This is a genomic window from Pseudomonas syringae CC1557 (assembly GCF_000452705.1).
In the GTDB taxonomy this organism is placed as follows: Bacteria; Pseudomonadota; Gammaproteobacteria; order Pseudomonadales; family Pseudomonadaceae; genus Aquipseudomonas; species Aquipseudomonas syringae_F.
Map to the genome: position 1 here is coordinate 1,933,931 of NZ_CP007014.1, position 57,671 is coordinate 1,991,601.

A 57,671-nucleotide genomic window follows, 5' to 3' on the forward strand; every position below is an offset into this window, starting at 1 on the left:
GGTGCTGTAGCGCGGCAGGCCATAGATCGAGTAGCCGTTGATGACCTGCTCCTGACGACGCAGGCTCATGGTCAGGGTGGTGTCATCGCTCACGTCGGCTTCGACGATGCCGTACAGCAGCGGTGTGCGGCTGTCTCGTCCGTCCAGGTAGGAACCGCTGTCATCGTAGGCCGCGACCATGCGCCCGCGCAGGGTGCCTGAGTCATTGAGTTTGCCGCTGCCGTCGAGGTCGACGCGGTACTGGTCCCAGGAACCGGCTCGGGTGGTGATCGAGAATTTGTTATCGGCGGTCGGGCGCTTGCGCACCAGATTGACCGCGCCCCCAGGCTGACCTGCGCCGACCAGCAAGCCGGACGCACCGCGCAGCACTTCCACGCGATCATAGATCGCCATGTCCGGCTGCATCCAGCCGGTGACCTGATAGCCCTGCCCGCCAACGCCGTCGACCAGGAAGCTCTCCGCCAGCAACGAGAAGCCACGCGAGGTGTACACGTGGCCGCCAAAGTTGCGGTACTGGAACGTTATGCCGGGGGTGTCTTCCAGTACCTTGCTCAGACTGTTGAGGTTGTTGTCATCCATGACCTGCCGAGTCACCACGGTCACTGACTGCGGTGTTTCACGCAGCGATTGCGGCGCGCCCTTGCCAATACTCACTGCGCCGGTGGTGTACGAACCGGTGCCGTCGGTGGTCGTGCCCAGGTACTGCGAGTCGATTGCGGTCGGTGCCAGATGGACTGTGCCCGACGTGGTCGAGCCCTCTGCGGCGGCTTCCTGTGCCTGCGTTGCGACCGGCATGCAAAGTGCCAGGCCCATGGCCGCCATGGATGACCGGGAGCGGAACATCTGACTGAGCATCAACGCTTTGCTGAGCGGGGTGAGTCGTGACGGGTTGTGCATGAATTGGCTCTTTCCAGTGTGTATCGGCAAGGCGATCGGGAGCGTTGCTCAGGCCTGCGCAGCCTGTGTCAGCCATCGACAGGGCAGGCGAGATCAACTTTTTTATGGGGAACCAGGCAGGAAATTGGCTGTGCACGCAGTTCGCTGTTAATGAGAACGAAAGCGATTAACGATTATTTAATGAATTTTTCACAAATCCCGAAAAAAGATAGCGCTTGGCTATCCGGCCTGGTCGTGAAGGACTTCGCCAGCAAAGAAAAAGCCCCGCTCGCGGACCGGCCGGGCGGGGCGTTTCAAGACGGCTGATTCAGGCGGGAGCAGCCTCGTTCAGCACCTGCTCGACCTGGATCTGGCCCGCCTGCATGCGCACCAGTTGATCGGCGATGTAGAAGTAGCGGTCGTCGTGAGAGATGACGATGATGGTCTTGCCCTGTTGCTTCAGTTCCGGCAGCAATTCGGTGTAGAACACCCGGCGGAACGCCGGGTCCTGATCGGCGGCCCACTCGTCGAATACCAGCACCTGACGCTCGTCCAGCCAGGCATTGATCAGCGCCAGACGCTTGCGCTGGCCGGTGGACAGGTCGGTGGTGGTAAAAGCGCCGTCCTTGATGCTGACCTTGTGCGCGATGTCCAGACGCTCCAGGTACTTGCCGGCGTCTTCCGGCAGCGCAGCCTGACCATGCAGCGGCTCATCGAACAGGTAATAGTCGGCAAAAATCGTTGTGAACAGCTGGCGATAGTCGTCGAGATTTTCCGGGGTGACCGCCTTGCCATTCAGGCGAATCTCGCCTTGTTGCGGCATGTAAAGGCCGAGCAGCAACTTGATCAACGTGGTCTTGCCGCAGCCGTTTTCACCGACGATAAATACAATATCGCCCTGTTTGATGCTCAGGTCCACCGGGCCCAGATGGAACGCATCACTGCCTTCGACCGGCGGGTAGTTGTAGCGCAAATTGTGCAGTTCCAGGGTCTGCATATTGGCCAGTGAATTGGTGCGGTCGTTGACCAGCAAATGCGGTTCAGGATTGGAAAACTTCCACGACAGCTCGGCGATGCGACGCATGGCGATCTGCGCACGGCTGATGCCGGGCAAGGCGGTAATCAGGCGCTCCAGCGGGCCTTTCATGTACAGCATCACCAGCACAAAGCCGCCCAATACGGTCTTTTCAGTGGTCGGCCACATGGCCTGGAAGGCGATGGCGATGCCGATCACGGCAAAGAACAGCATCGAACCGAAGGTTTCGGCACTGACGAAAATGTTGGCGGCGCGAATGTTCGAGCGGCAGATATGCTCGGTGGCACCATGAATCTTCTCGTCGAGCATGTGCTGACGACGTTTGCGCTGAATACGCAGTTCCTTGGCGCCTGCGGACAGCGCCTGGTAGTGCTTCTGCAATTCGTCTTCGCTGTTGCGTGCGGCCAGAATACTGCGCATGCCGAACGCATGAGCCAGGTACTGCGCGCCAGTGCCGAGTACCACGGTGAGTACGGTCAGCGCCAGAATCTGCCAGGACAACAGCGCCAGATAGGTCAGGCAGCCGAGGGTGACGGTGAACGAGATGACCATCGGCGCGACCGACAGGGCGAAGGTGCTGATGGTGTTGACGTCATTGAGCAGCACTGGAATCAGGCGATGCGAGCGATAACGCTCCAGTTGCTCGATGGGCGCGACCAACACCTTGGCCGCCAGCTCGCGGCGCAGGTTGGCGACCACGCGCTGGCCGACATAGTTGGTCGACAGGTTGGACAGCGTCGAGCAGGCCAGGGTCAGCACACACAGCCCGGCGAACAGCAGTGCGGTATGCGTATCAGGTCCGCCAGGCATGTTCAGCGCATTGTTAATGGTGGCCAGCAGGCCGGTGACGCTCAGGCCACTGACGATGCCCAGCACGGTCGACAGCGCCACCAGCCACCAGAACGGCTTGAGGATCCGCAGGGTTTCCCGGGCGAGGCTTTCAGTTTTGCGGGTCATGGTGAGTCTCGTCAGTGTCCGTGAGGGCGGCCCGCTTCATTCGTCGAATGCAGGCGCACATGAGGTCCGTTACAGGTCGCGCGCGACCCGAAAGCCCAGCCAGTCGCCACGTACAGCAGGCTGGCGGCTGTTGCGGTTGCCGGAGCGGGAGAAGATCGGCGCTTCGGTCCAGTCATTGCCGCGAATCATTTTCCAGGTGCAGTCACCGGCCAGCCACGCGCTGCCGTCGGTGGGCGCGCCGTTGTAGTTGCTGGTCTCGCAATCGGCGGTCCACTCGTAGACGTTGCCATGGGCGTCGTAGATGCCGAAGTCGTTGGGGCTGTAGCTGCCAGCGGGTGCGGTGTAGCTGAAACCGTCTTCCGGGCCGTAGGTGTTGGCGTGTCTGGCGATGCTGTACGGCTTGCCTTCGTCCATCGGGAACGGGAAAGAGCCCTTGCTGCCGCCGCGTGCCGCGTATTCGCGCTGGGCTTCGCTGACCATGTGGTAAGACTTACCGGTCTTCTTCGACAGCCATTCGACATACGCCTTGGCTTCGTTCCAGTCCATGCACACGGCGGGCTGGCGCGCGCTCAGCGGATAGCGAGGCTTGCCAGCCTTGCACTCGCGGCCCGGCCGGGTGTCGCCGTCCGGCATTTTGTAACCGGAGCTTTTGAGGTAGGCGTCCCATTCGCCGCTCAACACCTGAAAGCGGCTGATGGCGAACGGTTTGGCGAATGTCACGTCATGCAGTGGGCCTTCGTCCGGCTGGCGGCCCATTTCTTCTTCGGGCGCGCCCATGGTGAACGTGCCCGCAGGCAGCACGACCATTTCCGGACAATCCTTGCAGTCCTTGAATGTCTTCCCCGATGCGGGCACCGGTTCGGTTGTAGCGGCAAGGGCGGTGTCGCCCAGCAACAGGCCGAGCACGGCGGAAAGGGACAGCAGTGTTTTTTTCATGACGGGTCTCGAAGGAAACGGAAAACAATGGGTTCAGTGCGGGCGCATCAGGTGCGTTGACTGAGCAGGGCCATAAAACGGTCGATCTCAGCCTCGCTGTTCAGCAGCCCCGGCGCAGTGCGTACCACCGGGCCGACATCGCGGCTCACGGCATCGACCACCATGCGTTGCTTCATCAGCCACGCCGCCACCTCGTCGCACGGCTGACCCTTGAGCCGGAAAAAGCTGAAGCCCGCCGACAGCGCAGGGTCCATTGGCGTCACCAGTTCGACAGTCGGCTGTGCCTGAAGACGCTGCTTGAGGTAGCTGTTGAGCTCGTGAATGCGCGCCTGCACGTCAGCCTTGCCCAGTTGCAGGTGCAGTTTGAAGGCTTCGTTCAGCGCCCAGCGGTGTTCGAACGAGTGATAGCCGCCGGGCGTCATGATCGTGCCGAAGTTACTCGCTTCCGAGAACGTCGGGATCAGCGGGGTGAGGTTTTTCACCTGCTCCGAACGGGCGCAGACGATGCCGGTGCCGCGTGGGCCGAACATCCACTTGTGCGTACCCGCAACGTAGAAGTCGCACTTCATCTCGGGGAAATCCAGGTTCTCGACGCCAAACCCGTGTACGCCGTCGACCACGTACAGAATGCGGTCCTTGTCGTCGCGGTTGCGGTTGTGTTCTTCGACCAGATCACCGATGGCACCAATCGGCAGTTTCACGCCGCTGCCCGACTGCACCCAGGTCATGCCCAGCACTCGCGTCTTCGGCTGAATGCTGCGCGCGATGGAGCCGATGATCTCGTCTGCCGAAACAGTGGCCGGGTCCTTGAACAGGCGAATCTTGCGCACCTGTGTGCCTTCGCGCTGTTGACGGAATTTGAGGATATCGCGGGTGCAGGAATGCTCGTGCTCGGTGGTCAGGATTTCCTGATCGGGGCGCACATGCAGGCCGCCGTAGATGATCGCCAGCCCTTCAGTGGTGCTGCCGGTCAGGGCGATCTGGCCGGGCTGGGCGTTCAGGTAGTTGCCTGCCCAGACGCGAACCTCGTGTTCGCGGCGCTCGGTTTCCTGTAGGTCCCAATCCATCGCCAGACCGGGATTACGGTCGATGTGCGCACGATGCTGCTCAATGGCGTCGCGCACCGGTTTCGGGTGCGAGGTGATCAGGAAGTTGGAAAAGTGGACGTAATCCGGGTCCTGATTGAACAGCTGCTTCAGGCGCGCCCATTTGTCTGCGGCCAGCGGCTCAGGTGCGGTGGGTGCGGCTGTTGCCAGGCTGGAGCCCAGTGGCAGGGCGGCAGCCAGTAACCCGGCCTGCTTGAGAAAGGTTCTGCGGTCAGTCATGAGCGGTTTCGCCTGATGAACGAGTAACGGCGTTAGAAAGCGTCATGGTTTGGCCACCGGATGCGCCGAGGCCTGAACCTGCTCCCAGACGCGCAGGAAATTGCCGCCCCAGAGTTTGGTGATATCCGCCTCGGCGTAACCACGCTGAATCAGCTCGGCGGTGACGTTGCGAATTTCGCTGACGTCGTTGAAGCCTTTCACGCCGCCACCGTCGTTGAAGTCGGAGCTGATGCCGACATGGTCGATGCCGATCTTTCTCACCGTGTAATCAATGGCGTCGACGAAGTCCTTGACGGTGGCCTTGGGCTCTTCTTCAAGAATCGCGTACAGCTTGCTGGCGTAGGCACCGAAGCGCTGTTCTGGCCAGACGGTGATGATCGCGTCGCCGGGCATCAGCGCCATGGCCAGGTTCGGCAGCGGCGGCAGGTCGAAGTCCTTGCGCAGGGCGTTGAGCTTGTCCTGGGTGTTCTGGCTCAGCGGCTTCAAATAGGCCGGAAATGCCACGATCTGCACCACGCCGCCGCTCTGTTTGATGAGCTGCATTTCCTCGTCACTGAGGTTGCGCGGGATGTCCACCAGCGCGCGCGGCGCGGAGTGCGAGGCGACCATGGGCGTGCGGCTCAGCTGGCTGACCTGCAGCAGCGCCTTGCTCGACATCTGCGACACGTCGATGATCACGCCCAGGTCATTGAGGCGCTGCACGGCCTGCTTGCCGATCTCCGACAGGCCGCCCAGCGCGTCGGGCGTGTCGTTGAGGAAGGGCAGGGGACGCGAAGAATCGGCCCAGCTGTTATTACCGACGTAGCTGAAACCGAACATGCGCATGCCACGCGCGGTCCAGTGGTCGAGCAGGCTCAGGTCATCGCCCAGCGGGTAGGCGTTGAGCATGCTGATGAAGATCGCAAACTTGCCCTCGCCGTGCAGACGGCGCATGTCGTCCGGGGTATAGGCGATGCCGACCTGATTGGGGAAGTCGCGAACCATGCCGGTGATGATCTTGTAGCGCACTTCCTGCTGATGGCGCGCTTCGTCGACAAAACCGGGCGTCGGCCGATGCGGTGCGTTGTCGCCGTTCCAGATTTCCGGCCAGCCGAAAACCGTCAGCGCCGCGCCGGACAGCCTCCCGCGGGCTGCTTTTACCAGGTCGAATTGCCCCGAACCGTCCTTGTCTGCTTCGTTGCCCTCGCTGCCGAATTTCATCGGCACAGTGATGTGACTGTCGAAGGAAATGACCCGCTCTTGCAGGTCGTCGGCCTGCCTCATGATCTTCACCGGATAACCGGCGGGCGACCAGTAGTTCCAGGCCAGGTAACCCGCGCCTGCACTGATTGCCAGAGCCAGCGGCAGGCCGATGAAGAGAGCCATTTTCCAACGCGGTCTTGTCATTTCCGTCTCGTTTAAATAATCGTTGCGAAGCGGGCACGAGGGCCGTTGCTATCTGGAGGGAACGAGCGGATGGCCGAAAAATTTAGCGCAGGGTTGTGCGTGCAGGCGCAGAGCTAAATTTGTCTGCCGGTTTTACGTTCTAGCTTGGATAACGGCGGTCTCGGGTTGGAACAGGTAGGCAATGACGATTTCTCGACGAGGGTTCATAGCAGGGCTGGCGCTGACCGGCGCAGTGGTTCCGGCTGCGTATTACGCGCATCGGGAGCTCACCCGTGTCGAGGAGCCCGTCACGCCGGGTGAGGCCACGGCCGGGCCTGCGGATACGTCTACTCGACGCCTGGCCGACAAATTGCGCGGGGTGTGGACGCTGCGTTTCGAGGGGCGCGATGCCGGTCTGAGCGGTGCACCGCTGGAAGGCCTGGAACTGTTTCTCGACATTGCCCCACGTGGACGTGGTGTGCGGGGCTACATCGATACTGCCGAGCAGTTGCGCAGCGATGGAATGCCGCGCTTCCGGGTGATTGGCGACCTGCAACCGGCCAATGCGGCAAAACTCTATCTGCGGGTCATGGACGGCCATGCGGGCAATGATCCGCACAGCGACACCCCGGATTACGAATTCAGCCTGACCCTCGATGAAGTCTGGGGCGCGTTCGGCAATGCGGGCAGCGGAACATTGAGCGGGCGTATCGAACGACTGGATCGGCCGCTGGCCCTGCCGGAACTGGAAAACCGTCTGATCGCAATCAAGCAGGTGTTTCCGGAGGCGCGGGAGCGAGTCGGTTTGAGCCCGCCATTTCTGGCCTGGCTGGTTTCCAAAGAACACCGCCTGTTCCATCAACTCTGGCACGCCTCGCGAGACAAATGGCACAAGCTGCCTGAAGACAAGCGCGATGCCTTGCGCGGCATCGGTTGGCAGCCGGGGCCGCGCGAGAAAGAGCGCGATGCCCGTGGCGCGCACAAGGACCGCAACGGCTCGGGCGAAGACTTTTTCTACATGCACCGGCACATGCTGATTCAGGCCCGCAAGATTCAGGACCTGCCGTCATGGCCGCGCTTTCCATTGCCCCAGCCGGAGCTGGAACGTGACCGCCTGGGCTTTGCCCGCTACTTCGACAATCACGATGGCTGCGCCTTGCCGCCCAACTGGCTGGCGCAGGGTGATGAGGAATACACACAACTGGTCAGCGACATCAAAAGCCACGAGACGTACCACACGCATTTTCAGGTGTGGGAATCGCAGTACCGCGATCCACGTTTTCTGTCGAAGCTGACGTTGGGGCAGTTTGGTTCTCAGGTCGAGCTGGAACTGCACGATTGGCTGCACATGCGCTGGGCCTCAGTGGCCCGCGACCCTGCCAATGGCCAGCCGGTGCCGATGGCGCGACGCTCGGACGACTTCGCCGAGCGCTGGTTCGAGCCGGAAAACGACTTTCTGGCCGACCCGTTTTCGTCCCATGTGAACCCGGTGTTCTGGATGTTCCATGGCTGGATCGACGACCGAATCGACGACTGGTATCGCGCCCATGAACGCTTTCATCCGGGCGAAGTGAAACGCCTGGAGGTCAACGGCGTGCCATGGTTCGCGCCAGGCCGCTGGGTTGAAGTCAGCGACCCGTGGCTGGGTCCGGAAACCCATGGTTGCAGCACCGTGCCTGGGCAGGCTGCTGGCACGAGCATGGAAATGGACCCGGAAGTCATGAAGCTCGCACTGCGCATTACCTTTGCTGCGGATGACACGCTCAGCAACCTGCTGCGGCGCGTACCGCGCCGGCCATGGTATGCGCGCAACCTGTTGCCAGACAGGTGGTTTTAGCGAGCGGTAGTGGGATTATCGTTCCCTACGCTGCAGCGTGGGAGCGCAGTTCGCAACGCTCTGCGTCGCAAGAGGACGCGGAGCGTCCTGAACGGCGTGCCGACGCGGAGCGTCGCACGATCGTTGAGGTTATCGTTCCCTACGCTCCAGCTTGGGAGCGCAGTTCTCGACGCTCTGCGTCGCAAAGAGGACGCGGAGCGTCCTGAACGGCATGACGACGCGGAGCGGCGCACGATAGATCGTTTACCTGCCAACCTCCGCCCAGCGCTTTGTATAACGCAATGCTCGCCTGCACTCGCGCCAGCCGCAGTTGCACACTTACGTCCTGTGCCAGGTACAGCGTGCGTTGGGTTTCCAGCACGGTGAGCAAGTCCTCGGCACCGGCTTCGTAGCGGCTCTGCGCGATGCGGAAGGCGGTCTGCGCCTGCTTGAGCTCTTCTTCATGCCAGTAGCGTTGCTGGTCCAGGCCGCTGATGCTGTTCAGGGCTTTTTCCACGTCGGCGAAGCTGTTGATGATCGCGCCGCGATAGGTTTCCAGCAGTTCTTCCTGACGCGCCGTGGCCTTGTCGCGTTCAGCCCCCAGACGCCCATTGTTGAAGATCGGCCCCACCAGACCGGCCGCCAGGCTACTGAACGGCGCACGCAGCCAGTCTTCGGCGCGCGTGGTTTCGGTGCCCAGCCGGGCGCTCAGCGTCAGTTTCGGCAGCATCGCCGCACGCGCCACTGTGACGTCGGCCTGCGCTGCTGCCAGTTCGGCTTCTGCTTTGGCCAGATCCGGACGCCGGGTCAGCAGGTCGCTGGGCACGCCTGCGCCGATGTCCGGCCAGTTCAGAGTGTCAAAGGCCTGATCGCTCAGCTTGAGGTTCTGCACCGGCTGACCGAGCAGTGCCGCGAGAGTGATCAATTGTTCGTTGGCCAGTTGCTGAATCCGCGGCAATTCACGCTGCTGGGTGGCGACCAGATTCTTCTGCTGCGCCAGTTCCAGTGCCGTGGCCGAACCTGAGTCATAGCGGGTCTGTACCAACCGCAGCACGCTCTGCGCATTGGCCAGGTTCAGCCCGGCGATCCGGCCTTGCTTACGCGCTGCCAGGGTTTGTGCATAGCGGTCGGCAACGTTGCTGAGCAACGTCAGCTCCACAGTCGCCTGATCGAACTCGCTGGCGCGCAGGCCTTGTGCCGCGCTGTCACGTTCCGCAGCAATCCCGCCCCAGAAATCCACCTCATAGCTGGCAGTCAGGTCGCTGGTGAAGTTGTTGGTGTTGTTGTCATCGGAAGGGTTGGCCTTGCGGTCGCTGTTGCGCACAAACTTGTTGCGTTGGCCGCGCAAGTCGAAAGCCAGCTCCGGCAGTAACGGCGCGCCGCCGATGATGGCAGTCGCCTGAGCCTGACGCACCCGCGCCATCGCCGCCGCGACTTCATGGCTGTCACGACTGGCCTGGGCGACAAGACGGTTCAGTTCCTGGCTGCCGAACCCTTGCCACCACTGGGCGTCGCTGCGCTGGCTGGCAGCGAGCTCGGCGAACGCCCAGCTCGCAGGAGGCTGGACGCCGCTGTCCAGGCGTGGGGCGGGCGTATGGCAGGCGCTCAGCAACAGACAGACCGTCAGCAGGGAAAGGCATGGCTTCATCAAATGATCATTCACTGGTAAGGGCCGCCACCGGGTCGAGGCGGGCAGCCTTGCGGGCCGGCATGAAGCCGAAAATAACGCCGGTGACCAGCGCGCAGGCAAAGGCGCCAACCACTGCAGGCAGGGTGAAGGCCACCGCGACCTTGCTCAGTAACAACGCCGCGCCCATCCCCAGCGCCAGCACGATACCGGCCAGCCCGCCGACCACCGAGAGCATCACCGCTTCGGTGAGGAACTGACGCAGAATGTCGCTCTGTCGCGCCCCGGTGGCCATGCGAATACCGATCTCGCGGGTTCGTTCACGCACGGTCATCAGCATGATATTCATCACCCCGATACCGCCGACCAGCAGCGAGATGGCGGCAATCGAGCCAAGCATCAACGACAGGGTGTTCTGAGTCCGTGCTTCGGCCTGGATCATCGCCGCGTTATTGGTCAGCTCATAATCCTGCTTGCCGTTATGCAGACGTTGCAGCAGGGTGCGAATCGCCATTTCGGCCTGCTTGACGTTGTTGGCGTCGCGGGTGGCGATGGTGATGTATTCCGGGTCTTGCGTGCCGAACAGGCGAATGCTCGCCGACGAGTACGGAATGGCGATGCGATTGTCACTGTCCAGATCGCCCGAGGTTGCGCCTTTTTCCTGGAGCACACCGACCACCTGAAAGGGCACGTTTTCAATGAGGATGTACTGACCGACAGGGTCAGTGTGCTCGCCGAACAGCTTCTGGCGGACTTTGTAACCAATCACCGCCACGGCGGCAGCGCTCTGCTCATCGGCCTCGCTGAAGTAGCTGCCTTCCACCACCGGCCAGTTGAAGATGGCCGGGAAGTGTGTGTCGTTGCCGCCAACGTAGCTGGAGTGATCGACATTGCCGAAGCGTACCCCGGCCTGTCCGCCGTTGACCGGCATGATCATTTTGACCTCGGGCAGTTCGCCCAGCGCTGCGACTTCTTCCAGCGTGATGATGCCTTTGGGCGCGCGCGGGTTAGGAGCCTTGCCGTTGAGGTAAATGATGTTGGAGCCGAACGAAGACATCTGCGCCATGACCTGACGCTTGCTGCCTTCACCGACCGCGAGCATGACCACCACCGACGCGACGCCGATGACAATGCCCAGCAAGGTCAGCGCAGTACGAAAACGGTTGATCCACATGACCCGCCACGCGGCCTGAATCGCATCGAGCAGTTCGCCTTTCCAGGCACCTCGACTGCCGCTGCCCTCGCTCAGGCGCTTGCGCAGATCGACCGCTTGCAGCGCGGCTGGATTGGCTGAGCGCTGCACGTCAGAAACATCCCGAGCGGTATCGCTGATCACCAGCCCGTCGCTGATCTCGATGACCCGATTGGCGCGTGCCGCCACCGCTCGGTCGTGAGTAATCAGGATCACCACGTGGCCTTGGCTGGCCAGTTCGTCGAGCAGGGTCATGACCTCCGCGCCGCTGTGGCTGTCCAGCGCGCCGGTGGGTTCGTCGGCAAGAATGATGTGCCCGCCGTTCATCAGGGCGCGGGCGATGGACACCCGTTGTTGCTGGCCGCCGGACAACTGATGCGGACGGTTGCCGGTGCGTGATGCCAGACCCAGACGGTCGAGCAGGGCGGCGGCCCGGGCGTGGCGTTCGGCGGCAGGCGTCCCGGCGTAGATCGCTGGCATCTCGACGTTTTCCTGCGCCGAGCCGGACGGTATCAGGTGGTAGCCCTGAAATACGAAGCCGAACGCTTCACGACGCAGCCAGGCCAGTTCGTCGCTGCCGAGTTCGGCAACGTTTTCCCCGGCAAACAGGTATTCGCCCGAGGTCGGGCGGTCCAGGCAGCCGAGAATATTCATCAGTGTCGACTTGCCGGAGCCGGACGCGCCGACAATCGCCACGAACTCACCGGCATGAATCGACAGGTCTATGCCGCGCAGCACGTTGACCAGCGGGCTGTCACCACCGCCGTAGGATTTGCGGATGTCCCGCAGGTCGATCAGCGGCGTGTGCATTCAGCCTCCGCTGCCGACAGTCGGGGGCATCAGCAGGCGGTCACCTTCATTCAAGCCCTCGAGAATCTGTACCCGTAACCGGTCGCTGATCCCGGTGCGTACCTGGCGACTCTGTACTTCGCCATTGGCGGCCAGCACCTGTGCGGTCTGAACATCGGCCTGCGAACCGTTTTGCAGGGCCGCGAGCGGCGCAGTGAGGGTGTTTTCGGCTTTGCTGGCGACAAAGAAGATTTGTGCGGTCATTTCTGCCATCAGCGCTTGATCGCTGTTGTCGACGTCCAGTAACACGGTATAGAGCACCACCCGGCCGCCACCGCTCTTGCGCGAACTGCTCGGGCTGCCGCCGCCCTGATTGGCCTGGTCCAGCGGCCTGGGCGGCACTGGCAGAATCTGCCGCACAGTGCTGCTCCAGCGCCGGTTGCCGCCACTGAGCGTGGTGAAATAAGCCGTCATCCCCGGTTTGACGTGGCCGATGTCGGCCTCCGAGACTTCGGCCCACACAGTCATCGGCGACAGCCGGGCGATGCGCAGGATCAGTGGAGTCTGTTGTTGCGCGTTCAGCGTCTGGCCTTCGCGGGCATCCAGCGCGACCACCGTGCCGCTCATGGGTGCGTAAATGCGTGTGTAACCCAGCGCCGCTTCGTCACTGCGCAACGCGGCCTGGGCTTCGAGGATCTGCGCCTTGAACATGTCGACCCGTGCCTGCGTGGCACGAAACTCCGATTGTGCTGCCTGCACGTCTTCGGCGCGCGTGGCACCGCCCGCCGCCAGGCTTTTCTGGCGTTGCTGCTTCTGCTCGGCCAGTTCGTGCAGCGCACGTTGTTCCTGGAGCTGGGCCTTGAGGTTGTCGATGGCGTAACGCGCGGCGTCGAGTTTGGCTTTTTGTGTCGAAGGGTCGATTTCCACCAGCAAGTCGCCTTCCTTGACCTGATCACCGACCTGGGCGTGGATTTTCAGGATCTGCCCGCTGGCCTGCGACCCCACGTCTACATAGCTGCGCGGTTGCAGGGTGCCCAGCGCAGTCACGCTGTTTTCGATGCTGCTGCGGGTCACCGTCACGGTTGATGCATGGCCGTTGCCATCGGGCAGGATCTGCCAGGCACACAAGGCAATGACCGGAAACAGGCACAGCGCCACGAGGAGGGCGCGTCGAGGGTATCGAGAGCGTTTCATGCAGATTCCTGCGCTGGGAGAGCAGCCGGTCGACGCGCGACGGCCACGAGAGCTGCCCTTTAAACGAGGAATGGACGCAGGAATTTAGCGTCGTGCACCGGTTGCACGATTCAGCTAAAAATCCGCCCCCGTACTTCGTTTAACGGGAGCGGCTAATTCGGGTCGTCTTGTCGAGTGGAGTCGCCGTGATTATTTCCAGAACACTGCCCGGTTTTGTTTTTGCAGGCCTTTCGTTCGCTGTGATTCTGCCTGCGCAAGCGCTGGTTGTGCCCGAGCATAAGGCCGCCAGCGCCGAGATCCGGCGCACCGGCTTTGGCGTGCCGCACATCGTCGCTGATGACGAGCGAGGCTTGGGCTATGGCATCGGTTACGCTTATGCGCAGGACAATCTATGCCTGCTGGCCAATGAAATCGTCACGGTCAATGGCGAGCGCTCGCGGTATTTCGGGCCGGACAAGGCAACCCTGGAACAGCGCAACAACATGGCCAGCGACCTGCTGTTCAAGTGGCTTAATACGCCAGAAGCGCTGGCGGATTTCTGGAAGGCCCAGCCGCCGGAAATTCGCCAGTTGATGCAGGGCTATGTCGCCGGTTACAACCGCTCTCTGGCTGAGCAGAACAGCAAGGGCCTGCCGCCAGCGTGCGCGGCCGAGTGGGTGCGCCCGATCAGCACTGACGATCTGGTGCACCTGACGCGTCGCCTGCTGGTCGAGGGCGGAGTAGGGCAGTTCACTGAAGCCTTTGCCGGTGCCAAACCGCCTTCTGCGCAAAAGCCTTTGCAGGTTGATAGTCAGCAGGCTGGAGCGCTGCAACTGGCCGCTGCCCGCAACGAACGGTTTGCGCTGGAGCGCGGCAGCAATGCCGTGGCGGTGGGGCGTGATCTGTCTGCCAACGGGCGCGGCATGCTGTTGGCCAATCCACACTTTCCGTGGGGCGGCGGTATGCGCTTCTACCAGATGCACCTGACCATTCCCGGCAAACTGGACGTGATGGGCGCGGCATTGCCGGGTCTGCCGTTGATCAACATCGGTTTCAACCGGCATCTGGCCTGGAGCCATACCGTCGACACGTCGAAACACTTCACGCTGCACCGTTTGCAGCTTGATCCGAAGGACTCGACTCGCTACTTGCTTGACGGCAAATCGGTAGCAATGGGCAAGCAGCAGATCAGTGTCGAGGTGAAGCAGCCGGACGGCAGCCTCAAGGCTGTGCCGCGCATCATCTATTCATCGAAGTTCGGTCCGGTGGTGCAATGGCCGGGCAAGCTGGACTGGGACGACAAGTTCGCGTTCAGCCTGCGCGATGCCAACCTGGAAAACGACCGCGTGTTGCAGCAGTGGTATGCAATGGACAAGGCCGACAGCCTCAAGGCGTTTCAGGATTCGGTGCACAAGACTCAGGGCATCCCGTGGGTTAACACGCTGGCGGTCGATGCCAAGGGGCAGGCGCTGTACATGAACCTCTCGGTGGTGCCGAACGTGGATGCCGCGAAGCTCGCCAGATGCAGTGATCCACGAATCGGCACCGAACTGATCGTGCTCGACGGTTCGCGCAGTGAGTGCAACTGGGACGTGTCCCCCGAGGCGGCCCAAGCAGGTATTTACCCGTCGTCGCGTCAGCCGCAACTGCTACGGACCGATTTCGTGCAGCACTCCAACGATTCGGCCTGGATGGTCAACCCGGCTATGCCGTTGAAGAACTTTTCGCCCCTGATCAGTCAGGACGGTCAGCCACTGGGCCAGCGGGCGCGTTTTGCGCTGGATCGGCTGAGCAGCCTTGAGAAGGCGGGGAAGGTCAGCGTCGAGAACCTGCAGGCGATGGTCATGGACAACGAGGTGTATCAGGCAGGGCAGGTGCTGCCCGATCTGCTGAAGTTTTGCGTCTCGGAGCTGGGTGACGACGCAGCGCGTCTGGCGCCGTTGTGCGCTGCACTGAAAGCCTGGGACGGGCGCGCTGACCTGAACAGCGGCATCGGATTTGTGTACTTCCAGCGGATCGTGACCTCCATGCAGGCCGTCGCCTCGCGCTGGCGCGTAGCGTTCGACCCGCAGGACCCGGTTCATACGCCGAGCGGGCTGGCGATGGAAAATGCCCAGGTTGCCACAGCGCTACGCGCCGCCATGCTTGCGGCGGTGGATGAGGTGGCCAGGGCCGGGCTGTCGGCTGACAGTACATGGGGTGATATTCAGGTATCGAGCATCAGCGGCAAGCCGATCCCGATTCATGGCGGCCCGGCCGGGCTAGGCATCTACAACGCGATGCAGACTGTTGCTGGTAAGGGCGGCAAGCGCGAAGTGGTCAGCGGCACCAGCTATCTGCAGGTGGTGACATTCGATGAACAGGGCCCCAAGGCGCAGGGTTTACTGGCGTTTTCCGAGTCGAGTAACCCGCAGTCCGCGCATTCGGGTGATCAGACCGAAGCGTTTTCGAAAAAACAGTGGATTACGCTGCCGTTCACCGAGCAGCAGATAAAGGCTGATCCGGCGTATCAGGTGCAGGTGATCAAGGAATAGTGGGATCAGCAGGCATTCTGAAAAAGCGTTTGGGCCATGCGGCCCAAATGCTCTTTTCTGTACTCAGCCACCCTGAGTGTCTATATCGGCGTCGACACCTTGCGTCTGCTGGTGATTGCGCTGATCCTCGGGTTTTTGGCCCTCCAGTTCGTGGTTCGGTACATAGGCGCTGTCGCTGGATGACTGGCTTTGGCTTTGCGACTGGCTTTGGCTGGGTGCAGGGGTCTGGCCCTGATTCGGGCCGTGGCCTTTCTCCGTCTCCGGTTTCACGTCCGCAACCTGTGGCTCGATGGCCGGATCGTTGCGGTCTGCGCCTGGCCCGGCAGGGGCGTCCTGATTAGGTGTCGGTTCTTTCTGACGTTGCGGTTCGGTAGACATGAATACCTCGATATCTGTTTCAGAAAAGGGTCTGACAGAGTTTCGAGAGGTAGTCATATGGATCGTTCGATTCAGTTGCCGAACGGTGGCGAAAGATGGAATTTTGCGTGTGAGGCCAGTGAGGGGCGCGATGTTCGCGAAGGGGGCGTTACAGTTGCATGAGATGCATTGACTGAAATATAGCCTTCGCGAACAAGTTCGCTCCTACAGATGCGCGCAGCGCAGTTAAAGCACCTGCTTGATCGCGTCACACACCACGTCAATGTTCTTCTGGTTCAGCGCCGCCACGCAGATACGCCCGGTATCCAGTGCGTAGATGCCGAATTCACTGCGCAGGCGCTGGGCCTGGGCGGCGGTCAGGCCGGAGTAGGAGAACATGCCGCACTGGCGGCCGACAAAGCTGAAATCCTGGCTGGCCGGGTTGTCGGCCAGACGCTCGACCATCGCCTTGCGCATGCCCTGGATGCGCACGCGCATTTCGCCGAGTTCTTCTTCCCACATGGCACGCAATGCCGGGTCGTTAAGAACGGCAGCAGAAATGATCGCGCCATGGGTGGGCGGGTTGGAGTAGTTGGTACGGATCACGCGCTTGACCTGCGACAGGACGCGGGTGGTTTCTTCTTTCGATTCAGTGATGATCGACAGCGCACCGACACGCTCGCCGTACAGCGAAAGCGATTTGGAGAACGAGCTGGAGGCGAAGAAGGTCAGACCCGACTCGGCGAACAGGCGCACCGCCAGGGCGTCTTCCTGAATGCCTTGGCCAAAGCCCTGATAAGCCATGTCGAGAAACGGTACGTGCTTTTTGGCCTTGACCACTTCCAGTACTTTTTTCCAGTCGTCCAGGCTCAGGTCGACGCCGGTCGGGTTGTGGCAGCAGGCGTGCAGCACGACGATCGAGTTGTCCGGCAGGTTCTGCAGGTCTTCGAGCATGCCGGCGCGGTTCACATCATGAGTGGCCGCGTCGTAGTAGCGATAGTTGTGCACTGGGAAACCGGCAGTTTCGAACAGTGCACGGTGGTTTTCCCAGCTCGGGTCACTGATGGCGACCACGGCGTGGGGCAGCAGTTGCTTGAGGAAGTCGGCACCGATCTTCAGGGCGCCCGTGCCGCCTACCGATTGAGTGGTCAGCACTCGGCCTGAAGCGATCAACGGCGAATCGGCACCCAGCAGCAGTTTCTGCACGGCCTGGTCGTAGGCGGCAATGCCGTCGATCGGCAGGTAGCCGCGCGGCGCATGCTGGGCGACACGGGTTTTTTCAGCTTCAGCCACGGCACGCAGCAGAGGAATGCGCCCGTCTTCATCACAATAGACGCCCACGCCAAGATTGACCTTGGTGGTGCGGGTGTCGGCGTTGAATGCTTCGTTGATACCCAGGATCGGATCGCGGGGTGCCATTTCGACAGCGGAGAACAGGCTCATTGTGCGGCGGCTCTTGATGAAGAGTGGGAAGGGGCTACACGCTGCGGCTTGATGCGCCAAAGCGGTGCGTAAACAGGGGCTAGTATAGAGAGCATCCCCGCGCCGGGCGACAGGGCGGGGCGGGTTTTTTCACGGTTTTTGCGCATATTTGCAGAACGTTCGTCCCGTTAAAACCTCAATGCTTTAAGTGCATGCCTTGAAAGGCTGATATATGACTCCATCTATTAGCCATCACTTCAAAACATCGCACGTCTGCTCCCTGGCGGGAGTAGCCGTTGGCGGTGCTTTCGTCACTGCGCTATTGATGCAGGGGGCGAACCCTTTAAGCGTGCAGGTTGCGAGCGGCTTTACGCGCACGACGTACACGCGAATCAATCAAGAGGTCAGTTATGTCCGAGTTCCAGCTCGTTACCCGTTTTGAGCCAGCCGGCGATCAGCCCGAGGCCATTCGCCAACTGGTCGAAGGGATCGACGCCGGGCTCGCGCACCAGACCTTGCTGGGCGTGACCGGCTCGGGCAAGACGTTCAGCATTGCCAACGTTATTTCCCAGATCAAGCGACCCACGCTGGTACTGGCGCCGAACAAGACCCTGGCCGCGCAGTTGTACGGCGAATTCAAGGCGTTTTTCCCGAACAACGCTGTGGAGTATTTCGTCTCTTACTACGACTACTACCAGCCCGAAGCCTATGTGCCGTCGTCGGACACCTTCATCGAGAAGGATGCATCGATCAACGACCACATCGAACAGATGCGACTGTCCGCGACCAAGGCGCTGCTGGAGCGCAAGGACGCGATTATCGTTACCACGGTGTCGTGCATTTACGGTCTGGGCAGCCCGGAAACCTATCTGCGCATGGTCATGCACATTGATCGCGGCGACAAACTCGATCAGCGCGCCTTGCTGCGCCGTCTGGCGGACCTGCAATACACCCGCAATGACATGGACTTTGCCCGTGCGACCTTTCGGGTGCGTGGCGATGTGATCGACATCTACCCGGCCGAATCCGATCTTGAAGCGATCCGCATCGAACTGTTCGATGACGAAGTCGAAAGTCTGTCGGCGTTCGACCCGCTAACTGGCGAGGTGATCCGCAAGCTGCCGCGCTTTACCTTCTATCCGAAAAGCCACTACGTCACGCCTCGCGAGACGCTGGTCGAAGCGATGGAAAACATCAAGGTCGAGCTGCAGGAGCGTCTGGAATACCTGCGCAGCCAGAACAAACTGGTGGAAGCCCAGCGTCTGGAGCAGCGGACCCGTTTCGACCTGGAAATGATGCTGGAGCTGGGTTACTGCAATGGCATCGAAAACTACTCGCGCTACCTGTCGGGTCGTCCATCCGGCGCGCCACCACCGACCCTGTTCGACTACCTGCCTGCCGACGCCTTGCTGGTGATCGACGAATCCCACGTCAGCGTGCCGCAGGTCGGCGCGATGTACAAAGGCGACCGTTCACGCAAGGAAACCCTCGTCGAATATGGTTTTCGTCTGCCGTCGGCGCTGGATAATCGGCCTATGCGCTTTGACGAGTGGGAGGCGATCAGCCCGCAGACCATCTTTGTCTCGGCGACGCCTGGCAACTATGAAGCGGAACACGCCGGGCGCGTGGTCGAGCAGGTGGTTCGCCCGACCGGCCTGGTCGACCCACAGATCGAGATCCGTCCGGCGCTGACCCAGGTCGACGACCTGCTGTCGGAAATCCACAAACGGGCGGCGCTGGAAGAGCGGGTGCTGGTCACCACGTTGACCAAGCGCATGTCCGAGGACCTGACCGATTACCTCAGTGACCACGGGGTGCGGGTGCGTTACCTGCACTCGGACATCGACACGGTAGAGCGGGTCGAGATCATCCGCGACCTGCGATTGGGTACGTTTGACGTGCTGGTGGGCATTAACCTGCTGCGTGAAGGCCTCGACATGCCGGAAGTGTCGCTGGTGGCGATTCTCGATGCCGACAAGGAAGGCTTCCTGCGTTCTGATCGCTCGCTGATTCAGACCATTGGCCGGGCAGCGCGTAACCTCAATGGCCGGGCGATCCTGTATGCCGATCGCATCACCGGCTCCATGGAGCGCGCCATCGGCGAAACCGAGCGACGTCGCGAGAAACAGATCGCCTTCAACCTGGAGCATGGCATTACGCCCAAAGGGGTATTCAAGGACGTTGCCGACATCATGGAAGGCGCCACCGTGCCCGGCTCGCGCAGCAAAAAGCGCAAAGGCATGGCCAAAGCCGCCGAAGAAAACGCCCGCTACGAAAACGAACTGCGCTCGCCGAGCGAGATCAACAAGCGCATTCGCCAGTTGGAAGAAAAAATGTACCAACTGGCCCGCGACCTGGAATTCGAAGCCGCTGCGCAGATGCGCGACGAAATCGGCAAACTGCGCGAGCGCTTGCTGACGGTTTGATTTGTTAGCCGACTCTCGCGTCAATCCGGGGTGACCATCGTGCCAATGCTCTGCGTTGGCATGCCGTTCATGACGCTCTGCGTCACATCTGTGGCGCAGCACAACGTCCATGCCTTACACGCAGCCGCTGCCAACGCAGTGCTTTTCAACCGCAATGGCACTGACGACGCAGAGTGCGACGTAAGTGACGGCTGAGTCCTGGCGCTGATTCGGGGGTAACTCGGCAAGGATGCCGAGTTAGCCGCACCGGGCCATGGATGGCCCGTTGCGGCGACCCCCGGATCAGTGTCAGGGCGAAGGAACCCGACGAAGTCGGGCCGGAAACGGAGCGAGGGGGTTTGCCTACTTTGGCCCCATCAAAGTAGGTCGCCGAGGGGCGAAAAGGTGACCTGCGCCGGACCCCAATCCACCTGACAGCGTAGAACCGCCGTGTGACGCGGAGCGTCACGAACTGCATGCCAACGCGGAGCATTGGCACGATAATCAGCTGAATGTGTTTACAACTCCGGGCGCGAAGCGTGAGGAACGAGAGGCGTCCGGGCAATTGCCTTTGTTGCTGGAGCCTCATGCCCCCGGCCTGTTAACATTCCGCGCTTGATCGACCTATTTCGGGATTTTCCATGACCACCGTTCGTACCCGCATCGCGCCATCGCCCACGGGCGACCCCCACGTCGGCACGGCCTACATCGCGCTGTTCAACTACTGCTTTGCCAAACAGCATGGCGGCGAGTTCATTCTGCGCATTGAAGACACCGATCAGTTGCGCTCGACCCGCGAGTCCGAACAGCAGATCTTCGATGCACTGCGCTGGCTGGGCATCGAATGGAGTGAAGGTCCGGACGTCGGCGGTCCACACGGCCCCTATCGCCAGAGCGAACGGGGCGAGATCTACAAGAAGTACGCGCAGCAACTGGTCGATCTGGGCCATGCTTTCCCGTGCTTCTGCACCGCTGAAGAGCTCGACGAGATGCGCGCCGAGCAGCAGGCCAAGGGCGAAACCCCGCGTTACGACGGCCGTGCCTTGCTGCTCTCCAAGGAAGAAGTCCAGCGCCGCCTGGACGCCGGCGAGCCGCACGTGATCCGTATGAAAGTGCCGACCGAAGGCGTCTGCGTAGTACCTGACATGTTGCGCGGTGAAGTTGAAATCCCTTGGGACCGCATGGACATGCAGGTCCTGATGAAGACTGACGGCCTGCCTACCTACTTCCTGGCCAACGTGGTTGACGACCATCTGATGGGCATCACCCACGTACTGCGTGGTGAAGAATGGCTGCCATCGGCGCCGAAACTGATCCTGCTCTACGAATACTTCGGTTGGGACAAGCCGCAGCTGTGCTACATGCCGCTGCTGCGTAACCCGGACAAAAGCAAGTTGTCCAAGCGCAAGAACCCGACTTCGGTGACCTTCTACGAGCGTATGGGCTTTATGCCTGAAGCGATGCTCAACTATCTAGGCCGCATGGGCTGGTCGATGCCGGACGAACGCGAGAAGTTCTCGCTGCAGGAAATGGTCGACAACTTCGACCTGTCCCGTGTCTCGCTGGGCGGACCGATCTTCGATATCGAGAAGCTGTCCTGGCTCAATGGCCAGTGGCTGCGCGAACTGCCGGTCGAAGAGTTCGCCTCGCGCCTGAAAACCTGGGCGCTGAACCCCGACTACATGATGAAGATCGCGCCGCATGTGCAGGGCAGGGTGGAAACCTTCAGCCAGGTCGCACCGCTGGCAGGCTTCTTCTTCGCGGGCGGCGTCACGCCGGATGCCAAGCTGTTCGAGCACAAGAAACTGTCTCCGGAGCAGGTGCGCCAGGTCATGCAGTTGATCCTGTGGAAGCTGGAGTCACTGCGCCAGTGGGAGAAGGAGCGGATCATGGGTTGCATCCAGGCGGTCGTCGAGCACCTGGAGCTCAAGCTGCGTGATGCCATGCCATTGATGTTCGCGGCGATTACCGGTCAGGCCAACTCGGTCTCGGTGACTGACGCAATGGAGATCCTCGGGCCGGACCTCACGCGTTTCCGGCTGCGTCAGGCGCTGGATTTGCTGGGCGGCGTTTCGAAGAAAGAAAACAAGGAATGGGAAAAGCTTCTGGGGGCCATCGCCTGAGGCAATGCCTGAACCTGCCAGTCGCCTCCCGGTTTTCCGGGGGGCGAAGGGTAAGTGGTTGTATTACCGACAAAAAACTTTGGAAGTTGTAAAAAATAAATTTGACAGTCCTGCGACTCACGCTTAATATGCGCCCCGTCCACTGATGTGGGGCTTTAGCTCAGCTGGGAGAGCGCCTGCATGGCATGCAGGAGGTCAGCGGTTCGATCCCGCTAAGCTCCACCAAATTTAGCGTTTCAAAGTGCAGCTACACTGCTTTGAGATGATGTGAAATGACCGGATCCAGCGACCGGTTATTCTTGCAGAAGGTTTTGTCCCCTTCGTCTAGTGGCCTAGGACACCGCCCTTTCACGGCGGTAACAGGGGTTCGAGTCCCCTAGGGGACGCCAGTTTCACCGAGTGATACTTAAACGTTGATCTCCGCCGCGAGGCGATAAATCCGGGGCTTTAGCTCAGCTGGGAGAGCGCCTGCATGGCATGCAGGAGGTCAGCGGTTCGATCCCGCTAAGCTCCACCAATTTTGCCAGGGTTCACCGCTCGGTGATCCTGACTGAAGGTTTGCGTCCCCTTCGTCTAGTGGCCTAGGACACCGCCCTTTCACGGCGGTAACAGGGGTTCGAGTCCCCTAGGGGACGCCACGATTTCCCGCTCTGCGGGACCAAGGGTCATTCGATTATTGAATGGCCCTTTTGTTTTTTCAGGGTTTGAAAAATCCTTCTTTCCGATTTTGCTTCGTCATACATAAATCTGGTTGAGCCTCGTGCCAAGGCGTTAGCGCATTGGCCGCAGCACAACGTCCATGCCTTACGCGCAGCTGCTGCCAGCGAAATGCTTTTCAACCGCGATGGCACAGACGACGCAGAGTGCGACGTAAGTGTCGGCTGAGTCCTGGCGCTGATCCGGGGGTAGCCCGGCAGGACGCCGGGCTAGCCGCACCGGGCCATGGATGGCCCGTTGCGGCGACCGCCGGATCAGTGTCAGGACGAAGGAACCCGACGAAGCCGGGCCGGAAACGGAGCCAGGGGGTTTGGTTACTTTGGCCCCATCAAAGTAACTCGCCGAGGGGCGAAAAGGTGCCTTGAGTCGCAAACATATCTAACTGACATCGCAGAACCGCTTTACGACGCAGAGCGCTACACAGAGGACGCAGAGCGTCCGGAGCTGCATGCCGACGCGGAGCATCGGCACGATAGTCAGTTAGATTTGTGTATGACGATGAGCGCCGGAGCATGAGAAACGATAGGCGTCCTGAAGGGCGGTTCTCATGCCAGCGCGTGGGAACCAGCGCCATGACCCGCTACACTCCCGCCAATCACATTCACCCAAGCAGGAGCACGTATGGTCTGGGACCGGGCAACGCCGTTTGTCATCGATCTGAATGTCGCCGCCGAAGACATCGACGGGTTGGGGCATGCCAATAACGCTGTCTATGTGTCCTGGCTGGAGCGCTGTGCCTGGCGTCATTCGCAGTTTCTCGGGCTGGACCTGACCGAGTATCGGCGTCTGGATCGGGCCATGGCGGTGCTCAGGCACGAGATCGACTACCTGGCCAGTGCCTACGAGAACGACGAACTGCAATTGGCGACCTGGATCACTGACTGGGACCGTCGCCTGAAAATGACCCGCTGCTTTCAGCTCAAGCGGCCTGCCGACAACCTGACGCTGCTGCGCGCGCAAACCACCTTTGTCTGCATCGAACTGTCCACCGGTCGGCCCAAACGCATGCCTGCCGAGTTCATCGAGGGCTACGGCGCAGCCATCTCTGACAGCGCCGTTCCCAATCCGTACGTCGGGCAGTAAACTGCCGGACTTTTTTTCGAGTGTGACCCATGCAAATTGCTCTGGCGCCCATGGAGGGGTTGGTTGACGACATCCTGCGCGATGCACTGACGAAAGTGGGTGGCATCGACTGGTGCGTGACCGAATTCATCCGGGTATCAGAGCGTTTGATGCCGGCGCACTACTTTTACAAGTACGCGTCGGAGTTTCACAAAGGCGCAAAGACTGACGCCGGCACGCCTTTACGGCTCCAGCTGTTGGGTTCCGATCCGGTGTGTCTGGCCGAGAACGCCGCGTTCGCCTGTGAGCTGGGCGCACCGGTGCTGGACCTGAACTTTGGCTGCCCGGCCAAGACCGTCAATCGCTCCCGTGGCGGCGCCATTCTGCTCAAGGAGCCGGAACTGCTGCACACCATCCTTAGCCAGGTGCGCCGCGCGGTGCCCAAGCATATTCCTGTCACCGCCAAGATGCGCCTGGGTTACGAAAACACTGACGGCGCGCTGGATTGCGCCCGAGCGCTGGCTGACGGCGGGGCAGAGCAAATCGTCGTTCACGCACGCACCAAGGTCGATGGCTACAAGCCGCCAGCGCACTGGGAGTGGATTGCGCGCATTCAGGACGTGGTCAAGGTCCCGGTGGTCGCCAATGGTGAAATCTGGACTGTTGATGACTGGCGTCGTTGTCGGGAAATCTGTGGTGCGCGGGACATCATGATTGGTCGCGGGCTGGTGGCGCGTCCCGACCTTGCACGGCAGATTGCGGCGGCGCAGAAGGGCGAAGAAGTGGTGCCGATGACCTGGGCCGAGTTGCAGCCGATGCTGCGCCGCTTCTGGCAGGACTGCCTGGTCAAGATGACGCTCATCCAGGCGCCTGGCCGACTCAAGCAGTGGCTGGTGCTGCTGACCAAGAGCTACCCGGAGGCAACCCTGATGTTCAATACGCTGCGCCGCGAAACCGACTGCGCCCGAATCAGCGTCTTGCTCGATTGCCCAGCCGGTTGATTATCCAGATGCTGGCCCCGACGAACGGTCAAAAAAAATCTGAAAAAAGTCTCTTGAAAAGCAAACGGCCGTCCCTATTTTGGTGATCAAGCGATGCCGAAAACGGGTCGCGTAAACCACTCGCTGATAAACAGGAGAATTGTTATGGCTACTGCATTTTCTCTGGCTCCACTGTTTCGCAACTCAGTGGGATTCGACCGCTTCAACGACCTTTTCGAGTCGGCGGCCCGAAATGAGACAACCAGCGGCTACCCTCCCTATAACGTGGAGCGGCACACCGATGACCATTATCGAATCGTGATCGCTGCAGCAGGCATGCAAGAGCAGGATCTCGAGTTGCAGGTTGAAAAAGGTGTGTTGACCGTGATCGGCAGCAAGCGCGAGCAAGAAGCCGAAAACGTGACTTACCTGCATCAGGGTATTGCCCGGCGTGAGTTCAAGCTGTCGTTCAGGCTGGCGGACAATATCGAAGTCAAGGGGGCCGATCTGTCGCATGGCCTGCTGAATATTGACCTGGTGCGGAACGTGCCGGAAGAAGCGAAGCCAAAACGCATTCCGCTCAATAGCCAGAAAGCGCTGGAAAACTGATCCGTCAGGTGACGTTGAGTCAGCGGCACGTAACAGGGAAGGCGCCTCAGGGCGCCTTCCTTTTTTTCAGCCCTGAGGTGCGGTTTGCTGTGCAGGCCGCTTGAGCTGCAGCAGGGACTCGAACTGCGGGCCGGGCAACGGCTCGCTGAACAGGTATCCCTGATAGTTGTAGCAGCCCACTTTTTCCAGAAACGCCAGTTGCTCGGTGGTTTCAACGCCTTCGGCAATGACGTGCAGGTTGAGGCTCTGTGCCATGGCGACGATGGCGCGGATGATTTCTGCATCGTTGGGGTCGCTGGCAGCGTCCTGAACGAATGATTGATCAATCTTGAGGGTATCCACCGGCAGGCGCTTGAGGTACGTAAGCGATGAATAGCCGGTGCCGAAGTCGTCCATGGCAAAGCCCACGCCCATGTCTCTAAGCCTGCGCATCTTGAGAATGGTGTCGTCCAGATTCTGGATGACGATGCCTTCGGTGATTTCCAGCTTGAGCATGGTCGCCGGCAATTGATGTTGTTTCAGGCTGCGTTCCACGCGTTCGACAAAGTCATTCTGCCGAAACTGGCGTGGGCTGATGTTGACGCCCATCAGGAATCGGTCTTTGGAGACCAGCCCCTGACTCAAAAGCATTCCGCCGATTTTACAGGCGTCGTCGAGAATCCGGCTGCCAACCTCCAGAATCATGCCGCTCTCTTCCAGTATCTGAACAAACTGGTCGGGTGGCAGCAGCCCGTATTCGGGATGCTGCCAGCGTAGCAGCGCCTCTGCGCCGGTGATCTGATTAGTCCGGCAATCGACCTGAGCCTGAAAGTAAAGCTGGAATTCGTTACGCGTCAGCGCCAGGCGCAAGTCGTTCTCCAGGCGCAATCGCTGGCTGACGGCTTGCTGCATGGAGGCGTGAAAAAACTGCGCGATATTGCGCCCGGTATCCTTGGCCCTGTACAGGGCAATGTCGGCCCGCTTGAGCAGATCAGCAGGCGTGAGGCCGTCATCCGGGATCAGCGCGATGCCAATGCTCGGGGTGACCTGCAAACGATGCCCGTCGAGAAACATCGGTTCGGCCAGCAGTTCGCGCAGGTTGTCGGACAGCATCCGCACCTGATGCGTGACTTCATCGAGAGCGCCGTCAAGCCCGCAGATCAAGACCACGAACTCATCACCGCCCAGGCGTGCCACCGTGTCCTCCTGGCGTACGCTGGCTTCCAGTCGGGCAGCGACGACGTTCAGCACGCTGTCGCCCACTGGATGGCCGAGCGAGTCATTGATGTGTTTGAAATGATCCAGGTCCAGAAACAGCAAGGCGCCCCGCAGATTCTGGTGCTGAAGCAGGGACAGCTGCTGGCTGAGGCGATCAATCAGCAACGCGCGGTTTGGCAGCCCGGTCAGCGAATCGTGATAAGCCAGATGACGGATTTGCGCCTGAGCGTCTTTCAGCTGGCCGATATCCCTGGCGTTCATGAGCAGGCAGGCGGTGTCGTTCAGGGTGATGAAATCCACCGAGATATCCAGAGTCAGTGGATTGCCATGCTTGTCGTGACCGCTCATTTCCCGGTGATGCACCCGACCTTTCTGACGCAGCTCATTGATCACGAACTCGCGCTGCAAGGTGTCGGTCCAGATGCCTATCTCATGAGCCGTGCGGCCGACCACCTCCTGAGCGCTGAAGCCGGTCAGGCGACAGAATCCGTCGTTGACCTCTACATAGCGGCCTGACTCGATTTCGGTGATGGTGATCGAGTCCGGGCTTGAGTGAAACGCTTTGGCGAACTTCTCTTCGCTGGCTTCCAGCGCCGCCTGGGCACGTTTCTCGGTGATGTCCATAAGGGTACCCGCCATCCTGGACAACTGACCCTGATCATCCCTGTAGATACGGGCACGGCTTTCAATCAGGCGCGAGGTGCCGTTTTTCAGCTGGAAGCGGTAGCTGATCTGCAGGTGGTCGTTGCGGTTTTCTATTGCTGTCTGATAGGCCTCACGCATCCGACGACGTTCTTCGACAGGCAGTTTGCCGAAAAACTGCTCCGCATCATCGTCGAATGGCTGCGCTTCCATACCGTGCAGAAACGCCGTTCGTGCCGAGGCTCGCAGCCTGTTGCTGGTGGTGTCCAGATCCCAGGTGCCCATCTGCGCCAGATCCAGCGCCAGTTCCAGACGGTCACCGGTCTCCTTGAGCAGACGCAACGCGTCACTGTGCGGTGGCCCGGCTGGCGATGAAGCAGTGAGTGGCGGGTTGGGCATGGGGTCACGAGCCTTTGATGAGTCAAGCCGGTAAAGATCAGCCCGTGTCCTGCAACGGGTCTACTTACTGTGTCTGCGCATCGAGCAATTTCATGAATGCCCTGGCAGCATTCGACAGCGTGCGTTCGGTGTGCAGGATGTAGCCTAGCTGGCGATTGAGCTGTACGCCCGGCAATGGAATGCGCGCCACCTGTTCGTCGAGCATGGTAAGCGGCAGGACGCTCCAGGCCAGACCTATGGAGACCATCATTTTGATGGTTTCCATATAGTTGGTGCTCATCGCGATATTGGGTTTTAGCCCCTGGCTCTCGCACAGCTTGCTGACAATGTGATGCGTAAAGGTATTGCCGCCGGGAAACACCGCCGGGTAGCGCACGATGTCTTCCAGCTTCATCTGTCCGCTGTTGGCCAGTGGGTGCTCGGGCGCGGCGACGAATTCCAGCTGGTCGTCCCACACCGGCACGGCGCGGATCAGCGAATGCGGTTCGGGTGCCAGGGTGATCACTGCGAGCTCGGCGCGCCCATGAAGAATTTCGTCATACGCGACTTCCGAGTCGAGAAACTGGATGTCCAGCGCCACCTTCGGATAGGCCCGGGTGAACGCCCTTAACACCGGCGGCAGACGATGCAGGCCAATATGATGACTGGTCGCCAGAGTCAGGCGTCCGGTCACTTCACCGGTCAGATTGGTCAGTGCGCGGCGGGTGTCATCCAGCACGTTGAGTATCTGATAGGCACGCGGTAGCAGTGCGCGGCCCGCTTCGGTCAGGCTGACTTCGCGGCCCAGGCGGTCAAACAGACGCACATTAAGTTGCTGCTCCAGACCCGCGATACGCTTGCTGATTGCTGGCTGTGTGATGTATAGCCGCTCACCGGCACCCGAGAAGCTGCCGGTCTCGGCGATGGCAATAAAAGCGTTGAGATTGGCGAGGTCCATAGTCGGATTCCATTTGGTTATCCAAAGCATGAAAATTATGAATTTGAGTTATTTAAGCACATTCCATAGGATGGCCGCACAAGCCAAAGGGTCATCGCCACGATTGCCCAAGGCATAGAAAGAAGCTGATGAGGAAGTACGTCCGATGGCCGGGAAAACGCTTTACGACAAGCTCTGGGATTCACATTTGGTCAAGCAGCGCGATGACGGTTCGGCGCTGATCTACATTGACCGCCACATCATCCACGAAGTGACCTCGCCGCAAGCGTTCGAAGGCCTTCGACTGGCCAAACGCAAGCCGTGGCGAATCGACTCGATCATCGCCACTCCCGACCACAACGTGCCGACCACGTCGGAGCGCAAGGGGGGGATCGACGCCATCGAAGATCAGGTGTCGCGCCTGCAAGTGCAGACCCTCGATGACAACTGCGACGAGTACGGCATCACTGAATTCAAGATGAACGACCCGCGTCAGGGCATCGTCCACGTGATCGGCCCGGAGCAGGGCGCAACCCTGCCTGGCATGAGCGTGGTCTGCGGCGACTCGCACACCTCTACCCACGGCGCCTTCGGTGCATTGGCCCATGGTATCGGCACTTCCGAGGTCGAGCATGTGCTGGCGACCCAGTGCCTGGTGGCGAAGAAGATGAAGAACATGCTGGTGTCGGTCGAAGGCCAATTGCCGTTCGGCGTGACCGCCAAGGACATCGTGTTGGCGGTGATCGGCAAGATCGGTACCGCAGGCGGTAACGGTTACGCCATCGAGTTCGCTGGCAGCGCGATTCGCGACCTGTCCATCGAAGGGCGCATGACCATTTGCAATATGTCCATCGAGGCGGGTGCCCGTGTCGGCATGGTCGCCACCGACGAGAAGACCGTCGAATACGTAAAAGGCCGTCCGTTCGCACCGAAGGGCGCTGAATGGGACCTCGCTGTCGAAGCCTGGAAGGACCTGGTGTCTGATCCAGACGCGGTGTTCGACACCGTGGTCAGGCTGGATGCCGCGCAGATCAAGCCGCAGGTCAGCTGGGGCACGTCGCCGGAAATGGTGCTGGCCGTCGATCAGAACGTGCCGGACCCTGCGCAGGAACCGGATCTGGTCAAGCGTGGCTCCATCGAGCGTGCCCTGAAGTACATGGGCCTGAAAGCCAATCAGCCGATCACCGATATCCAGCTTGACCGGGTGTTCATCGGTTCCTGCACCAACTCGCGGATCGAAGACCTGCGTGCTGCTGCGGACGTCGCCAAGGGCCGCAAGGTGGCCGCGACCATCAAACAGGCCATCGTGGTGCCGGGTTCGGGCTTGATCAAGGCGCAGGCGGAGAAGGAAGGGCTGGACAAAGTGTTCATCGAGGCCGGTTTTGAATGGCGCGAGCCTGGCTGTTCCATGTGCCTGGCGATGAACCCGGACCGCCTCGGTTCCGGTGAGCATTGCGCGTCCACCTCCAACCGTAACTTCGAAGGCCGTCAGGGTGCCGGCGGCCGGACGCATCTGGTGAGCCCGGCAATGGCCGCTGCCGCAGCGGTCACTGGCCGTTTCATCGATGTTCGCGAACTGAGGAATCCAGCATGAAAGCCTTTACCCAGCACACCGGCCTGGTCGCCCCTCTGGACCGCGCCAACGTCGACACTGACCAGATCATCCCCAAGCAGTTTCTCAAGTCGATCAAGCGCACGGGTTTTGGCCCGAACCTGTTCGATGAGTGGCGCTATATGGACGTGGGCCAGCCGTATCAGGACAACTCCAAACGCCCGCTGAACCATGATTTCGTCCTCAACCACGAGCGTTATCAAGGCGCCAGCGTGCTGTTGGCTCGGGAAAACTTCGGCTGCGGCTCCAGCCGTGAACACGCGCCGTGGGCGCTGGAAGAATACGGCTTCTGCGCCATCATCGCGCCGAGCTATGCCGACATCTTCTTCAACAACAGCTTCAAGAACGGCCTGCTGCCGATCATTCTGGCCGAAGCCGAGGTCGACGAGCTGTTCAAGCAGGTCGAAGCGAGCCTCGGTTATCAATTGAGCATCGACCTGCAGGCCCAGACTGTGACCCGCCCTGACGGCAAGGTGCTGAGCTTCGAAATCGACGCCTTCCGCAAGCACTGCCTGCTCAATGGCCTGGACGACATCGGCCTGACCTTGATGGATGCCGACGCGATCGCCAGTTTCGAGAGCAAGCACCGCGCCAGCCAGCCGTGGTTGTTTCGCGACTGACGGCCTGACAACGGTTACAGTTTCATTCGCGAGCAAGGCGGTCATTGGCCTTGCTCGCGAAGGTGTTTTGGCCGGACGATAAATTTTTTGCCGTATTCAGCGTTATTAACAGGCGTTGTCTAAAGCGCCGCTGCACACATCGAGGATGTTATGAGCAAGCAGATTCTGATTCTCCCAGGTGACGGTATTGGTCCGGAAATCATGACCGAAGCGGTCAAGGTGCTGGAACTGGCCAACGAAAAGTATCAACTGGGCTTTGAATTGACCCACGACGTGATCGGCGGCGCAGCCATCGACAAGCATGGTGTGCCACTGGCCGATGAAACCCTGGACCGTGCCCGTGCAGCCGATGCTGTGCTGCTCGGCGCGGTGGGCGGCCCGAAATGGGACACCATCGAGCGCGACATCCGTCCTGAGCGCGGTCTGCTGAAAATCCGTTCGCAACTGGGTCTGTTCGGCAACCTGCGTCCGGCGATCCTTTATCCGCAACTGGCTGATGCGTCGAGCCTCAAGCCGGACATCGTCGCCGGTCTGGACATTCTGATCGTCCGTGAGCTGACCGGTGGCATCTACTTCGGCGCGCCACGCGGCACTCGCGTGCTGGACAATGGCGAGCGTCAGGCTTATGACACGCTGCCGTACAGCGAAAGCGAAATCCGCCGCATTGCCAGGGTCGGTTTCGACATGGCCATGGTGCGCGGCAAGAAGCTCTGCTCGGTGGACAAGGCCAACGTCTTGGCGTCCAGCCAGCTGTGGCGTGAAATCGTGGAGGAGATCGCCAAGGATTATCCGCAGGTTGAACTGAGCCATATGTACGTTGATAACGCCGCCATGCAACTGGTGCGCGCGCCCAAACAGTTCGATGTGATCGTCACCGATAACCTGTTCGGCGACATTCTGTCCGATCAGGCGTCGATGCTCACCGGTTCCATCGGCATGCTGCCGTCGGCGTCGCTGGACACCGCCAACAAGGGCATGTACGAGCCTTGCCACGGTTCGGCACCGGACATCGCCGGTAAAGGCATCGCCAACCCGCTGGCGACCATTTTGTCGGTGTCGATGATGCTGCGTTACAGCTTCAATCTGACCGATGCCGCCGACGCCATCGAACAGGCGGTCAGCCTGGTGCTGGATCAGGGCATTCGCACCGGCGACATCTGGTCCGAGGGCAACGTCAAAGTCGGTACCAAGGAAATGGGCGATGCAGTAGTCGCCGCGCTGCGGAATCTGTAATCTCTCTGGCCCGCCGCCTGCCTTGTACGCGCAGAGCGGCGGTCCCACTTTTATTCAAGGTGTAGTTGCGATGAAACGTGTAGGTCTGATCGGTTGGCGTGGCATGGTCGGTTCCGTGCTCATGCAGCGGATGCGTGAAGAGCAGGACTTCGATCTTATTGAGCCGGTGTTCTTTACTACCTCCAATGTCGGTGGCCAGGCGCCTTCGGTGGGCAAGGATGTTGCGCCGCTGAAAGATGCCTACAGCATCGACGAGCTGAAAACCCTGGACGTGGTGCTGACCTGCCAGGGCGGCGACTACACCAACGAAGTATTCCCCAAGCTGCGCGAAGCGGGCTGGCAGGGTTACTGGATTGACGCGGCCTCCAGCCTGCGCATGCAGGATGACGCCGTTATCGTGCTCGACCCGGTAAACCGCAAGGTCATCGACCAGAAACTGGACGCGGGCACCAAGAACTACATTGGCGGCAACTGCACGGTCAGCCTTATGCTGATGGGCCTGGGCGGTCTGTTCGATGCCGGTCTGGTCGAGTGGATGAACGTCATGACTTATCAGGCGGCCTCCGGTGCCGGCGCGCAGAACATGCGTGAACTGATCAAGCAGATGGGTGCGATACACGCCTCGGTGGCTGATGAACTGGCCAACCCGGCCAGTGCCATCCTCGACATCGACCGCAAGGTGGCCGAAGCCATGCGCAGCGAGTCGTTCCCGACCGAAAACTTCGGCGTACCACTGGCGGGCAGCCTGATCCCGTGGATCGACAAGGCACTGCCCAATGGCCAGAGCCGCGAGGAGTGGAAAGGTCAGGCCGAGACCAACAAGATCCTCGGCCGCTTCAAGAGCCCGATCCCGGTCGACGGCATCTGCGTGCGCATCGGTGCCATGCGTTGCCACAGCCAGGCGCTGACCATCAAGCTGAACAAGGATGTGCCGATTGCGGACATCGAAGGCTTGATCAGCCAGCACAACCCGTGGGTCAAGCTGGTGCCGAACACGCGTGAAGCCAGCGCGCAAGAGCTGAGCCCGACCGCAGTGACCGGCACCATGAGTGTGCCAGTGGGCCGTCTGCGCAAACTGAACATGGGTTCGCAGTACCTGGGCGCGTTCACCGTCGGTGACCAGCTGTTGTGGGGCGCGGCCGAACCGCTGCGACGCATGCTGAGGATCCTGCTGGAGCGTTGATGCTTTGGTTTTACACGAAACCCGCTTCCTGAAAAGGCAGCGGGTTTTTTAATGACTGCTGATTTTAATTTCCTGTTTAAGTCCCTATATATGGGATTGAAATTTACATATTGAGATAAGTCTGACAACAGGTTTATAGTCGTCCTGCACTCACTTTCAATAAAACAACAGGTGAAGCAATGCAGGCGCAATTGATCGCGCTCGACTGGGGGACAACCTCCCTTCGTGCTTATCGACTTGGCGACCACGGCCAGGTGCTGGAACAGCGCGCGCTAAGCGCGGGAATCATGCAGCTACCGACCACGCCGCGCCTGATTGCCGGGCAGCTGTGCAGCGACGGTTTTGAACTGGCTTTCGATCAGGCCTGCGGCGACTGGCTCGATGCCGAGCCTGGCCTGCCGGTGATTGCCTGCGGCATGGTCGGCAGCGCGCAGGGCTGGCGCGAGGCGGCTTATCGGGAAACCCCTGCCAGCGTCAACGAGCTGAGCGCGGCGCTGCAGACGGTGCGCAGCCTGAGTGGCGTGATCGTGCATATCATCCCGGGCGTACTGCAACGCTCGACCCTGCCCAACGTCATGCGTGGCGAAGAAACCCAGGTACTTGGCATATTGGCCGGGCTCGATGCCCAGGCCGACGGCCAGCCTTTGCTGATCGGGCTGCCCGGCAGTCATTCAAAATGGGTGCAAGTGACCCGCGGGCGCATCGTTCATTTCGATACGTTCATGACCGGCGAGGTCTTCGCCGCCCTGTGTGCGCACACGATTCTCGGGCGCACCATGCAGACGGGGGAGGCGTTCGATGACCAGGCGTTTGATCGTGGGCTGTCGATGGCCCTGTCCCAGGAAGGCGCCGCAGGGCCGCTTTCCACTATCTTCAGTACCCGAACGCTCGGCCTGACCGGGCAATTGAGCGCCAGTGCGCAGCCTGACTACCTTTCCGGCCTGTTGATCGGTCATGAACTGGGCGCCATTGCCAGACTGCATCTGCACACCCATGAACAATTGCCTGCGGTGATCCTCATCGGCAGCGAGGCGCTGTGCGCACGTTATGCGCGTGGTCTGGCCGTCTGTGGCTTTCCCAAGGTGACGCTGGCCGAACAGGCTACCGAACGCGGCCTTTGGCAAGTCGCGGTGCAGGCAGGCCTGATCCCGCGCCGGTCGTCCCAACACATTCGAGAGGTTTGACATGCTCAAGCAAGCATTGAAGGAAAACGGTCTGGTCGCGATTCTGCGCGGCCTGCGTCCAGAAGAAGCGCCGGCAGTGGGCGATGTGCTGTACGAGGCCGGATTTCGCGTTATCGAAGTGCCGCTCAATTCTCCACAGCCGTTCGACAGTATTCGTTTGCTGCGTCAGCAACTGCCCGCCGATTGCCTGATCGGCGCGGGCACGGTACTGACCCCGGAGCAGGTGACGCAGGTCAAGGACGCCGGAGGCCAGGTCATCGTCATGCCGCATAGCGATGCGAAGGTATTGCGCGCTGCCAGGGCTGCCGGGCTGTTTCTGTCGCCGGGCGTAGCGACGCCGACCGAAGCCTTTGCCGCGCTCGCCGAGGGCGCAGATGTGCTCAAGCTGTTTCCGGCCGAGCAGATGTCGCCTGCGGTGGTCAAGGCATGGCTCGCGGTATTGCCGAAAGGCACGATTCTGCTGCCGGTTGGTGGCATCTCGCCAGACAACATGAAGGTGTTTCTGGACGCAGGTGTGAAAGGTTTCGGCCTTGGCTCCGGGCTGTTCAAACCCGGCATGAGTGCCACTGACGTTGCCGAACGTGCCAAAGCCTATGTGGCCGCGTGGAAACAGCACACGGCAGCGCTTGCAGACTGATAGGCGCCGCTGTGTGACAGCAGTTATCCAATAAGAGAATCAACAAGAGAAACCGCACCCATGAAAATCACCAAACTCACCACGTTCATCGTTCCGCCGCGCTGGTGCTTCCTCAAGGTCGAGACCGACGAAGGTGTTGTCGGCTGGGGCGAGCCAGTGGTTGAAGGCCGTGCGCATACCGTGGCCGCTGCCGTGGAAGAGCTGTCCGATTACCTGATCGGCAAAGACCCGCGCAACATCGAAGACATCTGGACCGTGCTGTATCGCGGTGGCTTTTACCGGGGTGGCGCGATCCACATGAGCGCGCTGGCCGGTATCGATCAGGCGTTGTGGGACATCAAGGGTAAAGCGCTGGGTGTTTCGGTCAGCGACCTGCTGGGTGGTCAGGTGCGCGACAAGATTCGTGTCTACTCGTGGATCGGTGGTGATCGTCCTGCCGACACGGCACGAGCGGCGAAGGAGGCCGTTGAGCGTGGCTTTACGGCGGTGAAAATGAATGGCACCGAAGAGCTGCAATTTCTCGATACGTTCGACAAGGTCGATCTGGCGCTGGCCAACGTCGCGGCGGTGCGTGATGCGGTGGGGCCGAATGTCGGCATTGGTGTGGATTTCCATGGCCGGGTTCACAAGCCGATGGCCAAGGTGCTGATGAAGGAACTGGACCCCTACAAGCTGATGTTCATCGAAGAGCCAGTGCTCAGTGAAAACTACGAGGCGCTGAAAGAACTGGCACCGCTGACCAGCACACCCATTGCCTTGGGTGAGCGTCTGTTCTCGCGCTGGGACTTCAAGCGCGTATTGAGCGAAGGCTACGTCGACATTATTCAACCGGATGCTTCTCACGCAGGCGGCATCACCGAAACCCGCAAGATCGCCAATATGGCCGAAGCCTACGACGTCGCCCTGGCGCTGCATTGCCCGCTGGGACCGATTGCGCTGGCCGCCTGTCTGCAACTGGATGCGGTTTGCTACAACGCCTTCATTCAGGAACAGAGCCTGGGCATCCACTACAACGAAAGCAACGACCTGCTGGATTACGTCAAACACCCCGAAGTGTTCGACTACGACAAAGGCATGGTCAAGATCCCCAACGGGCCGGGCCTGGGCATCGAAATCAACGAAGAATACGTCATCGAACGCGCCGCCATCGGGCACCGCTGGCGCAACCCGATCTGGCGCCATGCGGATGGCAGTTTTGCGGAGTGGTAGATCGCCGTAACCAACGAGAGCTCGCCAAACAATAAATCCAACAAGAGGCTACATGCCATGCGCACTCGAACTATGGAAGGCGCGGCGTCGCTGGTGACGCCGTCCCGCAAGCGTTTCTTCATCATGGTGTTGCTATTCATCACCGTGGTGATCAACTACCTCGACCGCAGCAACCTGTCCATTGCCGCTCCGGCACTGACCGCCGAGCTGGGCCTTGATACGGTGCATGTCGGGCTGATTTTCTCCGCCTTCGGCTGGACCTACGCCGCCATGCAACTGCCCGGTGGCTGGCTGGTGGACCGGGTGCCGCCGCGCATCCTCTACACCGCAGCGCTACTGCTGTGGTCTATAGCAACCATCATGCTCGGCTTCGCCGCCAGTTTCATTGCACTGTTCGTATTGCGCATGGCTGTCGGCGCGCTGGAAGCGCCGGCCTATCCCATCAACAGCCGCGTCGTGACCACCTGGTTCCCCGAGCGTGAGCGGGCCACTGCGATTGGCGTCTATACCTCAGGACAGTTCGTCGGCCTGGCATTTCTGACCCCGGTGCTGGCCTGGTTACAGGCGCACTACGGCTGGCACATGGTGTTTGTCGCAACGGGCGGCGTTGGCGTGCTGTGGGCATTGATCTGGTACACGGTGTATCGCGAGCCGCGCGACTTCAAAGGCGTCAACCAGCAGGAGATCGAGCTGATCCAGGAGGGCGGCGGTCTGGTGGATATCCAGCAGGATGCCGAGAAGCAGAAGCAGGGTTTCAACTGGCTGGACCTCGGCATAGTGCTCAGCAAACGCAAGTTGTGGGGCATCTACCTGGGGCAGTTCTGCCTGAACTCCACGTTGTGGTTCTTCCTGACCTGGTTCCCGACCTATCTGGTGAAATACCGTGGCATGGACTTCATCAAGTCCGGCCTGCTGGCGTCGTTGCCGTTTCTGGCGGCGTTCGTCGGCGTGTTGTGTTCGGGGTTCTTCTCCGACTGGCTGATCCGTCGCGGCCATACCGTGGGTTTTGCCCGCAAGCTGCCGATCATCGCCGGGTTGCTGATTTCAACGTCGATCATCGGTGCCAACTTTGTCGACTCAACGCCGCTGGTCATCACCTTTCTGGCCCTGGCGTTCTTTGGCAACGGTCTGGCGTCGATCACCTGGTCGCTGGTCTCGACCCTGGCCCCGGCGCGCCTGCTGGGCCTGACGGGCGGCACGTTCAACTTCATCGGCAATCTGGCGGCCATCGCCACGCCGATTGTGATTGGCTTCCTGGCATCCGGCGATTCGTTTGCGCCCGCCATTACCTATATCTCGGCGCTGGCCCTGCTGGGTGCGCTGTCCTACATCCTGCTGGTAGGAAAAGTCGAACGTATCGAGCTGTGATAGTCGAGCTTTGAGGTCGACGCGTGCGGACACTGGCGACGATAATGTCGCCAGCTTCTCGAACTGCCCCTTTTATCCAAACCACGGCCTGTCATGCAAAACGACGTACTCCCCTCTGCAAACATCACCCGCAAGGAACCGGCACCGACCGGTACTCAGACCCTGTTACGCGGGCTGGGCGTGGTTCAGGCGGTGGCCAGTGGCGCACGCGACTTGAAGGAGATCGCTCGGCTGATCGGAACGACGCGCAGCACCACCCACCGTCTGGCCAGTTGCCTGGTTGAGGAGCGCTATCTGCGGGTGGTGCCACAGGTGGGTTATCTGCTCGGGCCGAAACTGATCGAACTGGGGTTTCAGGCGCGCGAAGAAGTGCCGCTGGCGATACTCGCGCGACCGTATCTGGATCGGCTCTCGGAACTGACCGGCGATACCGTGCATCTGGCGGTTCGGGAAGGTGACGACGTGCTTTATCTGCACAAGAACCCCGGTCGCAATGGTCCGGAAATGCGTTCACGGGTCGGGCACCGCATGCCGCTGGTGCGGACCGGGATCGGCAAGGCATTGCTGCTGGACAGTGCGTTATCAGAGTGGCAGCGGTTGTATGAGGTCAGCATGCCAGCGTCGGGCAGGAACCCGCTGTGGCCTGCTCATGAGCAGCAAACCTGGGAACAGTTGCTGTCGCGGAGGGAAGAGTACGTGCAGGGTGGTTATGCGTTTGATCTGGAAGACAACGAACCGTCGATTCGTTGCGTGGCAGCGCCGGTACGGGATGCCAGCAAACAGATTGTTGCTGGCATCAGTATCGCCAGTACCGTGCCCTACATGCCGCTGGAGAAAATGGCCGAGCTGGTTCCGCTGATCAAGAACATCGCAGCGGAACTCTCGGCCGATCTCGGCGGCTGATCGGCAGCGGCTCAGGCCTTCAGCGTGGCCATGTCGATCACGAAACGGTACTTCACGTCACCGGCCAGCATACGCTCGTAGGCTTCGTTGATGTTGCGGATGTCGAGCATTTCGATGTCGCAGGTGATGTCGTTCTCGGCGCAGAAATCCAGTACTTCCTGGGTTTCGGCAATACCACCGATCAATGAACCGGCCAGTACGCGACGGCTCATCACCAGATTGGCTGCGTGTACTGGCGGCTCGATAGGCTCGATCAGACCGACCAGAATGTGCGCGCCGTCGAAACGCAGGGTTTCCAGGTAGGGGTTCAGGTCGTGCTGGACCGGAATGGTGTCGAGCAGGAAGTCGAAGTGCCCGGCAGCGGCCTTCATCTGTTCTGCGTCGGTCGACACGATCACATGATCAGCGCCCTGGCGATGTGCTTCCTGAGCCTTGGCTGCGGAGCGGGTGAACAGCGTGACTTCAGCGCCCATCGCCTTGGCGAACTTGATGCCCATATGGCCGAGACCGCCCATGCCCAGAATGCCAACCTTGTCGCCAGCCTTGACGCCATAGTGCTTGAGTGGCGAATAGGTGGTGATGCCTGCACACAGAATCGGCGCAGCGGCGGCCGGGTCGAGCTTCTCTGGAACGCGCACGACGAAATGCTCGGCAACCACGATGCTGTTCGAGTAACCGCCCATGGTGTTGCTGCCGTCCACGCGGTCTGGCGTGGCGTAAGTCATGGTCGGGCCTTCCAGGCAATACTGTTCGAGGTCCGATTTACAGGCCGAGCATTCACGGCAGGAGTCGACCATGCAGCCGACGCCGACCATGTCTCCGACTTTGTATTTGGTGGCATTGGCGCCAGTGGCGGTGACGCGACCGACGATTTCGTGGCCTGGCATCAGCGGGTAAACGGCAATGCCCCACTCGTTGCGTGCCTGGTGAATGTCGGAGTGGCAGACGCCGCAGTAGAGGATTTCGATGGCAACGTCGTCGGCACGCGGAGCGCGACGTTCGAAGGTCATCGGGGCGAGGGGGGCGGTGGCTGACTGAGCGGCGTAACCGATAGCTGTGTACATGTATGACCTCGCAAGGTGTAACGGAATAGAGGCGCACCATTGTCCGGATGTGCGCCTGTCCCGGCTATGGTGAATCCTCCGTGTTTCATGCCTATTTCTCTGGCTGGACAATTCGATGTCGGCTACGAGGCTCAAATCTGCGATGATGAAGCTGTCTATTTCTCTGTCGGCCTGCTTCCCATGACGCTTGCGTTTCCCCCTGATGGCAATGCCACACTCGTCTCCCTGATCAAACCCCTCGCGGTTCGCCCCGGCTTTGTGGCTACCCATCTGCCTGAGGTGCGCGTTCTGTCGGCCTTTGGTTACGTGGCCAGCAGCCCGCAGATCTACGAGCCAAGCCTGATGATCATGGTGCAGGGCAGCAAGGTCGCCTGCCTGGGGCCGCGCACGTTCGAATATGGCACCGGGCATTACCTGATTCAGGCGCTTTCCGTGCCGTTCAAGTGCGAAACCTTCGCCACCCCCGACAAGCCGCTTTACGGCGTCTCAGTGGCCATCGACCGGGTGTTGCTGGGTGAGCTGGTGCAGGCGCTGGGCCCGGCGAGCGTGCAGGAAAGCGAGGTGCAGACGCCGGAATCGATGACCTCGGTATTGATCGACAATGCAATGCGCGACAGTGTCGAGCGTCTGCTGCGCTGCCTGCATGATCCGCTGGAGTGTCAGGCAATGGGGCAGTCACGGGTTCGCGACGTGTTGTACAGCGCACTGCGTGGTCCACAGTCAGGTGTGTTGCGCGCGCTGGTCGAGCAGCAGGGGCAATTCGCGCGAATAGCCTCTGCAGTCACCTACCTGCACGAGCATTATGATCACGCGCTGAATGTCGACACCCTGGCACGCTGCGCCAATATGAGTACCTCGACCTTTCACGAACACTTCAAACGCAGCACGCTGCTGTCGCCCGTGCAGTACCTCAAACGCCTGCGCCTGCTCAAGGCTCAGCAATTGCTGGTCGCCGAGGGCCTGGGTGTGGCGCAGGTCGCGTTGAAGGTCGGCTATCAAAGCGCGTCGCAGTTCAGTCGTGAATACAAGCGCTATTTCGAGCGCAGCCCGGGGGAGGAGAGCAGCAACCTGCGTGTCCCTGCCTGAATGGAAAAAGCCCCGAGAGGGGCTTTTTCTGTTGAAGCTTGCCGCGACCGTTACATGTTCGGATATGTGGGGCCGCCAGCGCCTTCCGGTGCCACCCAGGTGATGTTCTGCGAAGGGTCCTTGATGTCGCAGGTCTTGCAATGCACGCAGTTCTGCGCGTTGATCTGGAAGCGTTTCTCGCCATCTTCTTTAGTGATGACTTCGTACACACCTGCCGGGCAATAGCGCTGGGCCGGTTCATCATACAGCGGCAGGTTCTTGCTGATCGGGATGCTCGGATCGGTCAGCTTCAAGTGGCAAGGCTGCTCCTCTTCGTGGTTGGTGCTGGAGAGGAACACCGAACTGAGCTTGTCGAAGCTGAGCTTGCCATCGGGTTTCGGGTAGTCGATCTTCTTCGAGTCCGCTGCCAGTTTGAGGCAGGCATAGTCAGGCTGGGTGTCGTGCAGCGTGAACGGCAGCTTGCCACCGAAAATGTTCTGATCGATGAAGTTGAATGCGCCGCCCTTGAGTGCGCCGTATTTGTGGATCGCGACGCCAAAGTTGCGGCTGGCGAACAGTTCTTCATGCAGCCAGCTGGCCTTGAAGGCCTCGACGTAAGACGTCAGCACGTCGCCGCCTTCGTTACCGGCGAACAGCGCGTCCGCCACCGATTCGGCAGCCAGCATGCCGGACTTCATGGCGGTGTGGCTGCCCTTGATCTTGGCGAAGTTCAGGGTGCCCAGATCGCAACCGATCAGCGCTCCGCCAGGGAACACCATCTTCGGCAGCGAATTCAGGCCGCCCTTGGTGATAGCGCGTGCGCCGTAACTGATGCGTTTGCCGCCTTCCAGGTACTGCTTGATGACTGGGTGATGCTTGTAGCGCTGGAATTCATCGAACGGCGAAAGGTACGGGTTGCTGTAGGAAAGGTCGACGATCAGGCCGACCACCACCTGATTGTTTTCCAGGTGGTACAGGAACGAACCGCCCGGATTGGCATCGTCCAGCGGCCAGCCTGCGGTGTGCACCACCAGCCCCTGTTCATGTTTTGCCGGGTCGACTTCCCAGATTTCCTTCAGGCCGATGGCGTAATGCTGCACGTCGGCTTCGTCGTCGAGGTTGAAGCGCTTGAGCAATTGTTTGCCGATATGGCCACGGCAGCCCTCGGCGAACAGCGTGTACCTGGCGCGCAGCTCCATGCCGGGCGTGTACAGGCCTTCTTTCGGATTACCTTCGCGGTCGACACCCAGGTCGCCGGTGACAATCCCGCGCACCACGCCGTTGTCATCGAACAGTGCTTCCTGTGCGGCAAAGCCCGGGTAGATTTCCACGCCGAGGTTTTCAGCCTGCTGCGCGAGCCAGCGGCACAGGTTGCCCAGGGAGATGATGTAGTTGCCATGGTTGTGCATGGTCCTGGGAACGAAAAGGTCCGGGATTTTCCGGGCTTTTTCGGCGTCGCGCAGCAGATAGATGTCATCGCGCTTGACCGGCGTGTTGAGCGGGGCGCCCAACTCCTGCCAGTTCGGGAACAGTTCATTCAGCGCGCGGGGCTCGAACACCGCACCAGAAAGAATGTGAGCGCCCACTTCAGAGCCTTTTTCCACCACGCAGACGCTGATTTCCTTCCCGGCTTCAGCGGCCTTCTGTTTAAGGCGGCAAGCGGCAGAAAGCCCGGAAGGGCCGGCTCCGACGATAACGACGTCGAATTCCATGTATTCGCGTTCCACAGGCTATCTCCTACTCTCAAGGCTCACGGTGTTTTTTATGGGCGCTACAGGCCGACCTATGGAGGTGTTGGACACCGCCAGTCTTTTAATGGCAGGCATTATATCTACACCACTGCGCGGGTCCAATACAAACGTTTGTTTGAATTGCCCGCAAGCCAGATAAATCAAAGACAAGAGACCCATGACTGGCCGATTTGGCGTATTGACCGGAAAAGGCGTTGCGGTCAAGATACGGGCGGTTTTGCGTTTGCCGTAGGCTGAAACGAGGTTCGATTGAATCTCCCAAAAGGCATCAGGCGAACGCGGTGCAGGCAATTGGTCAACGTCGCCCGGCGCATTCTACACATCCTGCCGTTGCTTGACGGGTGGCGTGCGGCCTTTACAGCGCCTTTTGTACAGGGCCTTCTTAGCGTCTGGCCTGCACTCATACGATTGCTTGTTGAGGACACATATCGATCGCCTGGCGCTGCCGGGCGACTTCTTTTCACCGGAGAGTGAGGAATCCATGAAGGTTCTTGTAGCTGTCAAACGAGTGGTCGACTACAACGTCAAGGTTCGCGTCAAGGCGGACAACTCCGGCGTCGATCTGGCCAACGTCAAAATGTCCATGAACCCTTTCTGCGAAATCGCTGTTGAAGAAGCAGTGCGCTTGAAAGAGAAGGGCGTAGCGACAGAAATCGTGGTCGTCACCGTTGGCCCGACCACCGCTCAGGAACAATTGCGTACTGCGCTGGCACTGGGTGCAGATCGTGCCGTGCTGGTCGAGTCCGCTGAAGAACTGACTTCACTGGCCATAGCCAAGCTGCTCAAGGCAGTTGTCGACAAGGAGCAGCCACAGCTGGTGATCCTCGGCAAGCAGGCGATCGACAGCGACAATAACCAGACCGGGCAGATGCTCGCTGCGCTGAGCGGTTATCCGCAAGGCACCTTCGCGTCGAAAGTCGAAGTGACCGGCGACAAGGTTGCCGTGACCCGTGAAATCGATGGCGGCCTGCAGACTGTCTCCCTGAGCCTGCCAGCCATTGTGACTACCGACCTGCGTCTGAACGAGCCGCGCTACGCTTCGCTGCCCAACATCATGAAAGCCAAGAAGAAGCCGCTTGAAGTGCTGACACCTGACGCACTGGGCGTTTCCACAGCCTCGACCAACAAGACCGTCAAGGTTGAAGCGCCGGCTGCACGCAGCGCAGGCATCAAGGTCAAGTCGGTGGCTGAACTGGTCGAGAAACTGAAAAACGAAGCGAAGGTAATCTAAATGACGATCCTGGTTATCGCTGAACACGACAATGCGACCGTAGCCCCGGCTACGCTCAATACCGTTGCTGCCGCTCAAAAGATCGGCGGTGATATTCACCTGCTGGTCACGGGCTCCGGCGTAAGCGCCGTTGCCGAAGCCGCTGCCAAGATTGCCGGCGTGGCGAAAGTGCTGGTGGCGGACAACGCGGCCTACGCTCATCAACTGCCTGAAAACGTTGCGCCACTGGTGGTCGAGCTGGCTTCCGGTTACAGCCACGTGCTGGCCGCTGCCACTTCCAACGGCAAAAACATTTTGCCTCGCGTTGCCGCGCAACTGGACGTGGATCAGATCTCCGAGATCGTTTCGGTAGAATCGGCCGACACATTCACTCGCCCGATCTATGCCGGTAACGCGATTGCCACCGTGCAGTCCACGGCCTCGGTCAAGGTCATCACCGTACGTGCCACCGGCTTCGATCCGGTTGCTGCGGAAGGTGGTTCGGCGGCGGTCGAAGCGGTTTCGGCGGTTCATGATGCAGGCAAATCGAGCTTCGTTGGCGAAGAGCTGGCCACGTCGGATCGTCCAGAACTGACAGCGGCGAAAATCGTCGTTTCCGGCGGTCGCGGCATGCAGAACGGCGACAACTTCAAGCACCTGTACACCCTGGCCGACAAGCTCGGTGCGGCAGTCGGTGCCTCGCGCGCCGCGGTCGACGCCGGTTTCGTGCCCAACGACATGCAGGTCGGTCAGACCGGCAAGATTGTCGCGCCACAGCTGTACATTGCGGTCGGTATCTCCGGCGCGATCCAGCATCTGGCGGGCATGAAGGATTCCAAGGTGATCGTTGCGATCAACAAGGATGAAGAGGCACCGATCTTCCAGGTGGCCGATTACGGTCTGGTCGCGGATCTGTTCGAAGCCATCCCTGAGCTGGAGAAGCTGGTTTAAACCACATCTGGTTTAAGCGAAGCTCTTCCACTATAAAGAGAACCCGTTCCGTCCGGTATGTGTACCAGCAGTGTGTCTGCGTTACGCCTGCCCGGATTGCACGGGTTTTTTATCGCTTTCAAAAGGACTTCTCATGGGTCGCAACAGGCTGCTGACTTCGCTTCTGGCGGGCATAGTGCTGCTGCCTTCGCTGACACTCGGCGCAGAAAAATGCCAGCGTTTGATCGTGACGGGCAGCCCGGATGCGCCTCCCTATCTATGGCGTGATCCTCAGGACCCGCGGCACCTGATGGGCGCCAATGCCGACCTGCTGACTCAGGCGGCGGGAGCGTTGGGTATCAAGGTCGAGTTTCTGTACGGCGGCAAACGCAGCCAGGCGCTTGAAGAGGTGCGTACCGGGCGCATGGACATGTTGGCGGATGCACCGTTGAACGACGCTCAGCTTGAATTCCTCGATTACATTCATCCGCCGATTGTGCAGAACGACATCATGGTCTGGACTCGTCGCGACCATGCAGTGCCGTTCAATACGGTAGCCGAACTGAACGGTCATCCGGGGGCCCTATCAGAAAAGACCCGGCTGACGCCGCACTTCGAAGCGACGGCAAATCAGCATCTGACGCTGGAACGCGTCTCGGGGTTGACGCCGGCCTTTCAGAAACTGGCGCTGGGCGAAGTGGATTATGTGCTCGCCGGGCGTTATGCCGGAATGGTCATGGTACAGACGCTTGGTCTGGATTCAGACCTGACTGCTCAGCCGCTGGCGGTCGATACACCGGGTTTCTATCTGGCCTTGTCGTTCAACTCGGCGTGCAACGATCCATGGTTGCGCGGACAGCTGGCGAAAAAGATGACAGAATCTGCGGCCTCCGGCCTTGCGGGCGAAGTCATCAGGCACAATCTGGACGTATGGAAAGCCCAGCTGTTGCAGCCTGCCGGTGCCAGCGCCTCAAATAAGTAGGAATGTTTTTGTGAGTATTCGTTTTTCAATTGCCGTCACGGCAATCGCCACGCTGGTCGGCTGTGCCAGCGATCCCGTCCCGACCGAACAATTCAAGTTGACCGAGCAGGCCCTGCAACAGGCCAAGGCAGTCGGTGCTGCTGATGATCAACCAGAAATGGAAACGGCTTTGTCCTCCTTTGCTGAAGCGCGTGCGGCAATGGCAGCGCAGTCCTACAAGGAAGCACGCATGAGCGCGGAGCGGGCCGAGCTGGATGCGCGGTTGGCGGAAGCACGAGTACTCACGGTCAAGAGCCAAGAGCAGGCCAATCAGTTGAATACTCGTCTCAATCGCTTGCGCAAGCAGCTGGGAGAGGCGCAATGAACCGTATTCCGCGTGTACTGAGCGTATGCCTTTTGCTGGGTTCGGCCGGGCTGTACGGCTGTGCCGGGCATCAGGACAGTGGGCAGGCTTTGCAGCAGGCAAACGCCGATTTTCAGAAGGTCAAGGAAGACACCGACGTGCTGCGCAGCGCGCCGAGGGATGTCATTCGTGCCGGCGAGTCTTTGGCCCGTGCCGAGCGCTTGTCCAGTTATCTGGGCAGTGGCGCCGATGTCAGTCATTACGCCTACCTGAGCAGTCGATACAGCGAAATCGCTCGCGAACACAGCAATTTGCTGCTCAGTCAGGAGCGCCTGGCAAAAATGGACCTCGAGCGCCAGCGCATGCAACTGGCGTTGCGTGAAGCCAAGCTGGCCAGTGCCCAGCAGCAGGGGCGCTGGCTGGAAGACCAGATTCTCAGCCTGGCCACCACGCAGACTGATCGCGGTTTGGTGATGACCCTCGGCGATGTGCTGTTCGATGCCGGGCATGCCGAGCTGAAAAACTCCGCCAGTCGCACCATTCTCAAGGTTGTGCAGTTTCTGCAGATCAATCCGCGCCGTGTGGTCAGGATCGAGGGCTACACCGATAGCACCGGTGATCGTCAGGAGAATCTGAATCTTTCGAAGGACCGTGCGCAAGCTGTTGCCGATATGCTGATGGATTTGGGCATCGATGAAAAACGTATTCAGGTTCAAGGCTACGGCCAGCAGTTTCCGGTCGACGGTAATACCTCCGAGCGTGGGCGAGCGCAGAATCGCCGCGTCGAGATTGTGTTTTCCGATGAAAAAGGTCAGTTAGGCGCTGCTCGATAGCGAAAGCGCTCAAGAAAAAGCCCGACACCGGTAACGGTCTCGGGCTTTTTTGGCTTTAAACGCTGTGTGTATGGCGTTTATGGCCGCGTTTATTTTCGCGCAACGGCGCCGATCGCTGGCTTGAGCGCAAACTGTTCCCGTACACTTCTGGACTGCACCGGTTATTATCAATCTGTATTTTAAAAAACAATAAATCACCGGTCTTTTCGAGGCTGTGCCATGACCAATCTTTTGCTTTATCAGCGCATCGCTCAGCAACTGGCTGAAGACATTCGTCGGGGCGTCTACCAGCCCGGGGAGCGGGTGCCGTCGGTTCGCAAGATGAGCTCGCAGCTCAATGTCAGTCATGCCACGGTATTGCAGGCGTATGCAAATCTCGAAGATCAGGGCCTGATCCGGGCGCGTCCGCAGTCGGGTTATTACGTTCATCAGACGCCTGCGCTGACCGCGTCCACGCCGGACATCGCGCGTGTCGAGCGGCCCGGGCTGGTCACGCGCAGCAGTATCATCCAGCAAGTGCTTGAAGAATCGCGGCGTGATGGCGTGTTCGCCCTGGGCGCGGCGGTGCCACATGTGGATTACCTGCCGGTACGTGCGCTGCATCAGCAAATTGCCAAGGTCACGCGCTTTCAAAGCCCACGTGCCTTCAGCTACATGTTCAGCCCCGGTTTCGAGCCGCTGCGCAGGCAGGTTGCGATCCGCATGCGCGACGCAGGCGTGGTGGTCGACCCGTCGGAGGTGGTGATCACGCACGGCTGTGTCGATGCGCTGCAAATGGCCTTGCGAGTGCTGACCCGCCCCGGCGATCTGATCGCTGCTGAATCCCCGGCGTATTACGGTTTGTTGCAGCTTGCCGATCTGCTTGGGCTGAAAGTCATCGAGATTCCCAGCGATCCGGCGACTGGCATCAGTCTGGAGGCCCTGCAACTGGCGGCCAATCAGTGGTCGATCAAAGCGCTGGTGCTGACTTCACGGCTAAGTAATCCTCTGGGCGGCACCATGCCTGAGGAGCGGCAGAAAAACCTTCTGCGTCTGGTTTCCGATTTTGACATTCAGGTGGTCGAGGACGACGTCTATGGCGAACTGATGTTCGAGGTCGGACGAACCAAGGCGCTCAAGGCGTTTGATCGGTTGGGGAGGGTGCTCTACTGCTCCAGTTTTTCCAAGACCCTGTCGCCGGGCGTGCGCGTTGGCTGGATAATCGCTGGCAAGTACCAGGCCGAGATTCAGCGTCTGCAGACGTTCAGCACGCACTCTGCATGCAGCGTCACGCAAATGGGGATCGCCGCGTACCTTGAGAATGGCGGGTATGATCGGCATCTGCGTTTCATACGCCTGGAATATCGCAAGAATCTGAGCGCCTATCAGCTCGCTGTGCAGCAGTTCTTTCCTGAGGGCACGCAGATGAGTCGCCCGGCGGGTGGCTTTATCCTGTGGGTCAGCCTGCCGGGTCGGGTCAATACGCAAGAGCTGCATGTCCGCGCGCTGGAGCAGGGCATCAGCATCGCGCCGGGCCTGATTTTCAGTAATACCGAGCAGTTTAATCACTGCATACGCCTGAACTGCGGCATGCCGTGGAACAAGGAGGCGGAGCGTGCGCTGATGACGCTGGGGATGCTGGCAAAACAGCTGTGTCACGACACTGTTCCTGTCTACTGAGCGGGGCAGGCTTTTTTGTCAATTATTCGGAACTCTTGCCTTGTCAGCGTGGCCTCAAAAGGACAGCATATGTTTCTTTCCGGCTTTGCCACTGTCTTGTCTGATGCCTGCCTATGAATGCGTTTCGTTGTTTCGGGTTACTGGTTGTTGTTTTGCTGAGTGGTTGTGACGCTCAGCAATCACCTGTGCCCAAGCCAAAGACCGAGGCTGCCGCGCCTGCGCCTGCGCCTGCTTTACCCAAGGCTGCGGTGAAGGATGTAGCACCGGTGGAGGTTTCTGCGGCCGAGACCGTACTGCCGAAAGTGCCTGACTCCATGCATGAATTGATGCCGGGTGTTCCCGTGGTGCCTGTGGTGGTCGGTAAGGAGTCAAATGCGCCATCAGCCGCCCGGATCAACAAGGCGCCGGCATCCAGCGCTGACAAGCCTTCTTCCAAAGCAGCTTCTTCCAAGGCTGTGACGAGCAAGCGTGAGACCACCGCCAGCAATCGCAAGGCTGCCAAGGAGCCCAAGGCCAGGGATGTGCGGATAAAAGCACCCAGGCTGGACCTGAGTCTGCCGCCTGAGTTGGTCAAGCAGCTGGACCCGCCTTCCAAAGTCATTACCAGCAAGCGCAAGCCATTGTTGCCGCAGATGTTTGGTGAATCGCCTGGAGGCAGTCCTTTCGAGCTCGAAGGCCGATTGCTGACCAATGAAATGCAACTGCAGATGCGCAACGACAACCGTCGCGACGTCGAGGGTGCTGCTCTGGATTTCAAATTCAAGCAGTAAGCCCTGTGTATCGTCCGATACGGCATTTTCAAACGAGCGTTTCGGCGGTTAATATCCGTGCTCTTTTTTCATTTTCTCAATAAAGGTCTCGGGTCATGGACTGCCGTTCAGAGTGTGGCGCGTGTTGCATCGCGCCTTCCATTACGTCTGCCATACCCGGTATGCCGAACGGAAAGCCCGCAGGGGAGCGTTGCCTGCACCTGTCCATCGAACTGTTGTGTGCTCTGTTCGGCAAGCCCGAGCGTCCTGCTGTCTGCAGTCAGTTCAAGGCTGCGGAGGATGTCTGTGGTGTCGATCAGGCTGACGCCATTCGCCTGATAGGCTGGTGGGAAAAGGTTACTGCGGTAGCATGAAGCAACACTTTTAAGCGCAAGCGTTTTGTCGGAACTTCAAACAAGGAATAAAACATGAGTTCGCTTTATCGCATGGCTGTTGCTTGTGGATTGACTGTAGCGCTTGCCGGAGTGGCGCAGGCGGAAGACTGGAAAGTCGCCAAGGATGAGGACGGCATCAAGGTCTCGTTGAGTGATGTGCCGGGGTCCGATTACAAGGCCTATCGCGGCGTTGCTGTGATCAACGCCAGCGTCGGCAAGTTGCGCGCGCTGCAAGAGGACGTGGCGGGTGCCTGTGCATGGATTCATGAGTGCAAGTTGCAGAAAGTGCTCAAGCACGAAGGTGACAAAACCTGGACTTACAGCCAGTTCAACACGCCATGGCCGGTGACGCCGCGAGATTCGGTGTTGCTGATTACGACCCAGGAAGGCGCTGATGGCAGTATCACGCGCAATCTCGAAGGGCAGCCGAAGTACCTGCCTGAAGAAAAGGGTTTTGTGCGTGTCGCCGAGGTCAAGGGGTTCTGGAAGATGGTGCCCAAAGGCCCGAACCAGACTGAGGTGACCTATCAGGTTCACACCGAGCCAGGCGGTAGTGTGCCGTCGATGCTGGCCAACAAGTTTGTCGTCGATGCGCCGTTCAATACGCTGAAGGCGCTCAGGGACAGGGCCGCGCAGTAATCCCGTGTCGAGACGAAAAAGGGCTGCCCATTGGCAGCCCTTTGTTTTTGCGCTAACGCCTACTTGCGATCTTGCAGGGGGACGATGTCGCGCTTTACGTCGCCGGTGTAAAGCTGGCGAGGGCGACCGATCTTGTAAGGGCTGGAGAGCATTTCCTTCCAGTGCGAGATCCAGCCGACAGTCCGCGCCAGGGCGAAGATCACGGTGAACATGCTGGTCGGGATGCCGATGGCCTTGAGGATTATGCCCGAATAGAAGTCGACGTTCGGGTACAGCGAGCGTTCGATGAAGTAAGGGTCGGTCAGGGCGATCTCTTCGAGGCGCATGGCCAGTTCGAGTTGTGGATCGTTTTTGATGCCCAGTTCCTTCAGAACTTCGTCGCAGGTCTGCTTCATCACGGTGGCGCGTGGGTCGCGGTTCTTGTAGACGCGATGCCCGAAGCCCATGAGCTTGAACGGATCGTTCTTGTCCTTGGCCTTGGCGATGAAGGTGTCGATGTTCGAAACATCGCCAATCTCGTCGAGCATGGTCAGTACGGCTTCGTTGGCGCCGCCGTGAGCCGGGCCCCAGAGCGCTGCGATACCGGCAGCGATACAGGCGAACGGGTTGGCACCCGAAGAGCCTGCCATGCGCACGGTGGACGTCGAGGCGTTCTGCTCGTGGTCGGCGTGGAGGATGAAGATCTTGTCCATCGCCTTGGCCAGCACCGGGCTGATCGGTTTGATCTCGCACGGTGTGTTGAACATCATGTGCAGGAAGTTTTCTGCGTAGCTGAGGTCGTTGCGCGGGTACATCATGGGTTGACCCATGGAGTACTTGTAGACCATCGCTGCCAGGGTCGGCATCTTGGCGACCAGGCGCACGGCAGAAATCTCGCGGTGCTGCGGGTTGTTGATGTCCAGCGAGTCGTGATAGAACGCCGACAGGGCGCCGACTACGCCGCACATGACGGCCATCGGGTGGGCATCACGGCGGAAACCGTTGAAAAAGGTCTTGAGCTGTTCGTGAACCATCGTGTGGTTTTTGACCACGGCAACGAACTGGGCTTTCTGCTCGGCGGTTGGCAATTCGCCATTGAGCAGCAGGTAGCAGGTTTCCAGATAATCGGACTGCTCGGCCAGTTGTTCGATCGGGTAGCCGCGGTGAAGCAGAATTCCGTTATCACCATCGATGTAGGTGATCTTCGACTCGCAAGATGCCGTGGACATGAAGCCAGGGTCAAATGTGAAGCGGCCGGTGGCGGTGAGACCGCGTACGTCGATCACGTCCGGACCCACTGTACCCGTCAGAATTGGCAGCTCGACGGGGGCAGCACCCTCGATGATCAACTGCGCTTTTTTCTCAGCCATGTGGCCTCCTATTTATGCTTCAAATCATCAGACAGGCCCCCCACGCAGGGCCCGCATCACTATAGTGAGATAAATTCTAAAGTCAATTTGCCTAAAGTCGTGCTCCGCAAGGCGTTGACGATGCGTTTTTCGATGTCGTTTCCTGCCGTTTACGCCTTTTATCCCGGCAGCGCAATGCGCCATTGGCGGTAAGTCTGCGCGTTGTCATTAGCGCCCTAACTGTCTATACTCGGTGCCCGACCGCCAGAGGCTTTTTGGCCTGTTTCAAGGGGGTCGTCACTTCCTGGGTGGTGGGTACCTGACCAGTGCACTTCCCAACAACTTGCCCTGATTGTTAGGGGCTCTTCAAGTGTGAAAAAAAGCCGTGAATAGCCAACGACCTGTAAATCTAGACCTAAGGACCATCAAGCTCCCAGTCACCGCTTACACGTCCATCCTTCACCGCGTCTCCGGTGTCATCCTCTTTGTCGGTATTGCAATCATGCTGTATGCAATGGACAAGTCGCTGGCGTCCGAAGAAGGGTTCGGCGAAGTGAAGGCGTATCTGACCAGTCCGCTGGCCAAGCTGATCGTCTGGGGGCTTCTGTCTGCCTTGCTGTACCACCTGGTGGCCGGTATCCGTCACCTGATCATGGACACCGGGGTAGGCGAGACGCTCGAAGGCGGCAAGCTGGGCTCCAAAATCGTTATCGCGGTTTCCGTGGTACTGATTCTTCTGGCAGGAGTATGGATATGGTAACCAACGTCACGAACCTGTCGCGTTCGGGTCTCTACGACTGGATGGCGCAACGCGTCTCCGCAGTCGTGCTCGCGGCTTATTTCATATTCCTGATCGGATACGTGGTCTTTCATCCGGGTCTGAGTTACGCCCAATGGCATGATCTGTTCGCACACAACGGAATGCGTATCTTCAGTCTGCTGGCGCTTGTTGCCCTTGGCGCTCACGCCTGGGTCGGCATGTGGACCATCGCGACCGACTACCTGACGCCGATGGCGCTTGGCAAGTCCGCCACTGCGGTACGTTTCCTGTTCCAGGCGGTATGCGGCGTTCTGATGTTCGCCTACTTCGTCTGGGGCGTGCAGATTCTTTGGGGTATCTGATCCATGGCTAATATTAATGCGCTTTCTTTCGACGCCATCATCATTGGTGGCGGCGGTGCCGGCATGCGCGCTGCGCTGCAGCTGGCTCAAGGTGGTCACAAGACTGCCGTGGTCACCAAGGTCTTCCCGACCCGTTCGCACACCGTATCTGCCCAGGGTGGCATCACCTGCGCAATCGCCTCGGCCGATCCGAACGATGACTGGCGCTGGCACATGTACGATACCGTCAAGGGTTCCGATTACATCGGTGACCAGGACGCTATCGAGTACATGTGTTCAGTAGGCCCGGAAGCGGTCTTCGAGCTCGAGCACATGGGCCTGCCGTTTTCCCGTACCGAGCAGGGCCGCATCTATCAGCGTCCGTTCGGTGGTCAGTCCAAGGACTTCGGTAAAGGCGGTCAGGCTGCACGTACGTGCGCTGCTGCCGACCGTACCGGCCACGCGCTGCTGCACACCCTGTATCAGGCCAACCTCAAGGCTGGCACCGTATTCCTCAACGAATACTACGCAGTGGACCTGGTGAAGAATCAGGATGGCGCCTTTGTCGGCATCATTGCCATCTGCATTGAAACAGGCGAAACCTCCTACATCCGCGCCAACGCTACCGTGCTGGCAACCGGCGGTGCAGGTCGCATCTATTCGTCGACCACCAATGCCCTGATCAACACCGGTGACGGTATCGGCATGGCGCTGCGCGCCGGTGTGCCGGTGCAGGACATCGAGATGTGGCAGTTCCACCCGACCGGCATCGCCGGCGCAGGTGTACTGGTCACCGAAGGCTGCCGCGGTGAAGGCGGTTACCTGATCAACAAGCACGGCGAGCGTTTCATGGAGCGTTATGCTCCGAACGCCAAGGACCTTGCCGGTCGTGACGTTGTTGCGCGTTCCATGGTCAAGGAAATCATTGCCGGTAACGGCTGTGGTCCGGATGGCGATCACGTAATGCTCAAGCTCGATCACCTGGGTGAAGAAGTGTTGCACAGCCGCCTGCCAGGCATCATGGAGCTTTCCAAGACATTCGCCCACGTCGACCCTGCAACCGCGCCGATTCCGGTTGTTCCTACCTGCCATTACATGATGGGTGGCGTTGCTACCAACATTCATGGTCAGGCGATCACTCAGGATGCGGCTGGCGTTGACCAGATCATCCCGGGTCTGTTCGCGGTAGGTGAAGTGGCGTGCGTATCGGTTCACGGTGCCAACCGTCTGGGCGGCAACTCGCTGCTCGATCTGGTGGTATTCGGTCGTGCTGCAGGCATCCACCTGGAGCAGGCGCTGCGTGAAGGCGTCGATTATGCCCGCGCTTCCGAATCCGACATCGATGCTGCTCTCGCACGCCTTGCCGGCCTGAACGAGCGTACTACCGGTGAAGACGTTGCTTCGCTGCGTAAAGAGCTGCAAAGCTGCATGCAGAACTACTTCGGTGTGTTCCGCACTGGCGAATACATGCAGAAGGGTATTGCCCAGTTGGCTGACCTGCGTGGTCGTATCGCCAACGTCAAGATCAACGACAAGAGCCAGGCATTCAACACTGCCCGTATCGAAGCGCTTGAATTGCAAAACCTGCTGGAAGTTGCCGAAGCCACGGCGATTGCAGCAGAACATCGTAAAGAGTCCCGCGGCGCTCATGCCCGTGAAGACTTTGAAGATCGCGATGACGAGAACTGGTTGTGCCACACCCTGTATTTCCCGGCTGACAAGCGTGTGACCAAGCGTGCCGTGAACTTCTCGCCGAAAACCGTCCCGACTTTTGAACCTAAAATCCGGACTTATTAAGGGGTGACCGATATGTTGCAAGTCAGTGTTTATCGTTACAACCCTGATCAGGACGCTGCGCCGTTCATGCAGGAGTTTCAGGTCGATACCGGTGGCAAGGACCTGATGGTGCTGGACGTGCTGGCCCTGGTCAAAGAGCAGGATGAAGGCTTTTCGTACCGTCGCTCGTGCCGTGAAGGCGTGTGCGGTTCCGACGGCATGAACATCAACGGCAAGAACGGCCTGGCCTGCATCACGCCGCTGTCTGCCGTGGTTGCCAAGGGCAAGCTGATCGTACGTCCGCTGCCCGGCCTGCCAGTCATTCGTGACCTGGTCGTCGATATGAGCATCTTCTACAAGCAGTACGAGAAGGTGAAGCCGTTCCTGCAGAATGACACGCCGGCTCCGGCCATCGAACGTCTGCAAACTCCGGAAGAACGCGAAAAGCTCGATGGTCTGTACGAGTGCATCCTGTGCGCTTGCTGCTCGACTTCCTGCCCGTCCTTCTGGTGGAACCCGGACAAGTTCCTCGGCCCGGCAGCTCTGTTGCAAGCCTATCGCTTCCTGGCTGACAGCCGTGACACTCGCACCAGCGAACGTCTCGCTTCGCTCGATGATCCGTTCAGCGTGTTTCGCTGCCGCGGCATCATGAACTGCGTCAACGTTTGCCCGAAAGGCCTTAACCCAACCAAGGCTATCGGTCACGTCCGCAACATGTTGTTGCAAAACGGCGTCTGATTTATCGCTTTATCTGTTACACCGTTGCACTGATATGGCTGCGGCGCAGGCTTCAACCGGCGCCGTAGTTTTAACCTGAGCAGTAGCTTGAAAGCTGCGGCTCTTATTTTGAAGAAATGAGACCAGCAGGGGCATCCGGGCTGGTACCCGGACTATCTGCGTGATCCCTGGTGACTTGATACAGTCGCTGCACACGACTATTTCAGGATTGCTCTGGTGTCTTCGCCGGTGGTGTCCCCTTACCGAGGGTGACCAAGCATGCAAGAAAGCGTGATGCAGCGCATGTGGAACAGTGCCCACCTATCCGGTGGTAACGCTGCCTATGTGGAAGAGCTCTATGAGCTCTACCTGCACGACCCTAACGCTGTGCCAGAAGAATGGCGCACCTACTTTCAGAAGTTGCCAGCAGACGGCAGCTCTGCCACTGATGTATCGCACTCGACTATTCGCGATCATTTCGTGTTGCTGGCCAAAAACCAGCGCCGCGCTCAACCGGTGTCCGCCGGCAGTGTGAGCAGCGAGCACGAGAAGAAGCAGGTTGAAGTGCTGCGACTGATCCAGGCTTATCGGATGCGTGGCCATCAGGCTGCTCAGCTCGATCCGCTGGGCCTGTGGCAGCGTCCTGCGCCTGCCGATCTGTCGATTAACCATTACGGCTTGACCAATGCCGATCTGGACACGACTTTCCGTGCCGGTGACTTGTTCATTGGCAAAGAGGAAGCGAGCCTACGCGAAATTCATGAAGCGTTGCAGCAGACATATTGTCGCACCATCGGCTCCGAGTTCACGCACATCGTGGATTCCGAGCAGCGCAACTGGTTCATGCAGCGTCTTGAAAGTGTTCGCGGCCGTCCGAACTTCTCGGCCGACATCCAGAGCCACTTGCTGGAGCGCGTCACCGCAGCGGAAGGTCTTGAGAAATACCTGGGCACCAAATACCCGGGCACCAAGCGTTTCGGTCTGGAAGGCGGCGAAAGCCTGATCCCGATGCTCGACGAGCTGATTCAGCGTTCCGGGTCCTACGGCACCAAGGAAGTTGTGATCGGGATGGCCCACCGTGGCCGTCTGAACGTGCTGGTCAACACCTTCGGCAAGAACCCGCGCGACCTGTTCGACGAGTTCGAAGGCAAGAAGAAAGTGGAGCTGGGTTCGGGTGACGTCAAATACCACCAGGGTTTCTCTTCCAACGTCATGACCGCAGGCGGTGAAGTTCACCTGGCCATGGCCTTCAACCCGTCTCACCTGGAGATCGTTTCTCCGGTGGTCGAAGGTTCGGTTCGTGCACGTCAGGATCGTCGCAACGATCCGAACGGCGACAAGGTTCTGCCGATTTCCCTCCACGGCGACGCGGCCTTTGCCGGTCAGGGCGTGGTCATGGAAACCTTCCAGATGTCGCAGACTCGCGGCTTCAAGACGGGCGGCACGATCCACATCGTTATCAACAATCAGGTGGGTTTCACCATCAGCAACCCGCTGGACTCGCGTTCCACCGAGTACGCCACCGACGTTGCCAAGATGATTCAGGCGCCGATCCTCCATGTGAATGGCGATGATCCGGAAGCCGTGATGTTTGTCACCCAGCTGGCGATCGATTACCGCATGCAGTTCAAGCGCGACATCGTCATCGATCTGGTCTGCTACCGCCGTCGCGGTCACAACGAAGCTGACGAGCCTAGCGGCACTCAGCCTTTGATGTACCAGCAGATCACCAAACAGCGCACCACGCGTGAGCTGTATGCCGAGCATCTGATCAAGACCGGCGTTCTCGACGAGGCCCGCGTTCAGGCCAAGGTCGATGACTACCGCAGCGCGCTGGACAACGGTCTGCACGTCGTCAAAAGCCTGGTCAAGGAGCCGAACAAGGAATTGTTCGTCGACTGGCGCCCTTATCTGGGCCATGCCTGGACTGCGCGTCATGACACCCGCTTCGATCTGAAGACCTTGCAGGAACTGTCGGCCAAGCTGATGGAGCTGCCGGAAGGCTTCGTCGTGCAGCGTCAGGTGCAGAAGATCTACGAAGACCGTCAGAAGATGCAGGCCGGTGGCTTGCCGATCAACTGGGGTTACGCCGAAACCATGGCTTACGCCACGCTGGCGTTCGAAGGTCATCCGATCCGCATGACAGGTCAGGACATCGGTCGCGGTACGTTCTCGCACCGTCATGCTGTTCTGCACAACCAGAAAGACGCCGGGACTTACATTCCGTTGCAGAATCTGTATTCCGGTCAGCCGCGTTTCGACCTGTACGACTCGTTCCTGTCGGAAGAGGCCGTGCTGGCGTTCGAGTACGGTTATTCGACTACCCAGCCTGATGCGCTGGTTATCTGGGAAGCCCAGTTCGGCGATTTTGCCAACGGTGCCCAGGTGGTTGTCGACCAGTTCATCACCAGCGGCGAACACAAGTGGGGCCGTCTGTGCGGTCTGACCATGCTCTTGCCTCACGGCTACGAAGGGCAGGGGCCGGAGCATTCCTCGGCACGTCTGGAGCGTTATCTGCAATTGTGCGCAGAGCACAACATTCAGGTGTGCGTACCGACGACGCCGGCGCAGATCTACCACCTGTTGCGTCGTCAGGTCATCCGTCCGTTGCGCAAACCGCTGATCGTGCTGACACCGAAGTCGCTGCTGCGTCACAAGCTGGCCGTTTCGACCCTTGAAGACTTGGCCGAAGGTTCGTTCCAGACCGTTATTCCGGAAATCGATA

General features: G+C 59.8%; 47 protein-coding genes and 4 tRNA genes (2 of these 51 running past the window's edge). 36 read left to right on the plus strand and 15 right to left on the minus strand.

All coding sequences use genetic code 11. From position 1 onward, the window contains the following. Positions 1-897, minus strand: the 5' portion of a protein-coding gene (locus N018_RS08980) for a TonB-dependent siderophore receptor (RefSeq protein ID WP_025389372.1). 1,344 nt of this gene lie to the left of the window's left edge; 897 of the gene's 2,241 nt are visible here — the first part of the coding sequence; it begins with the start codon at positions 895-897; the stop codon falls past the left edge of the window. A gap of 180 nt (positions 898-1,077) precedes the next feature. Here N018_RS08980 and N018_RS28270 point away from each other — a divergent pair, with 180 nt between their 5' ends. Then, positions 1,078-1,203, plus strand: a complete 126-nt coding sequence (locus N018_RS28270; protein WP_267872189.1) for a hypothetical protein — start codon at positions 1,078-1,080, stop codon at positions 1,201-1,203. A gap of 1 nt (position 1,204) precedes the next feature. On the opposite strand, the gene N018_RS08990 is transcribed toward N018_RS28270, so the two are convergent. The 4 genes from N018_RS08990 to pvdM all read right to left on the minus strand — a co-directional run bounded on the left by N018_RS08990 (position 1,205) and on the right by pvdM (position 6,516). Further along, a complete protein-coding gene (locus N018_RS08990) occupies positions 1,205-2,869 on the minus strand; it encodes a cyclic peptide export ABC transporter (protein ID WP_025389373.1) in 1,665 nt (554 codons plus the stop codon). Positions 2,870-2,938: 69 nt separating this feature from the next. Further along, the gene (gene pvdO, locus N018_RS08995; protein WP_025389374.1) at positions 2,939-3,805 is read right to left on the minus strand and encodes a dihydropyoverdine dehydrogenase; all 867 of its coding nucleotides are present in this window, start codon (positions 3,803-3,805) and stop codon (positions 2,939-2,941) included. A 47-nt stretch (positions 3,806-3,852) separates the two neighbouring features. Further along, positions 3,853-5,130 (minus strand): pyoverdine-tailoring periplasmic protein PvdN, encoded by a 1,278-nt coding sequence (pvdN, locus tag N018_RS09000; RefSeq protein ID WP_025389375.1) that lies wholly within the window; start codon positions 5,128-5,130, stop codon positions 3,853-3,855. Between the two features lie 42 nt (positions 5,131-5,172). After that, on the minus strand, positions 5,173-6,516 hold the full coding sequence (pvdM, locus tag N018_RS09005; RefSeq protein WP_025389376.1) for a pyoverdine-tailoring dipeptidase-like protein PvdM: 1,344 nt from the start codon (positions 6,514-6,516) through the stop codon (positions 5,173-5,175). Between the two features lie 181 nt (positions 6,517-6,697). Here pvdM and pvdP point away from each other — a divergent pair, with 181 nt between their 5' ends. Next, positions 6,698-8,332 carry a pyoverdine maturation tyrosinase PvdP gene (gene pvdP / locus N018_RS09010; protein ID WP_025389377.1) on the plus strand — a complete coding sequence of 545 codons (1,635 nt, stop codon included), beginning with the start codon at positions 6,698-6,700 and terminating at the stop codon, positions 8,330-8,332. Positions 8,333-8,471: 139 nt separating this feature from the next. Here pvdP and N018_RS09015 read toward each other — a convergent pair whose 3' ends face one another. Genes N018_RS09015 through N018_RS09025 form a run of 3 tightly spaced genes read right to left on the minus strand, consistent with a single transcriptional unit; the run spans position 8,472 to position 13,113 of the window. Next, positions 8,472-9,959, minus strand: coding sequence for an efflux transporter outer membrane subunit (locus tag N018_RS09015; protein WP_025389378.1), 1,488 nt, complete (start codon positions 9,957-9,959; stop codon positions 8,472-8,474). A 7-nt stretch (positions 9,960-9,966) separates the two neighbouring features. Further along, complete coding sequence (locus tag N018_RS09020; RefSeq protein WP_025389379.1) at positions 9,967-11,940, minus strand: MacB family efflux pump subunit; 1,974 nt, start codon at positions 11,938-11,940, stop codon at positions 9,967-9,969. Continuing rightward, positions 11,941-13,113 (minus strand): efflux RND transporter periplasmic adaptor subunit, encoded by a 1,173-nt coding sequence (locus tag N018_RS09025; protein WP_025389380.1) that lies wholly within the window; start codon positions 13,111-13,113, stop codon positions 11,941-11,943. It abuts the gene before it with no gap. 185 nt (positions 13,114-13,298) lie between these two features. Here N018_RS09025 and pvdQ point away from each other — a divergent pair, with 185 nt between their 5' ends. Further along, positions 13,299-15,626 (plus strand): bifunctional acylase PvdQ, encoded by a 2,328-nt coding sequence (pvdQ, locus tag N018_RS09030; protein ID WP_025389381.1) that lies wholly within the window; start codon positions 13,299-13,301, stop codon positions 15,624-15,626. 63 nt (positions 15,627-15,689) lie between these two features. Here the strand turns inward: pvdQ and N018_RS09035 are convergent, their stop codons facing one another. Both N018_RS09035 and N018_RS09040 read right to left on the minus strand, forming a co-directional pair. Continuing rightward, positions 15,690-16,004, minus strand: a complete 315-nt coding sequence (locus N018_RS09035) for a hypothetical protein (RefSeq protein WP_025389382.1) — start codon at positions 16,002-16,004, stop codon at positions 15,690-15,692. A gap of 225 nt (positions 16,005-16,229) precedes the next feature. Then, complete coding sequence (locus N018_RS09040) at positions 16,230-17,426, minus strand: amino acid aminotransferase (RefSeq protein ID WP_025389383.1); 1,197 nt, start codon at positions 17,424-17,426, stop codon at positions 16,230-16,232. Positions 17,427-17,815: 389 nt separating this feature from the next. Between N018_RS09040 and uvrB the strand changes: the two genes are divergently transcribed. From uvrB to N018_RS09085, 9 genes are all read left to right on the plus strand, one after another. Beyond that, positions 17,816-19,831, plus strand: a complete 2,016-nt coding sequence (uvrB, locus tag N018_RS09045; protein WP_025389384.1) for an excinuclease ABC subunit UvrB — start codon at positions 17,816-17,818, stop codon at positions 19,829-19,831. A 620-nt stretch (positions 19,832-20,451) separates the two neighbouring features. After that, positions 20,452-21,933, plus strand: coding sequence for a glutamate--tRNA ligase (gltX, locus tag N018_RS09050; protein ID WP_024647375.1), 1,482 nt, complete (start codon positions 20,452-20,454; stop codon positions 21,931-21,933). 149 nt (positions 21,934-22,082) lie between these two features. Then, positions 22,083-22,158: transfer RNA gene (locus tag N018_RS09055), tRNA-Ala, on the plus strand. A gap of 88 nt (positions 22,159-22,246) precedes the next feature. Next, positions 22,247-22,322: transfer RNA gene (locus N018_RS09060), tRNA-Glu, on the plus strand. Between the two features lie 52 nt (positions 22,323-22,374). Further along, positions 22,375-22,450 (plus strand) — tRNA-Ala (locus N018_RS09065). 45 nt (positions 22,451-22,495) lie between these two features. After that, positions 22,496-22,571: transfer RNA gene (locus N018_RS09070), tRNA-Glu, on the plus strand. Positions 22,572-23,271: 700 nt separating this feature from the next. After that, entirely contained in the window at positions 23,272-23,733 is a 462-nt protein-coding gene (locus N018_RS09075) for an acyl-CoA thioesterase (protein WP_024645975.1), read from the plus strand. Positions 23,734-23,762: 29 nt separating this feature from the next. Further along, on the plus strand, positions 23,763-24,713 hold the full coding sequence (locus N018_RS09080) for a tRNA dihydrouridine synthase (RefSeq protein ID WP_025389385.1): 951 nt from the start codon (positions 23,763-23,765) through the stop codon (positions 24,711-24,713). Between the two features lie 144 nt (positions 24,714-24,857). Next, positions 24,858-25,301 (plus strand): Hsp20 family protein, encoded by a 444-nt coding sequence (locus N018_RS09085; protein WP_005893722.1) that lies wholly within the window; start codon positions 24,858-24,860, stop codon positions 25,299-25,301. Between the two features lie 66 nt (positions 25,302-25,367). Here the strand turns inward: N018_RS09085 and N018_RS09090 are convergent, their stop codons facing one another. Continuing rightward, the gene (locus tag N018_RS09090) at positions 25,368-27,539 is read right to left on the minus strand and encodes a putative bifunctional diguanylate cyclase/phosphodiesterase (protein WP_025389386.1); all 2,172 of its coding nucleotides are present in this window, start codon (positions 27,537-27,539) and stop codon (positions 25,368-25,370) included. A gap of 64 nt (positions 27,540-27,603) precedes the next feature. Beyond that, entirely contained in the window at positions 27,604-28,476 is an 873-nt protein-coding gene (locus N018_RS09095; protein ID WP_025389387.1) for a LysR family transcriptional regulator, read from the minus strand. 145 nt (positions 28,477-28,621) lie between these two features. On the opposite strand from N018_RS09095, the gene leuC reads away from it, so the two are divergent. From leuC to N018_RS09140, 9 genes are all read left to right on the plus strand, one after another. Continuing rightward, positions 28,622-30,049 (plus strand): 3-isopropylmalate dehydratase large subunit, encoded by a 1,428-nt coding sequence (gene leuC / locus N018_RS09100; RefSeq protein WP_025389388.1) that lies wholly within the window; start codon positions 28,622-28,624, stop codon positions 30,047-30,049. Further along, positions 30,046-30,687 (plus strand): 3-isopropylmalate dehydratase small subunit, encoded by a 642-nt coding sequence (gene leuD, locus N018_RS09105; protein WP_024645980.1) that lies wholly within the window; start codon positions 30,046-30,048, stop codon positions 30,685-30,687. The genes leuC and leuD overlap by 4 nt, the downstream gene beginning before the upstream one ends. Before the next feature lie 150 nt (positions 30,688-30,837). After that, positions 30,838-31,920 (plus strand): 3-isopropylmalate dehydrogenase, encoded by a 1,083-nt coding sequence (leuB, locus tag N018_RS09110; RefSeq protein ID WP_024645981.1) that lies wholly within the window; start codon positions 30,838-30,840, stop codon positions 31,918-31,920. 70 nt (positions 31,921-31,990) lie between these two features. After that, positions 31,991-33,103, plus strand: a complete 1,113-nt coding sequence (asd, locus tag N018_RS09115) for an aspartate-semialdehyde dehydrogenase (RefSeq protein ID WP_024645982.1) — start codon at positions 31,991-31,993, stop codon at positions 33,101-33,103. 179 nt (positions 33,104-33,282) lie between these two features. Continuing rightward, positions 33,283-34,287 (plus strand): 2-dehydro-3-deoxygalactonokinase, encoded by a 1,005-nt coding sequence (locus tag N018_RS09120; RefSeq protein WP_024645983.1) that lies wholly within the window; start codon positions 33,283-33,285, stop codon positions 34,285-34,287. Between the two features lies 1 nt (position 34,288). Further along, the gene (locus N018_RS09125; RefSeq protein ID WP_025389389.1) at positions 34,289-34,924 is read left to right on the plus strand and encodes a 2-dehydro-3-deoxy-6-phosphogalactonate aldolase; all 636 of its coding nucleotides are present in this window, start codon (positions 34,289-34,291) and stop codon (positions 34,922-34,924) included. Between the two features lie 30 nt (positions 34,925-34,954). Next, positions 34,955-36,133, plus strand: a complete 1,179-nt coding sequence (dgoD, locus tag N018_RS09130) for a galactonate dehydratase (RefSeq protein ID WP_258379815.1) — start codon at positions 34,955-34,957, stop codon at positions 36,131-36,133. A gap of 57 nt (positions 36,134-36,190) precedes the next feature. Beyond that, positions 36,191-37,501 (plus strand): MFS transporter, encoded by a 1,311-nt coding sequence (locus N018_RS09135; RefSeq protein ID WP_025389390.1) that lies wholly within the window; start codon positions 36,191-36,193, stop codon positions 37,499-37,501. Positions 37,502-37,594: 93 nt separating this feature from the next. Beyond that, positions 37,595-38,404 carry an IclR family transcriptional regulator gene (locus N018_RS09140; RefSeq protein WP_025389391.1) on the plus strand — a complete coding sequence of 270 codons (810 nt, stop codon included), beginning with the start codon at positions 37,595-37,597 and terminating at the stop codon, positions 38,402-38,404. Positions 38,405-38,415: 11 nt separating this feature from the next. Here the strand turns inward: N018_RS09140 and N018_RS09145 are convergent, their stop codons facing one another. Beyond that, a complete protein-coding gene (locus N018_RS09145; protein WP_024645987.1) occupies positions 38,416-39,468 on the minus strand; it encodes an NAD(P)-dependent alcohol dehydrogenase in 1,053 nt (350 codons plus the stop codon). Between the two features lie 180 nt (positions 39,469-39,648). Here N018_RS09145 and N018_RS09150 point away from each other — a divergent pair, with 180 nt between their 5' ends. After that, positions 39,649-40,554 carry an AraC family transcriptional regulator gene (locus N018_RS09150; RefSeq protein ID WP_024645988.1) on the plus strand — a complete coding sequence of 302 codons (906 nt, stop codon included), beginning with the start codon at positions 39,649-39,651 and terminating at the stop codon, positions 40,552-40,554. Between the two features lie 50 nt (positions 40,555-40,604). On the opposite strand, the gene N018_RS09155 is transcribed toward N018_RS09150, so the two are convergent. Beyond that, entirely contained in the window at positions 40,605-42,260 is a 1,656-nt protein-coding gene (locus tag N018_RS09155) for an electron transfer flavoprotein-ubiquinone oxidoreductase (RefSeq protein WP_024645989.1), read from the minus strand. Between the two features lie 505 nt (positions 42,261-42,765). Here N018_RS09155 and N018_RS09160 point away from each other — a divergent pair. The 9 genes from N018_RS09160 to N018_RS09200 all read left to right on the plus strand — a co-directional run bounded on the left by N018_RS09160 (position 42,766) and on the right by N018_RS09200 (position 50,024). Further along, entirely contained in the window at positions 42,766-43,515 is a 750-nt protein-coding gene (locus N018_RS09160) for an electron transfer flavoprotein subunit beta/FixA family protein (RefSeq protein WP_024645990.1), read from the plus strand. After that, complete coding sequence (locus N018_RS09165; RefSeq protein WP_024645991.1) at positions 43,516-44,445, plus strand: electron transfer flavoprotein subunit alpha/FixB family protein; 930 nt, start codon at positions 43,516-43,518, stop codon at positions 44,443-44,445. 133 nt (positions 44,446-44,578) lie between these two features. Next, entirely contained in the window at positions 44,579-45,406 is an 828-nt protein-coding gene (locus N018_RS09170) for a substrate-binding periplasmic protein (protein WP_024645992.1), read from the plus strand. Between the two features lie 10 nt (positions 45,407-45,416). Further along, positions 45,417-45,770, plus strand: a complete 354-nt coding sequence (locus tag N018_RS09175) for a DUF4398 domain-containing protein (RefSeq protein ID WP_024645993.1) — start codon at positions 45,417-45,419, stop codon at positions 45,768-45,770. After that, a complete protein-coding gene (locus tag N018_RS09180) occupies positions 45,767-46,582 on the plus strand; it encodes an OmpA family protein (RefSeq protein ID WP_024645994.1) in 816 nt (271 codons plus the stop codon). The genes N018_RS09175 and N018_RS09180 overlap by 4 nt, the downstream gene beginning before the upstream one ends. 219 nt (positions 46,583-46,801) lie before the next feature. Next, on the plus strand, positions 46,802-48,241 hold the full coding sequence (locus tag N018_RS09185; protein ID WP_025389392.1) for a PLP-dependent aminotransferase family protein: 1,440 nt from the start codon (positions 46,802-46,804) through the stop codon (positions 48,239-48,241). A gap of 113 nt (positions 48,242-48,354) precedes the next feature. Then, positions 48,355-49,011, plus strand: coding sequence for a translation initiation factor 2 (locus tag N018_RS09190; protein ID WP_080274810.1), 657 nt, complete (start codon positions 48,355-48,357; stop codon positions 49,009-49,011). 95 nt (positions 49,012-49,106) lie between these two features. Further along, positions 49,107-49,364 carry a YkgJ family cysteine cluster protein gene (locus N018_RS09195; protein WP_024645997.1) on the plus strand — a complete coding sequence of 86 codons (258 nt, stop codon included), beginning with the start codon at positions 49,107-49,109 and terminating at the stop codon, positions 49,362-49,364. Between the two features lie 54 nt (positions 49,365-49,418). Next, positions 49,419-50,024 (plus strand): START domain-containing protein, encoded by a 606-nt coding sequence (locus tag N018_RS09200; protein ID WP_024645998.1) that lies wholly within the window; start codon positions 49,419-49,421, stop codon positions 50,022-50,024. A 59-nt stretch (positions 50,025-50,083) separates the two neighbouring features. Here N018_RS09200 and gltA read toward each other — a convergent pair whose 3' ends face one another. Further along, positions 50,084-51,373, minus strand: coding sequence for a citrate synthase (gene gltA, locus N018_RS09205; protein WP_024645999.1), 1,290 nt, complete (start codon positions 51,371-51,373; stop codon positions 50,084-50,086). Between the two features lie 364 nt (positions 51,374-51,737). Here gltA and sdhC point away from each other — a divergent pair, with 364 nt between their 5' ends. The 5 genes from sdhC to N018_RS09230 form a co-directional block, all read left to right on the plus strand. After that, positions 51,738-52,112 carry a succinate dehydrogenase, cytochrome b556 subunit gene (sdhC, locus tag N018_RS09210; RefSeq protein WP_024646000.1) on the plus strand — a complete coding sequence of 125 codons (375 nt, stop codon included), beginning with the start codon at positions 51,738-51,740 and terminating at the stop codon, positions 52,110-52,112. Then, the gene (gene sdhD / locus N018_RS09215; RefSeq protein WP_024646001.1) at positions 52,106-52,474 is read left to right on the plus strand and encodes a succinate dehydrogenase, hydrophobic membrane anchor protein; all 369 of its coding nucleotides are present in this window, start codon (positions 52,106-52,108) and stop codon (positions 52,472-52,474) included. Before sdhC ends, sdhD begins: the two co-directional genes overlap by 7 nt. Before the next feature lie 3 nt (positions 52,475-52,477). After that, positions 52,478-54,250 carry a succinate dehydrogenase flavoprotein subunit gene (gene sdhA, locus N018_RS09220; RefSeq protein ID WP_024646002.1) on the plus strand — a complete coding sequence of 591 codons (1,773 nt, stop codon included), beginning with the start codon at positions 52,478-52,480 and terminating at the stop codon, positions 54,248-54,250. 12 nt (positions 54,251-54,262) lie between these two features. Beyond that, positions 54,263-54,967, plus strand: coding sequence for a succinate dehydrogenase iron-sulfur subunit (locus N018_RS09225; RefSeq protein WP_024646003.1), 705 nt, complete (start codon positions 54,263-54,265; stop codon positions 54,965-54,967). Between the two features lie 258 nt (positions 54,968-55,225). Continuing rightward, on the plus strand, positions 55,226-57,671 hold the 5' portion of the coding sequence (locus tag N018_RS09230; RefSeq protein WP_024646004.1) for a 2-oxoglutarate dehydrogenase E1 component. Its footprint extends 386 nt past the window's final position; 2,446 of the gene's 2,832 nt are visible here — the first part of the coding sequence; it begins with the start codon at positions 55,226-55,228; its stop codon lies beyond the right edge, outside the window.

Coding starts and splice junctions, on each gene's coding strand:
- N018_RS28270 (WP_267872189.1), top strand. CDS start 1,078: ATGAATTTTTCACAAATCCCGAAAAAAGATAGCGCTTGGCTATCCGGC.
- N018_RS08990 (WP_025389373.1), bottom strand. CDS start 2,869: ATGACCCGCAAAACTGAAAGCCTCGCCCGGGAAACCCTGCGGATCCTC.
- pvdO (WP_025389374.1), bottom strand. CDS start 3,805: ATGAAAAAAACACTGCTGTCCCTTTCCGCCGTGCTCGGCCTGTTGCTG.
- pvdN (WP_025389375.1), bottom strand. CDS start 5,130: ATGACTGACCGCAGAACCTTTCTCAAGCAGGCCGGGTTACTGGCTGCC.
- pvdM (WP_025389376.1), bottom strand. CDS start 6,516: ATGACAAGACCGCGTTGGAAAATGGCTCTCTTCATCGGCCTGCCGCTG.
- pvdP (WP_025389377.1), top strand. CDS start 6,698: ATGACGATTTCTCGACGAGGGTTCATAGCAGGGCTGGCGCTGACCGGC.
- N018_RS09015 (WP_025389378.1), bottom strand. CDS start 9,959: ATGAAGCCATGCCTTTCCCTGCTGACGGTCTGTCTGTTGCTGAGCGCC.
- N018_RS09020 (WP_025389379.1), bottom strand. CDS start 11,940: ATGCACACGCCGCTGATCGACCTGCGGGACATCCGCAAATCCTACGGC.
- N018_RS09025 (WP_025389380.1), bottom strand. CDS start 13,113: ATGAAACGCTCTCGATACCCTCGACGCGCCCTCCTCGTGGCGCTGTGC.
- N018_RS09035 (WP_025389382.1), bottom strand. CDS start 16,004: ATGTCTACCGAACCGCAACGTCAGAAAGAACCGACACCTAATCAGGAC.
- N018_RS09040 (WP_025389383.1), bottom strand. CDS start 17,426: ATGAGCCTGTTCTCCGCTGTCGAAATGGCACCCCGCGATCCGATCCTG.
- uvrB (WP_025389384.1), top strand. CDS start 17,816: ATGTCCGAGTTCCAGCTCGTTACCCGTTTTGAGCCAGCCGGCGATCAG.
- gltX (WP_024647375.1), top strand. CDS start 20,452: ATGACCACCGTTCGTACCCGCATCGCGCCATCGCCCACGGGCGACCCC.
- N018_RS09075 (WP_024645975.1), top strand. CDS start 23,272: ATGGTCTGGGACCGGGCAACGCCGTTTGTCATCGATCTGAATGTCGCC.
- N018_RS09080 (WP_025389385.1), top strand. CDS start 23,763: ATGCAAATTGCTCTGGCGCCCATGGAGGGGTTGGTTGACGACATCCTG.
- N018_RS09085 (WP_005893722.1), top strand. CDS start 24,858: ATGGCTACTGCATTTTCTCTGGCTCCACTGTTTCGCAACTCAGTGGGA.
- N018_RS09090 (WP_025389386.1), bottom strand. CDS start 27,539: ATGCCCAACCCGCCACTCACTGCTTCATCGCCAGCCGGGCCACCGCAC.
- N018_RS09095 (WP_025389387.1), bottom strand. CDS start 28,476: ATGGACCTCGCCAATCTCAACGCTTTTATTGCCATCGCCGAGACCGGC.
- leuC (WP_025389388.1), top strand. CDS start 28,622: ATGGCCGGGAAAACGCTTTACGACAAGCTCTGGGATTCACATTTGGTC.
- leuD (WP_024645980.1), top strand. CDS start 30,046: ATGAAAGCCTTTACCCAGCACACCGGCCTGGTCGCCCCTCTGGACCGC.
- leuB (WP_024645981.1), top strand. CDS start 30,838: ATGAGCAAGCAGATTCTGATTCTCCCAGGTGACGGTATTGGTCCGGAA.
- asd (WP_024645982.1), top strand. CDS start 31,991: ATGAAACGTGTAGGTCTGATCGGTTGGCGTGGCATGGTCGGTTCCGTG.
- N018_RS09120 (WP_024645983.1), top strand. CDS start 33,283: ATGCAGGCGCAATTGATCGCGCTCGACTGGGGGACAACCTCCCTTCGT.
- N018_RS09125 (WP_025389389.1), top strand. CDS start 34,289: ATGCTCAAGCAAGCATTGAAGGAAAACGGTCTGGTCGCGATTCTGCGC.
- N018_RS09135 (WP_025389390.1), top strand. CDS start 36,191: ATGCGCACTCGAACTATGGAAGGCGCGGCGTCGCTGGTGACGCCGTCC.
- N018_RS09140 (WP_025389391.1), top strand. CDS start 37,595: ATGCAAAACGACGTACTCCCCTCTGCAAACATCACCCGCAAGGAACCG.
- N018_RS09145 (WP_024645987.1), bottom strand. CDS start 39,468: ATGTACACAGCTATCGGTTACGCCGCTCAGTCAGCCACCGCCCCCCTC.
- N018_RS09150 (WP_024645988.1), top strand. CDS start 39,649: ATGACGCTTGCGTTTCCCCCTGATGGCAATGCCACACTCGTCTCCCTG.
- N018_RS09160 (WP_024645990.1), top strand. CDS start 42,766: ATGAAGGTTCTTGTAGCTGTCAAACGAGTGGTCGACTACAACGTCAAG.
- N018_RS09165 (WP_024645991.1), top strand. CDS start 43,516: ATGACGATCCTGGTTATCGCTGAACACGACAATGCGACCGTAGCCCCG.
- N018_RS09170 (WP_024645992.1), top strand. CDS start 44,579: ATGGGTCGCAACAGGCTGCTGACTTCGCTTCTGGCGGGCATAGTGCTG.
- N018_RS09180 (WP_024645994.1), top strand. CDS start 45,767: ATGAACCGTATTCCGCGTGTACTGAGCGTATGCCTTTTGCTGGGTTCG.
- N018_RS09185 (WP_025389392.1), top strand. CDS start 46,802: ATGACCAATCTTTTGCTTTATCAGCGCATCGCTCAGCAACTGGCTGAA.
- N018_RS09190 (WP_080274810.1), top strand. CDS start 48,355: ATGAATGCGTTTCGTTGTTTCGGGTTACTGGTTGTTGTTTTGCTGAGT.
- N018_RS09195 (WP_024645997.1), top strand. CDS start 49,107: ATGGACTGCCGTTCAGAGTGTGGCGCGTGTTGCATCGCGCCTTCCATT.
- N018_RS09200 (WP_024645998.1), top strand. CDS start 49,419: ATGAGTTCGCTTTATCGCATGGCTGTTGCTTGTGGATTGACTGTAGCG.
- gltA (WP_024645999.1), bottom strand. CDS start 51,373: ATGGCTGAGAAAAAAGCGCAGTTGATCATCGAGGGTGCTGCCCCCGTC.
- sdhD (WP_024646001.1), top strand. CDS start 52,106: ATGGTAACCAACGTCACGAACCTGTCGCGTTCGGGTCTCTACGACTGG.
- sdhA (WP_024646002.1), top strand. CDS start 52,478: ATGGCTAATATTAATGCGCTTTCTTTCGACGCCATCATCATTGGTGGC.
- N018_RS09225 (WP_024646003.1), top strand. CDS start 54,263: ATGTTGCAAGTCAGTGTTTATCGTTACAACCCTGATCAGGACGCTGCG.